Consider the following 57,671-nt stretch of genomic DNA (forward strand, 5'->3'; position numbering starts at 1 on the left):
CACCACGCCGGCATCAAAACCGTCGCCCGAAGCCCCGGTACCCGCATCAGAACCGGTACTCGAAGACACCACGCCGGCATCAAAACCGTCGCCCGGAGACCCAGTACGCGCATCGGGGCCGTTCCCCCGGGACATCGCTCCGGCATCGGACCCACCGTTCTGCGGTGCCGTACGTCTCCCGTTGCCGCCGTCCCACCACCCCGTGCTGAACCCGTCACCCCCGCCCCCGTGCCCACTCCCCGCCGACGCCGTACCGGAATCCACCCCACGCGACGGCACGTCAGAACCCGGTGCGAACGGCTCGCGCCCAGTCCGCGAAGCTCCCGCAGCCCCGGAAGTCCCTGGGCTGCTCGGGCCCGGCACACCCGTGCCATCGCCTGGTCGCGGCGCATCCCCCGTCGCCTGTCGCCCTCTCGCATGGGCGCCGGAGGCAGGCCGCCGGTCCGACGACCCACCGTTCGTCGACGCACCCGGCATCCCCGGCGCACTCCACGCATCCCACGCACTCGAAGTACCGGACGTACCAGGCCTGTTCGGCGCACCCGGCCGACTCCCCGCACCCTGCGCACCCGACCCGCCACCCACACCAGGCGGTGTTCCCGGCGCGTCCGAAACCGGACCAACCCTCATACCGGGACCCGAAGCAGAACCCGGAGTGCCCCCCGAGACCGCACTCGAACCGGAACCCGAAACCGGACCCCACGCGGAACCCGAGACCGGACCATGGACAGAAGCCGAACCCGGACCCGAGGCAGCGCCCGAAGTGGCCCCCGGCCCAGCTCCCGAAGCCCCTGCCATCCCGGAAGTCCCCGTCGTCCCCGAATCCCCCACGTAACCAGAATGCGGTCGGTCCAAGTCCTCGCCCGTTGCATCATCAGACGTCGGCTGCCCCGCCGAGTTCGTCTTGTTCACGGAGTCCGTCACGTTCGCAGGGTTCACAGGATTCGCCGCGTTCGTCGGTCCCGGCGAGCCCGGCGGACGGGGCGGCGGCGTCGAACCCCCCGGTCCGGGGGCGCGTCGCGCTTCCGTGCTCATGCACCCCCCGTTTCCTCGTACCCGGGCCACCGTTGTCCGTATGCGGGCCGGTGTACTCCTGCCCCTGCTCGTATACGGACCGGCGTCCACCCCGCTCTCACCCGGCACGACACAAAAACAAAGTCGTCCCGAGCACGCATACCCGCAGCGGCGGACCGCCATCCCGGGCGCGGTCGAACGACCGGCGGCGTTTCCTCCGTGCGTGCGCGTCACTCTACGGGTTGACCCCGCTCGAACGGGAACCAGTCCACGCCCCCGGGGCATCTGCCCGGAACGTCCCCCTACCCTGCGGTAATCCTGTCTGGCAGGCTGCGTTCATGACTGCGCGCGCCGCCGACCGGGCCCGTTACGACCGGGCCACCGCCCACCTCGACGCCCCCATCGCGATCGTCGACCTGGACGCCTTCGATGCCAACGCGGACGACCTCGTCCGCCGGGCCGGCGGCAAGCCGGTCCGCGTCGCCAGCAAGTCCGTCCGCTGTCGAACCCTCCTCGAACGCGTCCTGGCCAGGGACGGCTTCGCGGGCCTGATGTCCTTCACCCTCGCCGAGTCGCTCTGGCTCGCCCGCTCCGGGTTCGAGGACGTCCTCCTCGCCTACCCCTCCGCCGACCACGCCGCCTTCGGCAAACTCGCCAACGACCCCAAGCTCGCCTCCGCCGTCACCGTGATGATCGACGACCCGGCCCAGCTCGAACTCATCGACGACTCACGCGACGGCGGCACCGAAGTCGTGCGCGTCTGCCTGGAGTTGGACACCTCACTGCGGATGCTCGGCGGCCGGGTCCGCGTCGGCGCGCTCCGCTCGCCGCTGCGCTCCCCCGCCCAACTCGCCGACATGGCCCGCGCGGTGTCCCGCCGCCCGGGCTTCAAGGTCGTAGGGATCATGGCGTACGAGGGCCACATCGCCGGCGTCGGTGACTCGGTGGCCGGGCGGCCGTTCCGCTCCCGCGCGATCCGGCTGATGCAGGCCACCGCCAAGCGCGAACTCGCCGAGCGGCGCGCGGAAGTGGTGCGTGCGGTACGGGCCGTGGTGCCCGACCTGGAGTTCGTCAACGGCGGCGGCACCGGCAGTGTGCAGCACACCGCGGCCGAGGACGCCGTGACCGAGATCGCGGCCGGTTCCGGGCTGTACGTGCCGCGTCTCTTCGACAACTACACGTCGTTCACCGGCCGTCCGGCCGCGCTCTTCGCCCATCCCGTCGTACGGCGCCCGGGTGTCGGCGTCGTCACCGTCCTCGGCGGCGGCTACCCCGCCTCCGGCGCCGCCGGCCCCGACCGGCTCCCGGTGCCGTACCTCCCGGAGGGCCTGCGCTACGACCCCCAGGAAGGGCCCGGCGAGGTGCAGACGCCGCTGCTCGGCCCGCCCGCCGACGACCTCCTCATCGGCGACAAGGTGTGGTTCCGGCATGCCAAGGCCGGTGAACTGTGCGAGCGCTTCGACGTGTTGCACCTGATCGAGGGCGACGCGGTGACCGCGACCGTACCGACCTATCGCGGCGAGGGCATGACGTTCCTGTGACAGGTCGTCAGAAATGAACGGCGGCCCGGAAGTTGTTCCGGGCCGCCGTCGACGTATGGTGCCGCGCTCACATCGGAGTGACGTACGCGCCCGAAATCCCGCCGTCCACAAGGAAGTCGGCGGCGTTGACGAAGGACGAGTCGTCGCTGGCCAGGAAGGCGACGGCGGCGGCGATCTCGGTCGCCTCGGCGAAGCGGCCGACCGGGATGTGCACCAGGCGGCGCGCGGCGCGCTCGGGATCCTTGGCGAACAGCTCTTGCAGGAGCGGGGTGTTGACCGGACCCGGGCAGAGCGCGTTGACGCGGATGCCCTCGCGGGCGAACTGCACGCCCAGTTCACGGGACATGGCGAGGACACCGCCCTTGGACGCCGTGTACGAGATCTGCGACGTCGCCGCGCCCATCCGCGCCACGAAGGACGCCGTGTTGATGATGGAGCCCTTGCCCTGACGGCGCATGTACGGGATGGCGGCCTTGCAACACAGGTAAACGGAGGTGAGGTTGACGTCCTGGACGCGCTTCCATGCCTCCAGTCCCGTGTCGAGGATGGAGTCGTCGTCCGGCGGTGAGATGCCCGCGTTGTTGAAGGCGATGTCGACGCTGCCGTAGGTGTCGTAGGCCGCCTTGAAAAGCGCCTCGACCTGTTCGGGGTTGGTGACGTCGACCCTCACGAAGAGTCCGCCGACCTCGTCGGCCGCCGCCTTGCCATGGGTCTCGTCGATGTCGCCGCAGACGACGTGCGCGCCCTCGGAGGCGAGCCGGCGGGCGGTGGCGAGACCGATGCCGCTGCCGGCTCCGGTGATGACGGCGGTACGGCCGACGAGACGCCGGCAAACAATCTCTGAGGTCACTGTGCGGGGCCCTCCGTGCTGATGAAGACGTTCTTGGTTTCGGTGAAGGCGGTGAGCGCGTCGGGGCCCAGTTCGCGGCCGATCCCGGACTGCTTGAAGCCGCCGAAGGGGGTCCAATAGCGGACGCTGGAATGGGAGTTGACGGACAGGTTGCCGGCCCGCACGGCCTGCGAGACGCGCAGGGCGCGGCCGACGTCACGGGTCCAGATGGAGCCGGAGAGGCCGTAGTCGGTGGCGTTGGCCAGCACCACTGCCTCCGTCTCGTCCTCGAAGGGGAGCACTACGGCGACCGGGCCGAAGACCTCCTCGACGGCCACGCGCGCGTGCGGGTCGACGCCGGTGAGGACGGTGGGCGGGAACCAGAAGCCAGGGCCCTCGGGGGCCTTGCCTCGGATGCCGCCCAAGTCGTCCGTGACGTACGAACGGACGCGCTCCAGCTGGGCCTTGGAGATCAGCGGGCCCATGTCCGTCTTCTCGTCGGCCGGGTCGCCGACGCGGACGGACTCGACGGCCGGGGCCAGGAGGTCCAGGAACCGGTCGTAGACGGAGCGTTGGACGAGGATGCGGGTGCGGGCGCAGCAGTCCTGGCCGGAGTTGTCGAGGAAGGACATGGGGGCGGCTGCGGCGGCGGCCTCGATGTCCGCGTCGGCGAAGACGATGTTGGGGCTCTTGCCGCCGAGTTCGAGGGTGACGCGCTTGAGGAGCGCCGAGCCCTTCGCCAGCACCTGTTTGCCTACGGCCGTCGACCCCGTGAACACGATCTTCGCGACGCCCGGGTGCTCGACGAGTGCGGTGCCCGCGACCGGGCCGTGGCCGGGGAGTACTTGGAAGAGGCCCTCGGGAAGGCCTGCCTCCAGGGCGAGTTCGGCCAGCCGGAGCGCGGTCAGCGGGGTCGTCTCGGCCGGCTTGAGGATGACCGCGTTGCCCGCCGCGAGCGCCGGGGCGGTGCCCCACGCGGCGATCGGCATCGGGAAGTTCCAGGGCGCGATCACGCCCACCACGCCCAGGGGTTCGAGGATCGTGATGTCGAGGCCGCCCGCGACCGGGATCTGCCGGCCGGTCAGCCGCTCCACTCCCCCGGCCGCGTAGTCGAGCAGATCACGGACGTTGCCGGCCTCCCAGCGAGCGTTGCCGACCGTGTGCCCGGCCTCGCGCACCTCCAACTGGGCCAGTTCTTCGAGGTGTTCGTCGACGGCCGTAGCGAAACGGCGCAGCAGCCGGGCGCGGTCGGCGGGCGGGAGCGCGGCCCACTTCGTCTGGGCCCGCGCGGCGCGTACGACGGCGGCGTCCACGTCGGCCGCGGTGGCGGCCGGGACGGTGGCGACGACCTCCTCGGTGGCCGGGTTCAGAACTTGCAGCGGGTGCTCGGCAGGCAAAGGGGTCCTCACAGACGTTCGAAGGAGCGACGCAGCTCCCAGTCGGTGACGGCGGCGTCGAAGGCTTCCAGTTCGACGCGTGCCATGTTGCGGTAGTGCGCGACGACCTCGTCGCCGAAGGCGGCCTTGGCGATCGGGCTGTTCTCCCACAGCTCTGCGGCCTCACGGAGATTGGTGGGCACGTGCGCGTAGTCGCCGCTGTAGGCGTTGCCCGCGCAGGCCTCCGGCAGCTCCAGCTTGTGCTCGATGCCGTAGAGCCCGGCGGCGACAAGCCCCGCCACCGCCAGATGGGGATTCACGTCCCCGCCCGGCAGCCGGTTCTCAAAGCGCATGGAGCGTCCGTGGCCGATGATCCGGAGGGCGCAGGTGCGGTTGTCGTACCCCCAGGCGACGGCGGTCGGCGCGAACGAACCCGGCTGGAACCGCTTGTACGAGTTGATGTTCGGGGCGTAGAGCAGCGAGAAGTCGCGGAGCGCGGCGAGCTGCCCGGCGAGGAAGTACCGCATGACCTCCGACATGCCCCCGGGGTCGTCCGAGGAGCCGGCCATGGCGTTGCCGCCGTCGGCGTCGGCGAGCGAGAGGTGGATGTGGCAGGAGTTGCCCTCGCGCTCGTTGTACTTCGCCATGAAGGTGAGCGAGAAGCCCTCCTGGGAGGCGATCTCCTTGGCGCCGGTCTTGTAGACCGCGTGCTGGTCGCAGGTGACGAGGGCGTCGTCGTAGCGGAAGACGATCTCGTGCTGGCCCGGGTTGCACTCGCCCTTGGCGGACTCGACGGTCAGCCCGGCGACGGTCATGTCGTTGCGGATACGGCGCAGCAGCGGCTCGATACGCCCGGTCCCCAGCACCGAATAGTCGATGTTGTACTGGTTGGCCGGCGTGAGGCCTCTGTAGTCGGCGTCCCAGGCCTGTTCGTACGTGTCCTTGAACACGATGAACTCCAGCTCCGTACCGACCTGCGCGGTGAAACCGTGCTCGGCGAGGCGCTCCAGCTGGCGGCGCAGGATCTGGCGGGGTGCGGCGACCACCGGCGATCCGTCGTTCCAGGCGAGGTCGGCGATCAGCAGGGCGGTGCCTTCGTTCCAGGGCACACGGCGGAGGGTGGACAGGTCCGGGTGCATGGCGAAGTCGCCGTAACCGCGCTCCCAGGAGGACATGGCGTAGCCGTCGACCGTGTTCATCTCGGTGTCGACGGCGAGGAGGTAGTTGCAGCCCTCAGTGCCGTGCTGCAGTACGTCGTCGAGGAAGAACTGGGCGGCGAACCGCTTGCCCTGCAGCCGCCCTTGCATGTCGGGGAAGGCCAGGACGACAGTGTCGATCTCACCACTGGAAACGAGGCGTTGAAGTTCCTCGACGCTCAGTGGGGGTGTGCGGTCTGCCACGGGAAAGCCTCCTTCGGCTTCTACGGTCAGCCGGAAGCCATAAGGTATTGCGGAGAACCATTGCTTGGGAAGGGGGTGCCGCCATATGTCGCTGGATGCGGAGAACGGGCTTGAGGACCGGTTGACCCCGGTACTGCGGCCGGTGCGGGCGGGCAACGGATTCGAAGAGGCGCTGGAACAGATACTGCAGGTCGTACGGCTGGGTCTGGTGCCGGGGGGCGAACGGTTGCCGGCCGAGCGGGAACTGGCCGAGCGGCTCGGGATCAGTCGGGTGACGCTGCGCGAGGTTCTGAAGGTACTGCAGGACCAGGGTCTCGTGGAGTCGCGGCGGGGACGCTACGGCGGGACGTTCGTCCTGCCGAAGTCGGACGCCGGCGGCGAGGACGAGCTGCGGCGGCGGATCAGCGCGGTCGACATCGAGGACGTGCTGCGGTTCCGGGAGGTGCTGGAGGTCGGCGCGACGGGCCTGTGCGCGACGCACGGCCTGACGTCCGAGCAGGCGGGCCGACTGCGGGACGCCCTGGCCCGCACGCACGACGCCCCGCTCGCCGACTACCGGCGCCTGGACACCCTGCTGCACCTGACCCTGGCCGAGCTGTGCGGTTCACCGACCCTGACCGCGCAGTACGCGGCGGTACGGGCCACGGTGAACGACCTCCTCGACTGCATCCCCCTCCTGGTCCGCAACCTGGAGCACTCGCAACGGCAGCACATCGCGCTGGTCGAGGCGGTGCTGGACGGGGACGCCGACGGGGCGCGGGAGATGATGCGGGAGCACTGCGCGGGGACGGCGGCACTGCTGCGGGGCTTCCTGGCGTAGCCCTGCGGGGCTGGGGCGGCGCGCGGGTGAGCCTTGCCCTTCGGGGGCACCCTCGGCAAAAGTGGGCTCGGTAAAGGTACGGATGCAATCCATTACTCCGGACGTTTCGGGTGGGAGGACGTATGGCGGGCAGGCCGCTGATCGGTGTCAGCACGTATCTGGAGGCCAGGGCGCGCTGGGGCACCTGGGAACTGGAGGCGGCGCTCCTGCCGGCCGGCTACCCGCGGCTCGTCCAACGCGCGGGCGGCCTCGTCGCGATGCTGCCTCCCGACTCCCCCGAGCACGCCGCGGCGACCGTCGCCCGCCTCGACGCCCTGGTGATCGCCGGCGGGCCGGACGTGGAACCGACCCGCTACGGTGCGGACCGCGACCCCCGCACCGGCCCACCCGCCGCGGCTCGCGACGCCTGGGAACTCGCCCTGATCGAGGCCGCGTTGACGGCGGGCATCCCCCTGCTGGGCATCTGCCGAGGAATGCAGCTCCTGAACGTCGCCGTAGGCGGCACCCTCGTCCAACACCTGGACGGCCACGCGGAAACACCGGGCGTCTTCGGCCACCACCCGGTCAAGCCGGTCCCGGGAACCCTGTACGCGTCCGCGGTACCGGAGGAGACGTCCGTACCGACGTTCCACCACCAGGCCGTGGACCGGCTGGGCGCGGGCCTGGTGGTGTCGGCCTGGGCCGAGGACGGGACACCGGAGGCCGTCGAACTTCCGTCCGCCGACTGGGTGTTGGGGGTGCAGTGGCATCCCGAGATGGGGGAAGACCTGCGGGTGATGCGGGCGTTGGTCGGGGCGGCTTCGAGAGAGCGCTAGCTCCGCGTCAACCAACGTTCGCCCTGTAGTGCCGCGCTATGTGCAGGATGTGGCCGCAGGGGGGGGAGAAAGCCAGGTTGCTTAGCGGGCTCCCGCAGGGGCGCGGAGCTGTTCGGCCAGCCGCTCGAGTTCGGCCGCCGCGGCAGGCGAGGGGTCGTTGAGTCCGCTGTGCACGGCCGTCGGGCTCTTCAGGAAGCGCCGGAGCACGGCCACGAGGAACCCTTGCGGCAGAGCCCGCAACGCGTCGAACGCGCGAGGTACCGGCGGCGTCTCCATCGCGGCGAGGTTCTGCCGCATGAGGTGGAGCATGCCGCGGACCGCGTCCGGGTCGTCGGCCAACGCTACCGGGCCGCCCGCCGCGTGTACCGCCTGCCCGAGCGGCACCTCGAACGCGGCGTGCGTCTTGAGCCAGGCATCCATCTGCGGCTCGGCCTTGGCGTTGATCCCGGTGGTACGGAACGTCTCCACGATCCGTTCCAGTCGCGGGGTGGTACGGCCGTCGGGCTCGCCGATCGGCATCGCGACCCGGCGGGTGATGAAATTGCTCTTGCGGTAGCGGACGACGTCGCCGTCCATCGTGCCGCCGGCCGCGGGGAAGCCGAGCAACACCCGCTCGTGGCCGATCACCGCGCCCAACGGCTGCGCGCCGGCCGCCCAGTTGTGGAGGAACAGCACGTCACCTTCGAGGCCGGCGAGTGACTCCAGCACCGCGTCCACCTGGTGGGTGCGGACGAAGACGGTGATCAGGTCGTACCCGCCGTCCGGGTGCTCGACCACCGGTACCGGTACCCGCCTGACAGCTGGGCTGTCTCCCTCGGCGAGCTGCACGCCGTGCCGGCGCAGAGCGGTCAGGCGCCCGCCCCGGGCGAGGAGCGAGACATCGTGACCGGCCTCATGCATGCGGGCGGCGAACAGGCTGCCGAGCACTCCGGCGCCGTACACGAGCAGCTTCACGACAGCCCTCTTTCATACGTTCGCTTGATTCATACGTTCGTTTCATTCAAACATATGTAGAGTCCCTCGTGTGGCGACCCCAGACACCCGCACCCAGATCCTCGATGCGGCCGAGCACCTCTTCGCCGAGCACGGATACCGCGGCACCTCGGTCCGCGCGATCACCAAACTCGCCGGAGCGAACCTGGCCGCCGTCGGCTACCACTTCGGCTCGAAGGCGGAGCTGATGGCGGCAGTCGCCCGCCGCGTGGCCGAGCCCATCACCGCTGCCCAGTGCGCCGGGCTCGACACATTGCTCGCCCGGACCCCAGACCCCCCGGTCGGCGAACTGGTGGAGGCATTCGCGGGGCCGCTGTTCGACGAGATGCCGGCCGGCGACGAGGGCGGCGCCCGGACGTCCCGGCTGATCGTGACGATCCTCAGCGACCCGGCCGAGGAGGCACGCAGCTGGACCGGCCCGGCCGAGGACTCGGTCCGTGAGCGCTACTTCGCAGCCTTCGCGCGGGTACTGCCCGGCCTTTCCCCGGAGGAGCTGTGGTTCCGGATGCGGGGGGTCTTGGCCGTGACGGCCGTCGACCGCCTCCAGGTCCACCAGCAGCCCTCCCCTGGATGCGTGTCCCCGGTAGCGGGCGAGCCGGCCCGGCGATGGGCGATCACGTTCCTGACGGCAGCGATGAGTGCGCCGCCGATCCGGCCCTGACGACCCAGGACAGACGTTGGCGGCGCGGGTCAGGCGGCGTTCGCCCTGTGGACGAGGGCAGTGAGGCGCTGGTCGGCGGCGTTCTTGTTCCGCCAGATGATGTATCGGCGGACCATACTGCCCTGGGCCTTGTGGGTCGGGTGGTCGGTGCCATCGAGGGCGAAGTAGCGGAGATCGGTGAACTGGGCCTCGATCCTCTTCAGCCAGGAGCTGTTGGTCGGGGTGCAGACGATCTCGGCGTTATTGGCAGCCCCACGCGCCGACCGGCTGGCAGCGCTTGGACGTCAAGTGCGGCGAGTAGTTGCACAGACGATCGCGATGCCTACGTCCGCCGGGTGGAGCGAACGCAGGTAGCGGCAGAATTCCAGGAACTTGCTGCGGTTCTTGGTCTTCTTGATGTGGCCGTAGAGCTGGTCTTTGCCCAGGTCGTAGGCTGCGTAGAGGTGTTCGACCCGGGCCTTTTTGGCCTCGTAGTCCGGGTCCTTCGAGATCTTCCAGGTCTTCACCCGTTGAAAGGTGACGCCTCCTCGCGGAGCAGGATGCGCAGTCCCTCGTGGCTATGTCGTCGACCACCCCCTCGTCGACCAGGAAGTCGGCCAGCTTGACCAGGCTCCAGGTCGAGAATGGCAGGCTGTGCTCGGCGGGCTTGGACTTAGCGAGCTTCTTGATCTCCCGCCGTTCCAGGAGGGCGAAGGTCTTCGGGCGCCCGCCCCGGTACTTGGGGTAGAGCGCATCGAAGCCGTCGGCGTTGAAGTTGTGCACCACGTCACGGACCCGGTCCGGGCCCGTGAACGTCACCGTCGCGACGTTGTCGACCAGCATGCCCTGCGCGGACAACAACACCATCTGGGCCCGCCGCCAGGTCACCACCGACCCCGTGCCCCGGCGCACGATCCGCCGCAGTCGCTGCCCGTCGTCGTCATCGATCTCACGCACCCGCACCCGCACCCGCTCAGCCAGGAGGACAGCGTGACGGATGACCGATGTCTCGGCCACGTCCTTCACATAGCGCGGCACTACAGGGCGAACGTTGGTTGATGCGGCGCTAGCCCCGCGTCAGCGACAGCAACTCCCTCGCCGGGCCCGTGGGCCGGTGCCCCGTCGGCCAGACCGCTCTCAAGTCCCGGGCCAGGGAGACCTCTTCCACCGGAATCCGGACCAGGCGTCGCATCGACAGTTCCTCCCCCACCGCCAACTCGCTCAGGACAGCCGGGCCCGCTCCGCTCACCGCCGAGGCCTTGACCGCCGTAGTGGAGGACAACTCGATCAGAGGGCGGGCCAGGCCGCCCAGGGCCGCGTCCAGTACCTGCCTCGTGCCTGAGCCCTTTTCCCGGAGGATCAGGGGTGTCGACGCCAACTCCGCTGCCGGGACCGGGCGTCGGCGGCGGGCCCAGGGGTGGGTCGGGGCTGTCACGACGATCAAGTGGTCGTGGGCAATCACCGTCGAGTCGAGGCCGGGCGGGACAGACAGGCCCTCTACGAAGCCCAGGTCGGCCTCGTCGGAGAGGAGGCGTTCCACGACCGTGGTCGAGTTGCCGGCCAGCAACGAGACTGCGGTGTCGGGGCGTTGGGAGCGCAGGGCCAGGAGCCAGCCGGGGAGCAGGTACTCGGCGATGGTCATGCTCGCGGCCACGCGGAGGCGGGAGTCGCGGCGGTGTCGCAGTGCCTGGGCGCCCGCGTCGAAGGCCGCCGCCGCCTCGACGACGCGGCGGGCCCAGTCCGTGACCAGGGCCCCGGCGTCCGTGAGGCGTGAGCCGCGTGGGGAGCGGTCGACCAGGGCGACGCCGAGTTGCCGTTCCATGGAGCGGATGCGGCTGCTGGCGGCCGGCTGGGTGATGCCCAGTTCGCGGGCCGCGGCGCCGAGGCTGCCGAGGCGTGCCACGGCCAGCAACAGCTCCAGCGCCCCGAGATCCGGCACCCGGTGCGCTATCGACCCTTCCCGCTGATCATTCGTCTCGCTCCCGCTCATAAATCCAGTTTATGTCCCCATAGACACATACTCCCTGGTCGCGTGTCTCAGTCGGCGAGACGGTGGAGGCATGGTCACCGCCGTTCGTCATCTCGGACCCAACTGGTACGCCTCCGTCATGGGCACCGCCATCGTCGCCACGGCCGGTGCCGGGCTCCCGCTCCACATCCCGGGACTGCGCACGGCCTGCGCCGCCGTCTGGGCCCTCTCGCTCGCGATGCTCCTGGCCCTGCTCGCCGCCCGGACCCTGCACTGGACCCACCACCGCGACCAGGCCCGCGCCGATCTCCTCGACCCGGCGATGGCCCCGTTCTACGGCTGCCTCGCGATGGCCCTGCTTGCGGTGGGCGGCGGCGGACTGGTCGTCGGACAGGACTGGATCGGGCTCCGGGCGGCGGTCGCGCTCGACGCCGTGCTGTTCGGCGCCGGTACGGTCGTCGGGCTCGTGGCCGCCGTCGCCGTCCCGTACCTGATGGCCGTACGGCATCACGTGCACCCCTCGCAGGCGTCCCCGGTGTGGCTGCTGCCCGTCGTCGCGCCCATGGTGTCCGCCGCGCTCGGGCCGCTCCTCGTGCCGCATCTGCCGGCCGGGCAGGCGCGGGAGACGCTGCTCCTCGCGTGCTTCGCGATGTTCGGGCTGAGTCTGCTGGCGACGCTGCTGATGCTGCCGCTGGTCTTCGCCCGGATCGTCACCGGCGAACCGCTGCCCCTCGCGCTCACCCCGACGCTGTTCCTGGTGCTGGGTCCGCTGGGTCAATCCACCACCGCCGTAGGCAAGTTCGCGGACTTCGCCCCCGGTGTCGTACCGGCCGCGTACGCCCAGGGCTTCAGCCTCCTCGCCGTCCTCTACGGCATCCCCGTCATGGGCTTCGCCCTGCTCTGGTTCGGCCTCGCCACCGCGCACGTCGTCCGCGCCCGGCGCCAGGGCATGCGCTTCGCGATGACCTGGTGGGCGTTCACGTTCCCGGTCGGCACCTGCGTCACCGGCGCCGAATCCCTGGCCCGCCACACCGGCCTCGCCGTCTACGACGGGCTCGCGATCGTCCTCTACGGCGTGCTGGTCGCCGCCTGGGCCACCGCCGCCGTGCACACGGCCCGCGGTCTGGTCAGCGGTGAGCTGCTCGCAGGGCCGCGGACAGCACCCGTGGCGCTTCGCCCAGTGACGGCCCGTACCACGTGAGGTGCCTGCCACTGACGAGCGCGCAGGGCAGACCGGCGAAAGCCTCCGGTCCGTCGTCGGCCGTGAAGCGGCACGGCTCGTCCGGGAGGACCACCAAGTCCGGGTCCTCCGCCCGCAGTTCGTCGACCTTGGCGCGCGGATAGCGCTCGGCGTGCGTCGCGTACGCGTTGTCCACGCCCAGCCGGGCCAGCACATCGCCCGCGAAGGTGTCCCGGCCCAGCACCATCCAGGGACGGCGCCAGACGGGCACGACAGCGGTCCTGCGGCCCTCAGGGGACGGCAGCTCCGACCACGCCCGCTCCGCCTCGTCCAGCCAGCGCGGTCGTAGCGGCGCACCGCACGCGTCGAGGACCCGGGTCAGTTCGCGGAAGGCCTGGGGGACGTCGCGGATCTCGGTGACCAGGACCTCGACGCCCGCCTCGCGCAGGGTCGTGAGGTCGGGCTCGCGGTTCTCCTCCTCGTTGGCGATCACCAGGTCGGGAGCGAGGGCGAGGATCGGGTCGAGCTTCGGGTTCTTGGTGCCGCCCACGCGGGTGACGTCGAGGTGGGGCGGGTGGCTGCACCAGTCCGTCGCCCCGACCAGAACTCCCGGCAGGGTCACCGCGATTGCCTCGGTGAGGGACGGTACGAGGGAGACGACGCGCATCAGCGGTGGCGGTCCTGGACCGCCTCGATGTGCTCGGCCACCGCGACCACGACCACCCGGGTGTCCGGCACGGTCGCGCGCCAGCGGTGGCGGACACCTCCGGTGAGGTACATCGTGTCGCCGCGCACCAACCGGTACGCACGCCCCTCCGCCTCGATCTCGACGGCGCCGTCCGCGACGTACATCAACTCGTCGTTGCGGTGCTGGAATTCGCGTCCCGCGTCATGGTCGCCGGTGAACTCCGAGGCGTGCAGCTGGTGGTGACCCCGTACCAGGGAACGCATCCGGGGTGCGCCGACCGACTCGGGCTCCTCCGCGCGTACGACGTCGACGCTGCACGCGGGGTCGGCGGCGGCGAGGAGTTCGACGGCCGTGGTGCGCAGGGCGTCGGCCACCTTCTCCAGGGAGCTTCTGCTGGGGCGGGCCCGGTCGTTCTCGACCTGGCTCAGGAAGGGCACCGACAGGCCACTGCGTTCGGCCACGACGGCGAGGGTGAGAGACAGCGCACGGCGGCGCCGCCGCACGGCCGCACCCACCCGAAGGGGCTGTTCTTTGTGGTCGCCCATCGCTCCGGCTCCCTCCTTCGCTCGTCGGTCCGATGCTGTTTCTGAAGCTTCCTCTGATGAGTTCTCTGCACCCTACGCATGTTCGGCAAACCGTTTCATGCGCCTGTCACATCCACGTCACACAGCGTGCGATCGGACCTCACAGTTCTGGCCAGTGGGCAGGGGCCCGCCGGCCCTCGATCGGCACGAGAGTTCACCTCACTACTTCAATGCACGCACGGTCGCCTGTGTTCCCGCTCGTTCCCGGAGCCTGCCGGCCGGCTTCGTAGCGCTGTGTGGTTGGCCGGATCTTTTCCGTGCCCGAGGACGTCCTCACAAACAAACAAGAGAGGTGGGCCGCACCGCACGAAGGGGGGAACGTGCGGTGAGCCCACCTCTCGGGCGGCGGCTCCGGGACTGTCAGGTCACCCGGCCGCCTGGCTCTTCTGGTTCTTCGTGACCGGGGCCAACTGGTCGACGAGGCCCGGGTGTTGCTTCAGCCAGCTGCGGACGGCGTCCTGCTCCCCGCCCTTGCCGGACTTCTGGATCTGCGCCTCCAGACCGGTGAGCTGGCTCTCGGTCATCCGGAAGTCCTTCAGCCACTTGCCGACGTCGGGGTTGTCGGCGGCGAAGCCCTTGCGCGCCACGGTGTGCACGCCGTCGCCCTTGCCCCAGGCGTTCTTCGGGTCCGTGAGCTTCTTCAGCTTGTAGTCGCTGTACGCCCAGTGCGGCGACCAGAGCGTGACGACGATCGGCTGCTTCTTGGCGTACGCGCGCTTCAGTTCGGCCAGCATCGCCGGGGTGGAGCCGTCGACGACGTCGTAGGAGCCCTGGAGGCCGTACTCCTTGAGGACCTTGGTCTTGAGGAGGCCCATCATTCCGGCGCTCGGTTCGATGCCGGTGATCTTGCCGCCGAACTCGGAGGCGTGGGTCTTGAGGTCCGCCAGGGTGTTGACGTCCTTCACGTACGACGGGACGGTCAGCTCCAGGGACGTGGAGCCGTACCAGCTGCCGAGGTCGTCGAGCTGCTTGCCGTACTTCTTCCAGTACTCGGCGTGGGTGGTGGGCAGCCAGGAGTCGGTCTGGAAGTCGACCTGGCCGGTGGCGAGGCCGGTGTAGAGGGGGCCGGCCGCGTACTGGGTGGTCGTCACCTTGTAGCCACGCTCCTCCAGGATCTCCTTCCAGAGGAAGGTGGAGGCGATGCCCTCGTCCCAGGGGATGTAGCCGATGGTGATGTTCTTGCCCTTGCCGACGTCCGTGGCGGAGGTCGCCTTCGTGCCTGAGGAGGAGCCGAAGACGCCGATGCCGCTTGCCACGAGAGCGAGGACGACCACACCGATCACGGCGAACGCCGGGCGAGGACGGTAGTTCCAGGGCTTGGCGTTGCCCGCCGCGCGGGCCTTGGCGGCGGCCCTGCGGCCGAGCGGGGAGATCTGGGTGCCGAGCGCGCTGGTCATGCGGTCGAGGTAGATGGCGAGGACGACGATGCCGACGCCCGCCTCGAAGCCGAAGCCGATGTCGAGCTGGCCGATGGCCTCGTTGACGGCGCCGCCGAGGCCGCCGGTGCCGACCATGCCGGCGATGACGACCATCGACAGGCCCAGCATGATGACCTGGTTGATGCCCGCCATGATCGTCGGGAGCGCCAGCGGCAGTTGGACGCGCAGCAGGGTGTCGCGCGGTGAGGTGCCGAACGCCTCGGCGGCTTCCACGAGTTCGGCGTCGACCTGGCGGATGCCCAGCTCTGTCATGCGGACGCCGGGGGCGAGCGCGAAGATCAGGGTGGCGATCACGCCGGCGGAGGTGCCGAGGCCGAAGAAGAGGATCGCCGGGATCAGCAGCACCATCGACGGCATCGTCTGAAGCAGGTCGAGGGCGGGCCGTACGACCGCGCTGACCGTCCTGGAGCGGGCCGCCCAGATGCCCAGCGGGATCGAGATCACCAGGGCGATGACGGTCGCCACGAGCACCAGGGCCAGGGTCGACATGGCCCGGTCCCACAGGTCGAGCGAGTCGATGAGCAGGAACCCGGCGAAGGCCAGGACACCCGCGACCAGTCCGCGCAGCCACCAGGCGATGACGGCCAGGATGCCCGCGAGGAGCAGGGGTTCGGGGGCGGTGAGGACCGCGTTGATGCCGTCGTACATGCCCTCGACGACCGTCTTGATCGCGTCGAAGAGCCAGGACATGTGGGCGAGGAGCCAGTCGACTCCGGAGTCGACCCAGTCGCCGAGCGGGAGCCTAGGCATGGGCGGTCACCTTCTCGCCGCCGTCGCGCGGACTGACACAGGGGGTGGGTTCGTGCTGTTCGTCGCCGAGGAAGGCGACGAGGTTCCGCCTCGGGACGACACCGACCAGTTCGTGGTCCTTGTCGAGCACCGCGACGGCGTGCGTGAGGCGGGCGCTGATCGCGCACAGGTCGTTGAACGGCGTGTCCGGCGTCGCGGTCTCGCAGGCGCAGTCGGCCTCGTCGCCGCGCAGGTCGGTGTCCATGACGGAGCTCGCGGTGAGGACCCGGGAGCGGTCGACGTCCTGGATGAAGGAGGAGACGTAGTCGTCGGCGGGGCGGACGAGGATGTCCTCCGCGGTGCCGGTCTGGACGATGCGGCCGTCGCGCATGACGGCGATGCGGTCGCCCAGGCGCATGGCCTCGTTGAGGTCGTGCGTGATGAAGACGATCGTCTTCTTGAGGGACTTCTGGAGTTCCAGAAGCTGGTCCTGCATGTCCCGGCGGATCAGCGGGTCGAGCGCGCTGAACGACTCGTCCATGAGCAGCAGGTCGGCGTCGGTGGCGAGCGCGCGGGCCAGGCCCACGCGCTGCTGCATGCCGCCGGACAGTTCGTCGGGCCAGGAGTCCTCCCAGCCGGCCAGGCCGCACAGGGCGAGCGCCTCGCCGGCGCGGGCTTCGCGCTCGGCGCGGGGCACGCCCTGCACCGCGAGACCGTAGGCGGCGTTCTCGCGGACGCTGCGGTGCGGGAAGAGCGCGAAGTGCTGGAAGACCATGCTGATCTTGCGGGCGCGGACCTCGCGGAGTTCGCGGTCGCCGAGCGCGGTCAGGTCCTGGCCGTCGAAGAGGACGCGGCCCGCGGTGGGCTCCAGGAGTCCGTTGAGCATCCGCAGGAGGGTGGACTTGCCGGAGCCGGACAGGCCCATGACGACGAAGATCTGGCCCGGTGCGACGGAGAAGGAGGCGTCGATCACGGCGGCGGTGGTGCCCTCGGCGCGCAGTTCCTCCCGGTCGGCTCCTTCGCGGAGCCGTTCGACTGCCTGGTCGGGTCGTCTGCCGAACACCTTGTGCAGGTGTTCGGCTTCTAGCCTGGCTGACACGCGTACCTCTCGATCGGGGGCAGGACAGGGAGGCGATGGCGAGGGACCTGAAGGCCCATCGGCAGTTGAATGTGCAACCGGCATCGCTCCGAGGCCGCGCCTTCCCAGGCTTTCCGCGCGCAAACACAGGAGTGGTCCAGCTCACCAACAGGCGGTGTTCGTCCCTCCGGGTGGCAGGGAGGGGTGGCCGTCGCCCTGTCGTGCGGCATGATGCGAGGCGTGACCGGACGACTGATGCTTCTCGACACCGCCTCGCTCTACTTCCGCGCCTACTTCGGCGTCCCGGAGTCCGTGAAGGCACCGGACGGGACGCCGGTGAACGCCGTACGGGGGCTGCTCGAATTCATCGACCGGCTGGTCAAGGACCACCGCCCCGACCAACTGGTGGCGTGCATGGACGCGGACTGGCGGCCGCAGTGGCGGGTCGACCTGATCCCCACCTACAAGGCGCACCGCGTCGCCGAGGTGCGCGAGAGCGGCCCGGACGCGGAGGAGGTGCCGGACACGCTCTCCCCGCAGGTGCCGATCATCGAGGCCGTTCTCGACGCGGTCGGCATCGCGCGTGTGGGCGTCGAGCACTACGAGGCCGACGACGTGATCGGCACGTTCACGGCACACGCCAAGGGCCCGGTCGACATCGTCACCGGCGACCGCGACCTGTACCAGCTCGTCGACGACGCCCGCGGGATCCGCGTCCTGTATCCGATCAAGGGCGTCGGCATGCTCCAGCTCACCGACGAGGCGCTGCTGCGGGAGAAGTACGGCGTCGACGGCCGCGGTTACATGGATCTGGCGCTGCTGCGCGGCGACCCCAGCGACGGTCTGCCGGGCGTGCCCGGGATCGGCGAGAAGACGGCGGCGAAACTCCTCGCCGAGTTCGGTGACGTGCCCGGGATCATGGCGGCGATCGACGACCCCAAGTCCAAGCTGACCCCCTCGCAGCGCAAGCGCCTCGACGAGTCGCGGCCGTATGTCGCGGTCGCGCCCAAGGTCGTACGGGTCGCGGACGACGTACCGCTGCCCGATGTCGACCCGACGCTGCCGCACGCGCCGCGTGATCCGGAGCTGGTGGGCGCACTGGCGGAGCGCTGGGGGCTGGGCGGATCATTGCAACGACTGCTCACCACGCTGGGCGCGTAAGCATTGTTCTTGCCCCTGCTGTCTTGCCTATAACAAAGAATCTAGTGCTAACTTAGGTAAGCCTAAGCATGGGAATCTGGGAGGCCGTCATGGCAGAACGTCCGGCACGGAAGCCGCGTAAGCCCCACTCCGCGCAGGTCGTCCGCACTGAACGGCTGACCCCCCACATGCAGCGCGTGGTGCTCGGTGGCGAGGGTCTGGCCGAGTTCTCGGCGGACACCTGCACCGACCATTACGTGAAACTGCTGTTCCCGGCCGGGGGCGCGACCTACCCCGAGCCCTTCGACGTGGAGCGCATCCGCGCCGAGTTCCCGCGTGAGCAGTGGCCGGTGACCCGCACCTACACCGTGCGCGCCTGGGACCCCGAGCACCTCGAAATGACCCTGGACTTCGTGATCCACGGCGACGAGGGCCTCGCCGGCCCGTGGGCGACCCGGGTCCAGCCGGGCGAGACCGTCCACTTCATGGGCCCCGGCGGCGCCTACGCCCCGGACGCGGGCGCCGACTGGCATCTGCTCGTCGGGGACGAGAGCGCGCTGCCCGCGATCGCCCGCGCCCTGGAGTCGCTGCCCGAGGGCGCCACGGCACACGCCTTCGTGGAGATCTCCGGGCCCGAGGAGGAGCAGAAGATCGACTCCGACATCGAGGTCGTCTGGCTGCACCGCGGCGACCGTCCCGTCGGCGAGACACTCGTCGAGGCCGTACGGGCGCTGGAGTTCCCCGACGGCCGGATCCACGCGTTCGTGCACGGCGAGGCGGCCTTCGTGAAAGAGCTGCGCGCCCTGCTGCGGGTCGAGTCGGAGATCCCGCGCGAGGACCTGTCGATCTCCGGCTACTGGCGCCTGGGCCACAACGAGGACGGCTGGCAGGCGTCGAAGCGTGAGTGGAACGCGAAGATCGAGGCGGAGCAGGAAGGGTCCACGGCGGCTGCGTAGCACCCGGCAGAGGGTTCAGGAAAGGGGCGGCGCCTTCGGGGCACCGTCCCTTCGCCATGCGCCGGCCGGTCACACCGAGCGCCACTATGACCGGACCGATCCCGGGGGCGTGAGGACTTCGGCCCCCCGCAGACACGGCGGCGTGACGCGACGGAAACAGCTTCTCCCTAATTTCTGTCACCCGACAGGAATTCAGCTGTCGCCGTCAGGATTCCGCTCTCCTGCGCCGAAGGCAGGTGCCGCCGTGACCACAACCACCCCCTCCGACATACGCCCCGATCCGCCGCACTCCTCCTCCCCCGACGACGGCTCCCTCGCGGAGTTCGGCTACCGCCAGGAACTGCACCGCAGCCTCGGCCGGTACGCGTCGTTCGCGGCCGGGTTCTCCTTCATCTCCGTACTGACCACGGTCTTCCAGTTCTTCGCCTTCGGGTACGCGTTCGGCGGCCCGGTCTTCTTCTGGGCCTGGCCGGTGGTGCTGGCAGGCCAGTTGCTGGTGGCCGCGTGCTTCGCGGAACTGGCCGCGCGCTACCCGATCTCGGGCGCGATCTACCAGTGGTCGTCCCGTCTCTCGAACGCGACGTTCGGCTGGTTCGCCGGCTGGATCATGGTGATAGGGCAGATAGTGGTCGTCGCGGCGGCGGCACTGGCGCTCCAGATGGTGCTGCCGGCGATCTGGTCGGGCTTCCAGCTGGTGGGCGGCGACCCGGCACCCACCTCACCGGACGGCGCGGCCAACGCGGCGGTCCTGGGCGTGATCCTGCTCGTCCTGACGACCGTGGTGAACATCCTCGACAACCGCGTGATGTCGATCATCAACCGGGTCGGAGTGACGGCGGAGATCATCGGCGCGATCCTGATCGTCGTCCTGCTCCTGACCCACTCCGAGCGCACCCCGAGCATCACCTTCCACACCGGCGGCAGCCTGGAGGGCGGCCTGCTCGGCGCGCTGCTGGTGGGCTCGTTCACGGCGGCGTACGTGATGATCGGCTTCGACAGCGCGGGCGAGATGAGCGAGGAGACCCACAACCCGCGCCGCACCGCGCCCCGCACGATCCTCACCGCGCTCGGCGCGGCGGGCCTGCTCGGCGGCCTGATCATCCTCGGCGGCCTGCTCGCCGCCCCCAGCCTGACCGACGGCCACCTGGGCGTCGACGGCCTCAGCTACGTCCTGACAAGCAGCCTCGGCGACGGCGTCGGCAAGGCCCTGCTGGCGGACGTGGTGGTGGCGATCGCGGTGGCGACCCTCGCCATCCAGACGGCGGCCTGCCGCATGCTCTTCTCGATGGCCCGCGACGGCCAACTCCCGTTCTCCGGCCGCCTGTCCAAGGTCAACCCCCGCACGGGCATGCCCAGCGCCCCGGCCATCGTCGTGGGCACCCTCTCGGCCGCCCTGCTCCTCCTCAACTTCGCCTCCCCGGACGCGTTCCTCGCCATCGGCACGACCTGCATCGTGATGCTGTACCTGGCGTACGCGATGGTGACGGGGCCGCTGCTGTTCCGCCGCCTGCGCGGCGACTTCGCGGTGGACGGCACGGACGAGACGGGTGCCCCGCTCTTCTCCCTGGGGCGGTGGGGAGTGCCGGTCAACGCGCTGGCTCTTCTCTACGGCCTGGTGATGACGGTCAACCTGGCGTGGCCCCGGGCCGCGGTGTACGACCCGGCGGGTGGGCACTGGTACTTCCAGTGGTTCACGGTGTTGTTCCTGGTGGTGACCGTGGGGGCCGGGTTCGGATACCGGGCGTACCGCGCCCGTACGGTGACGGCCGAGGCTCCGGAAGCGGTCCCCGCCTGACCTGACCGCCTACGCTTGATCGCGATGACCCGAAAGCGCCGTATCCCGCCCTCCCCACTCCCCCAACGCGACGGAGTGGACCCGGTGCGGGTCCGCCTGCCCCCCGAGGATTCCTGGACCACCGTGCGCGAGTACCTGGTGGACCGGCTCTCGGGGGCGGGCGACGGTGTCGTCGACCGGATGATGGACGACGGGCTGTTCGTCGGGGTGGACGGGAAGACCGTGGCCGGGCTGCCGTACGAACCCGGCATGTTCGTCTGGTTCCACCGGGACCTGCCCGCCGAAGTGCCGGTGCCCTTCCCCCTGGAGGTCGTCTACCGCGACGAGCACATCGTCGTCGCCGACAAGCCGCACTTCCTCGCGACCACCCCGCGGGGCAGTCATGTCGTCGAGACGGCGTTGGCGCGGCTGCGCAGGAAGTTGGGGATCCCGGCGCTCGGCGCCGCGCACCGGCTCGATCGGCTCACCGCGGGGCTCGTGCTGTTCACGGTGCGGCCCGAGGAACGGGGCGCGTACCAGGCGCTGTTCCGGGAGAAGCGGGTGCGGAAGGAGTACGAGGCTGTCGCGCCGTACGAGTCCGGGCTCGGACTCCCCACGACCGTGCGCTCCCGCATCCTGAAGGAGCGTGGCGTGATGGCCGCGCGGCAGGTCGAGGGCGAGGTCAATGCCGTCAGCCGGGTCGAGCTGGTCGAGCGGCGGGGGGACGGGCTCGCCCGGTACCGGCTGGTGCCCAGTACCGGGCAGACGCATCAACTACGGGTCCACATGAGCGCGTTGGGCGTGCCCATCCTCGGCGATCCGCTGTATCCCGTGGTGACCGACCCCGTGCCGGACGGTGAGTTCCGGCGACCGCTCCAACTGGTGGCGCGGGCGCTGGAGTTCACCGATCCGGTCACGGGGGTGGAGCACCGGTTCCGTAGCGGCCGCATGCTCGAAGCGTGGGTGTCCTACGCCGACTGGGCCGCTCAGTAACCCCTCCACCACCTCAAGAACCGCTGCCACGCGCCGAGTTGCCGTACCGGCTCCGGCGTCGCGACCGGCTCCGGCGGGGCCGTCGGCTCGACGCGTTGTGGCATCGCGGCCGGTGCCGGGTCCGGGTCGGGCGACATGCCGACGTGCCAGGCGTGGCGTGGTTGGGGGACCGCCGCGTGGCCGGGCTTCTCCGAGACGTCCTGCGGGGGCTTCGGGGCGAACTGCACCGGCAGGTCCACCAGGTGGCGGGAGGCGATGGACGCCGTCCAGGTCAACTCGTCCTCGTCGCAGTCGAGTTCGATGTCCGGGAGCCGCATCAGCAGTGCGTCCACCCCGGTGTCGGCGATGGCGCGGCCGATGTCCTGGCCGGGGCACTCGTGCGGGCCGCCGCCGAAGGCCAGGTGGGAGCGGTTGCCCATCATGTTGGCCTTGAGGTCGGGGCGCACCCGGGGGTCCACGTTGCCCGGCGCCGGTGCGAAGAGCAGGCCGTCGCCCTTGCGGATACGCTGGCCGCCCAACTCCGTTTCCTGCTTGGCGAAGTAGGCGAAGACGGTGCTGAACGGCGGCTCGTCCCACAGGGACTGCTCGACCGCCTCCGGCACCGTCATCTGCCCGCCGTTGAGTTGGGCGCGGAAGCGCGGGTCGGTGATGACCATGCGCAGCGCGTTGGCGAGGAGGTTGGTGGTGGCCTCGTAGGCGGCGAAGAGGACGAGCCGCAGGTGCTCCCTGACCTCGTCGTCGCTGAGCCCCGCCGGGTGCATGACGAGGTGACTGGTGAAGTCGTCCGCGGGCTCGGCCCGGCGCAGGGCGGTGAGCCGGGTCAGGGCGTCCATGACGTACTGGTGGCTGACGATCGCGGTCTCGGTGCCCTTGAGGGCGTCGCGGGCCGCCTCCACCATCTGTTCGTTGTACTCGTCGGGCATGCCGAGGATCTCGCACAGCACGGCCATCGGCAGGTGTTCGCAGAACTGGCCGACGAGTTCGGCGTGGCCCTGCTCGCAGAAGGTGTTGGCGAGGATCTGGGTGTAGCGGTTGATGTGCCGGCGGATGCCGCGCGGGTCGATGGTCGACATGGCGCCGGTCACCGCGCCGCGCAGCCGCAGGTGTTCGTCGCCCTCGGCGTGCGAGGCGATGGGCTGCCAGGCGATGTGCGGCATCAGCGGGTGGTCGGGCTTGACCATGCCCTCGCGCAACGGCGTCCAGACGCGGCTGTCGCGGCTGAACTGCGAGGGCGTACGCACCATGTGCAGGTTCTCGGTGTGGCCGAGGACGACCCAGATCGGTACGTCGTCGTGGAGCAACACCGGTGCCACGGGGCCGTGTTCGGCGCGGAGTTTCTCGTAGAGGGCGCCCAGGTCCGCCGCTTCGGGGCCGTACAGCCGGTGCAGTCCCCCGGGCCCCTGGCCGTGCGCGGGACAGCCGGGGGGCGGGCCGAGCCTGGTGTCGTCCGTATCGGTCAGGGAGTGGTGTTCAGGCGTCACGGTGATCGCTCCGAAGCTGAAATGGGTCCGGTGTCTGGGGAGTTGGGGCCAGGACGTGGGGTCAGGCGAGTGAGCCCGTCATCGCGAGCGAGTGCAGGAAGCGCATCAGGGTCATCAGGACGTCCCGGCTGGAGGCGCGGCGGCGCGCGTCGCACTCGATGATGGGGATGTCCGGCGACAGGTCGAGTGCCGTACGCAGGTCCTCGATGGGGTAATGGGGGCCGTCCGGGAAGGAGTTGACGGCGATCACGAACGGCACCCCGCGCTCCTCCAGCCGTCCTATGACGTCGAAGCTGACTTCGAGGCGCCGCGTGTCGATGAGCACCACCGCGCCGAGCGCACCCTCGAACAGCCCGTTCCACAGGAACCAGAAGCGTTCCTGGCCGGGGGTGCCGAACAGGTACAGCACCAGTTGCTCGGTGATGCTGATGCGGCCGAAGTCCATCGCGACGGTGGTGGCCGTCTTGCTCTCCGAGCCGTAGTTGTCGTCGACGCCGACGCCGGCCTGCGTCATGGTCTCCTCGGTGGTCAGCGGCCTGATCTCGCTGACCGAACCGACCATGGTCGTCTTGCCGACCCCGAAGCCGCCGACGATCACGATCTTCACCGCGGCCTGGGCCGTGTGCGGGAGATGGTCCTCGGTGCGAGGACCCGTGATGGTGTCAGAGCTTTTGAAGTCCATGCATCACCGCTTCGAGGAGGGAACGGTCGGGGAGCGCCTGGCGGACGATCGGGGCGCGCGCCTGCACCAGTTCGGCCGTCAGCAGCTCGGTGAGCAGGACGGTCACCACGCTGTACGGCAGGTTGAGATAGGCCGACAGCTCGGCCACGGACAGGGGGGAGATACAGAGCCCGAGCAGGGCCGCCTGCTCCGGAGTGGCCGACTGCGGCGCGTCGGAACGCGCCACGATCAGTGTGACCAGGTCGAGTTCGGCCCGGTCGCCGTCCTCGGTCGCGCCGGTGAGCACGTACAGCCGCTCCGGGATCTTTCCCTCGCCCTGTTTCTTGGCGGGCTCGGGCGGCGTCTCTTCCTTGGGGAGCCGCCGCCGGCGTTGCGGAGGAGTCATACGGTCTGCCCGTTGCGCCTCGGCGGGCTGGTGAGGTGGGCGCCGATTCTGACGACGAGGTCGCGCATGCGGTTGCTCATCTGGCCGGGTTCGGCGACGACGTCGGACAGGACTGCCAGGTAGGCGTTGGCGCCCGCGGCCATCAGATAGAAGTAGCCGCCGTTGATCTCGATGATGACCATCTTCATCCGGCCGTCGCTGCCCGGGATCTCGGAGGCGACGGCACCCGCCAGGCTCTGCAGTCCGGCGCAGGCCGCGGCGACGCGGTCGGCGGCGTCCGGGTCGCCGCCGTAGCGGGCGATGCGCAGTCCGTCGGCGGAGAGCACCACGATCTGCTGGATGCCGGGCACGCCGTCGGCGAGATCCTTGAGCATCCAGTCGAAGTTGGCTCGCTGCTGGATCACTTGAGGTCCCCCTCGTCGTCGGCCTCGACACGGGCCGGCTCGGTCTTCTGGGCGAAAGCGTTCGGGTCCGGGTCACCCTTGAGGCCTTCCATGAACGCCTCGACCCACAGGCCCGGTTCGGGTTCGTCCTTCTTCTCCGGCTCGGGCTCGGGCGTGCCCCAGGCGGAGCGGGCCTCCCGTGCGGCGGCCTCGGCGCGCTCGGCGGCGGCCTGTTCGGCGTACCGCTGGGCGAGCGGGACCTTGACCCGGCTGCGGCGCTGCGGCAGGCCGCCCGCCGTCCACTCGGTGACCTCGGGAACCTCGTCCTCCATGCTCACCGAGGCCGGGATGCGCGGGCTCGTGGGGCGGCGCCGCTTGATCGTGCGCTTGGGACCGTCGACCGCGCCGAGCTCCGCCTTGGGCAGGGCGGTGGCGCCGATGCCGTGGGCGAGTCCGGGTGCGGTGCCGGGGGTGAGCATCTCGCTGGGCACGATGAGGACGGCGCGTACGCCGCCGTAGGCCGAGGCGCGCAGCGAGATCTGCATGTTGTACGTCGCGCAGAGCCGGCCGACGACGGCGAGGCCGAGGCGCGGGCTCTCGCCGAGGTCCTGGAGGTCGGTGCCGGCCTTGGCGCGCTCCAGCATGCCCTCGGCCCGTGCCCGCGACTCCTCGCTGAGGCTGACGCCGCCGTCCTCGATCTCGATGGCGACACCGGTCTGCACCTCCACGGCGGTGACGTGCACCTTGGTCTGCGGGGGCGAGTAGCGGGTGGCGTTGTCGAGGAGTTCGGCCGCCGCGTGGATGACCGGCTCGACGGAGATGCCGCGGATGTTGACCTTGGCGATGGAGTGCAGCTCGATGCGCCGGTACTCCAGGATGCGGGACATGGCGCCGCGCAACACGCTGTACAGCGGCACCGGTTCGGGCCACTGGCGGCCGGGGCGGCCACCGCCGAGCACCGAGATGGAGTCGGCGAGTCGGCCGATCAGCGCGGTGCCGTGGTCGATGCGCAGGAGGTCGTCGAAGACCTCGGGGTTACGGCCGTGGTCCTCCTCCATCTCCCGGAGTTCCTTGGCCTGTTGGTGGACGATGGCCTGGACACGGCGGGCGATGCTGACGAAGGAGCGCTGCGCGGAGTCACGCATGTTCTCCTCGCGCTGGACGATGTTGAGCACCGTCCTCAGCAAGTCGCGCTGCGGCGGCGGAAGTTGCCGCCAGTCGGGATCGGCGTCGACGACTTGGCGAATCACCTCTCCGGGGGATTCTCCACTGCTGAGCCGGTACAGCGTGGCGGGCAGGATCTCCTTGCCGAGACGGACCATCTCCACGTTCTGGTCGGCGAGCCGCCGTTCCAGATACGCGGTGTGACGGTCGTGCTCGGCGCGCAGGTCCCGCAGGTTGCGGCCGCGGCGTACCGCTTCGGCCGCCGTCACGATCACCAGAAGGGTGGCGACGGCTCCGCACCAGCCGACGGCGATCCGGGCCGGGCCCGCCACCAGGGCGACGGCGGCCCCGGTCGCCGCGGCCATCACTATGGCAGGCGGCAACAACACGCGCGCGTAGGGAAGTTCACGGCCACCGGGAGGCGATTGAACACTCACCATGTATGCCCTCTAAAGACAGGTCGGCTGGGGGGATCGGGAAAATCTGGGGGGAGCTTCTGTATCTTTTGCATGTTTGGGAACAAGCGCACGAATACAGCCCAACTCGGTGCGCTGCGGGCGAGCTTAGTCCGACCGGATCACCGCTGTGTCATATTCAGCAAGCCCCTGAAAAGGGACACGGAAGAGGAGTACCCTCAGCCCATTTACACGCTGTGGCTTCATTCGCACACAGCGCGTTACGGCGTGCAGGCGTGCGAATATCACTCACCGTAAGGAGTGAAACGCCCGTTCCGGATCAGGTTCCGGCGATGCGCAACGCGGCGTCGGCCGTCGCCTCCGCGAAGGCGGACACCGGCCGCTCGGGGTCGGAGCGGTGCACGAGGATGACGCCCTCGATCAGCCCGAACACCAGATCCGTACGCAGCTCCAACTCGCTCTTGGCCAGCGTCCCGCCGGCGGCCGTCGCGGCGAGCAACTGCCGGTAGGCGTCCTTGAGTTCGGCGCGTACGGCATGGAAGCCGGCGAAGCGCTCGGCGCGCACTTCGGGCAGCAGATACAGCCCGCCGAGGTTGTGCGAACCGCCGCACAGCAACTCGACGTCGGTGCGGCACAGCTCCCACAGCCGGTCCTCGGCCGGAGTGGCGTCGTCCGCGAGGAGCTCCCGGGCGTACGTCAGCGAGGGCGTGACCGTGGACTCCAGGAGGTCCGCGAGCAGCTCCTCCTTGCCGGAGACGTAGTGGTACATGGACGCCTGCCGCATGCCCGCACGCTCGGCGACGGCCCGGGTGGTGGTGGCCGCGTAGCCGCTGGTGGTGAACAACTCGGCGGCGGCGGAGAGGAGTTCGGCACGCGGGGACAGTCCGCTGTCCGGCCGCTGATCGGCCCGCGGCCTGCCGACCCGGCGGCCCCCCTGTGCACCCGTTGTCCCCATGCGTTCGATCCTCGCACACGGCCCCGCACGGCGAACGTCCACCGAATGCCCGCCGGACGCCCGGCGATCTTCGTGAGGGCTCGGTAACCGACCGGCAACACCCGGGCAACTCCGGCGACCCGACGGCCTCCTAATTTCTGTCGGGCGACAGAAATGTCGTACGCCCACGACGTCCCCGCAGCCGGAGGTCCCCCGCGATGGCGACAGCGACCACTTACGGAGCCCGCGACCACGCCCGCGCCCAGGAGGGCAAGCGGGCCGAGGCCATGCCCGTCGTCCCGGCCGGCGACTGGCCGGCGCCCCCCTGCGAGGCGGGCCACCTGGTGTGGGCCGAGACCGTCGCGGGCGGCAACTACACCCACCGCGTCCTGGCCCGAGGCACCGAACTCCGCCTGACCGACCTGAGCGGCGACGCCTGCGCCCACCTGCTCCTGTACGCGGCCGACCGCTCCTGGGAGCGACTGAACGTCGCCGACACGGTCAAGGTCCAGTGGAACGCCTACCTCGGCGAGGGCCAACTCCTCCTCTCCGACCAGGGCCGCGTCCTCGCCTCCCTCGTCGCCGACACCTCCGGCCGCCACGACGCGCTGTGCGGCACCTCCACCCTCGTCCGCAACACCGAGCGCTACGGCGACGGCACCCCGCAGTCCAACTCCCCCGCCGGGCGCGAGCTGTTCAAGCTCGCCGCCGCCAAGAACGGCCTGGAGCCCCGCGATCTCCCGCCCTCGCTCTCCTTCTTCCAGGGCGTCGAGGTCCGCGACGACGGCTCCCTCGACTTCACCGGCTCGACCGGTCCGGGCGGCAGCGTGACCCTGCGCGCCGAGCAGGACGTGACCGTACTGATCGCGAACGTGCCGCATCCGGTCGACCCGCGCGACGACTACGTCAGCACCCCACTTGAGGTGCTGGCCTGGCGCGCCGAGGCCACCAAGCCGGGCGACCCGCTGTGGGAGGCCACGCCCGAAGGCCGCCGCGCCTTCCTGAACACCGCCGAATTCCTTGCCGCGAGGGGGCTCATATGAAGACCGAGGACGTACCGGCCATGACGACGGTGGAAGTACCGGCCCGCGCCGCCTGGTCCGCCGTCGTACGGACCGGCGAGACCCTCACCATCACCGACCTGCACGGCAACCAGGCCGTCGACTTCCTCGTCTACGACGCCCACGACACGTCGGTCCGCTACAGCGCCCCCGACACCATCCACGCCCAGGGCAACCTCTTCCTGACCACCGGCAGCGTGCTGATGTCCAACGAGCACACCCCGCTGATGACCGTCACCGCCGACGAGGTCGGCCGGCACGACACGGTCGGCGGCGCCTGCTCCAAGGAGTCCAACACCCTTCGCTACGGCCATCACACGTGGTCGCAGCACGCGTGCGTGGACAACTTCCTCGCCGAGGGCGCCAAGTACGGCCTGGGAAAACGGGACCTGGTCTCCAACATCAACTGGTACATGAACGTGCCGGTCGAGAAGGACGGCACCCTCGGCATCGTCGACGGCCTCTCCGCACCGGGCCTGAAACTGACCCTGCGCGCCGAACGCGACGTCCTGGTCCTGGTCTCCAACTGCCCCCAGATCAACAACCCTTGCAACGGCTTCGAGCCGACCGCAGTGGAGATGACGATCGGGGTTGCTGGATGACCTTCGACACGCTGCTGATCGCCAACCGGGGCGAGATCGCCGTCCGCGTCATCCGCACCGCCCGCGAACTCGGCCTGCGCACGGTCGCCGTGTACTCCGACGCCGACCGCTCGGCACCCCACGTACGGCTCGCCGACGAGGCGGTACGGCTCGGCCCGGCGCCCGCGAAGGAGTCGTATCTGGACGCCGACCTGGTGCTGAAGGCGGCCAAGGACACGGGCGCGGGCGCGATCCACCCCGGCTACGGCTTCCTCTCCGAGGACGCGGCCTTCGCCCGGCGCTGCGAGGACGCCGGCATCGTGTTCGTGGGACCGACTCCCGCGCAGCTGGAGCTGTTCGGCGCCAAGCACACGGCGCGGGCGGCGGCAGAAGCGGCGGGAGTCCAACTCGCCCCGGGCACCGGCCTGTTGGCAAACCTGGACGAGGCGCTCACCCGAGCGGCGCCGATCGGCTACCCCGTCATGCTCAAGGCGACCGGCGGAGGCGGCGGCATCGGCATGTCGGCCTGCCACTCCGCCGACGAACTCGCCGAGGCCTGGGAGCGGGTGCAGCGCGTCGCCGCCGCCTCCTTCTCCTCCGCCGGCGTCTTCCTGGAACGCCTCGTCGAGCACGCCCGCCATGTCGAGGTACAGGTCTTCGGCGACGGCGACGGCAAGGTCGTCACCTTCGGCGACCGCGACTGCTCCCTCCAGCGCCGCAACCAGAAGGTGGTGGAGGAAGCCCCGGCACCGGGCCTCCCCGACCACATACGCGCCCAACTGTCGGCATCCGCCCGCGTCTTGTGCGCCTCGGTCGGCTACCGCTCCGCCGGCACCGTCGAGTTCGTCTACGACGCGACGCGCGAGGAGGCCTACTTCCTGGAGGTCAACACCCGCCTCCAGGTGGAACATCCGGTCACCGAGGAGATCTACGGCGTCGATCTGGTCGCCTGGATGCTACGGCTCGCCCGCGGTGAGACCGACGTCGTCCGCGACCCCGGCACCCAGCGCGGCCACGCCGTCGAGGCCCGCGTCTACGCCGAGGACCCGTCCCGCGAACACCGGCCCAGCGCGGGCCTGTTGACCCGGGTCGAGTTCCCGCCCGGCGTCCGCGTCGACGGCTGGGTGGAGACCGGCACCGAGGTGACGACGTCGTACGACCCGATGCTCGCGAAGGTCATCGCCCACGGCTCCGACCGCGCCCACGCGCTCCAACGGCTCGACGAGGCGCTGGCCCGCACCCGCGTGGACGGCATCGAGACGAACCTGGGCCTGGTACGGGCGGCGCTCGGGGAGCCGGACTTCGGTACGGCCACCCACTCCACGGCGACCTTGGCCACCGTCACCGACCCCACTCCCCGCATCGAGATCGTCTCCGGCGGCACCCTCACCACGGTCCAGGACTGGCCCGGCCGCACCGGCTACTGGCAGGTCGGCGTCCCTCCGTGCGGCCCGATGGACGACCTCTCCTTCCGCCTCGGCAACCGCGCGCTCGGCAACGAGGAAGGCGCTCCCGGCCTCGAATGCACCCTCCAGGGACCGACGTTGAGGTTCACCCATGCCACCACGGTGTGCGTGACGGGCGCCCCGGCACCGGTGACGATCGACAGCACCCCGGTCCCGCAGTGGGAACCGGTGACGGTACCCGCAGGCGCCGCACTGGAGATCGGAGCACCGGCCGAACACGGCCTGCGGACCTATGTGTTGTTCGCGGGCGGCCTGGACGTGCCCGCCTTCCTCGGCAGCGCGAGCACCTTCACCCTGGGCCGCTTCGGCGGCCACGGCGGCCGGGCCCTGCGCACCGGTGACGTCCTGCACGGCGGCACGGTCGCCGAGGGCGTGCCGGTACCGACCGCCGACCGTCCGACGTTCGCCGCCGTATGGGACGTAGCGGCGGTCGAAGGCCCGCACGCGGCACCGGAGTTCTTCACCGAGGACGACATCCGCGACTTCTACGCGGCCGACTGGAAGGTCCACTTCAACTCGGCGCGCACGGGCGTCCGCCTGGTCGGCCCGAAGCCGCGCTGGGCACGCACCGACGGCGGCGAGGCGGGCCTGCACCCGTCGAACATCCACGACACCCCGTACTCGGTCGGCGCGGTCGACTACACGGGCGACATGCCGGTCCTGCTCGGCCCCGACGGCCCCTCGCTCGGCGGCTTCGTCTGCCCGGCGACGGTCATCAGCCAAGAGCGGTGGAAACTGGGCCAGTTCAGGCCGGGCGACACCGTGCGCTTCGCCCCCGTGAACGTCGACGGCTCGCCCCGCCCCGCCATCGTGGACGGCGGAATCCTGGCCCGGGACGGAGACGTCACCTTCCGCCGCAGCGGCGACGACAATCTCCTCGTCGAATTCGGCCCCATGCAACTGGACTTGGCGCAGCGCATGCGGGTCCACGCCTTGATGGAGGCGGTCGCGGAGGCCGACTTCGAGGGCGTCACGGACCTCACCCCGGGCATCCGCTCCCTCCAGATCCAGACGGACCCGAGCCGCCTCCCCCAGTCCGAACTCCTCACCGCCGTAAGGGAGACAGCGGCAGCGCTCCCACCCACCGACCAACTGATCGTCCCCTCCCGCACGGTCCACCTCCCCCTCTCCTGGGACGACCCGGCCACCCGCGAGGCCATCGCCCGCTACATGGCCGGCGTCCGCGACGACGCCCCCTGGTGCCCCTGGAACATCGAGTTCATCCGCCGCGTCAACGGCCTGGACTCCGTACAGGACGTCTACGGCACGGTCTTCGACGCCGAATACCTCGTACTCGGCCTGGGAGACGTCTACTTGGGCGCCCCGGTGGCGACCCCCCTGGACCCACGCCACCGCCTGGTCACCACCAAGTACAACCCGGCCCGCACCTGGACGGCCGAGAACTCGGTCGGCATCGGCGGGGCCTACCTCTGCATCTACGGCATGGAGGGCCCCGGCGGCTACCAGTTCGTGGGCCGTACGACCCAGGTGTGGTCGGGCTGGCAGCAGCGCGGCGCGTTCGAGCAGGGCTCCCCCTGGCTCCTGCGCTTCTTCGACCGCATCAAGTGGTACCCGGTGGAGCCGGACGAACTCCTCGAACTCCGGGCCGACATCACCTCCGGCCGCTTCGTCCCGCGCATCGAGGAGGGCACGTTCTCGCTCGCGGAGTACGAGGCGTTCCTCACCGAGAACGCCGAGTCCATCGCGGAGTTCAGGTCCCGCCAGCAGACCGCGTTCGGTGCGGAACGCGATGCCTGGGAGGCGGCGGGCGAGTTCACGCGGGCGGAGGCGGCAGCCGCCCCGGCACCCCCTCAGGCCGAGGTGACGGTTCCGGCGGGCGGACGCCTGGTGGAGGCCGAATTCGCGGCGTCCGTCTGGCAGTTGAACGTAGAGCCGGGCGACGAAGTGACGGCGGGCCAACCCCTCCTGGCCCTGGAGGCGATGAAGATGGAGTCCAGGGTCCACGCCCCGATGGCCGGCGTGGTGACCGAGATCCTGGCCAGGCCCGGCGACCAGGTCGAGGCGGGCACGGCACTGCTCGTCCTCGCCCCCGCAAGCTGAACCGCGAGCTGAACCGCAAGGAGCACCAGAGATGTCGACCACCGTGTCCCGAGTCCGCGCCGCCTACGCCCGCATAGAGGCGGTGAACCGCCCGGAGATCTGGATCGACCTGCGCCCGCAGCCGGACGTGGAGTCCGAGGCACAGGCGATGGACGAGCGCGTGACGGCAGGCGAGCAACTCCCCCTCGCGGGACGCCTGTTCGCGGCCAAGGGCAACATTGACGTGCACGGCCTCCCGACAACGGCGGGCTGTCCGTCGTACGCCTACGCCCCGGAGACGGACGCCCCGGTGGTGGCCCGCCTCCGCGCGGCGGGCGCGATCGTGCTCGGCACCACGAACCTCGACCAGTTCGCCACGGGCCTGGTCGGCACCCGCTCCCCCTACGGCGCGGTCCGCAACGCCCACGATCCGGAGCGGATCAGCGGCGGCTCCAGCGCGGGTTCGGCCGTCGCCGTGGCCCTCGGCATCGTCGACTTCGCACTCGGCACCGACACGGCGGGCTCGGGCCGGGTCCCGGCCGCCTTCAACGGCATCGTCGGCCTCAAGCCCACCAAGGGCCTGGTCCCCACAGCGGGCGTGGTCCCGGCCTGCGCGTCGATCGACTGCGTGACGGTCTTCGCCCGCACCCTCCCCGAGGCCGAACAGGCCCTGTCCTTCATGACCTCCCCACCGGCCCGCGACCTCCCGCCCCTCCCCCAGCGAGCCCCCGGCCCATGGCGCATAGCGGTCCCGCCCCGAGACCAGCTGGGCGAACTGGACGAGGGCTGGGCAGAGGCCTACGAGGAGGCGGTCACCCGCCTGTCCCATGCGGGCGCCGAGATCCGCACCCTGGACCTCACCCCCTTCACGGAGGCGGCGGCGATGCTCTACGAGGGAGCGTTCGTGGCCGAGCGCTACACAGCGGTAGGGGCCTTTGTCGACAAGGCGATGGCAGACGGCACAGCGGGCCTGGACCCCACAGTCACCGGCATCATCACCAAAGCCCGAGACATCCCGGCCCACCAGCTGTACGCAGACCAGGACCGCCTGGCAGCCCTACGAGCCCGAGCCCTGTCGGAACTGGCAGACGCGGATGCCCTGTTGCTTCCGACCACCCCGGGCCACCCCACCCTGACCGAGGTAGCCGCCAACCCCCTGGGCGCCAACGCCCGCCTGGGCCGCTTCACCAACTCCACCAACCTCTTCGACCTGGCGGCGGTGGCGATCCCTTCGGGCGAGGTGAACGGGCTCCCCTTCGGCGTGATGCTGATCGGCCCGGCGTTCACGGACGACCGCCTGGCGTGGATAGCGCGCGACCTGGACCCAACGGTTCAACTGGCAGTAGTGGGCGCCCACTTGACGGGCCAGCCCCTCAACCCCCAACTACTGTCCCTGGGCGCCACCTTGGACCGCACAACCACAACGGCCCCGGTCTATCGCCTACACGCCCTGACAACAACTCCGCCCAAGCCCGGCTTGGTTCACGTGGGCGAGGGCGGAGCGGCGATAGAGACAGAGGTATGGCGCCTACCGGCGGAGGGCCTGGGCCGCTTGCTGGCGACCCTTCCCCGCCCGATGACACTGGGAAGCGTGGAACTGGCAGACGGCACAAGGGTCCCGGGCTTCCTGTGCGAGCCGGGCGCGCTGTCCGACGCAGAGGACATAACAACCTACGGCGGCTGGCGAAACTACGTGAGCTCTTGAGGAACGCAGGGCACACCCCCTTAGGGGCGCGGGGCTGTGTCGATATGCGGCTCCGCCGCGTGGGCGCGACCAGCCACAACGCACCCGCACCCGCCCCTCAAACGGTCACCCCACCGACGAGTAGGCCACAACCCCCCGCAGCAACAACTCAACAGCCTTCCGCGCATTCTTCGCCACGGTGGACGACGCCTCGCCCCCAGTAACCGGCGCCGCAGCAGAAATCTGCCCCAGCACATCAATCACCTGCTTGCACCACCGAACAAAGTCCCCGGCAGGCATCTCCACCTCGCGAAGGACCTCGTCCAACCCCTTCCCACTGGCCCACATATACGCGGCCCAGGCAAACCCGAGATCAGGCTCCCGCTGCCCGACCCCCTCGGTCTGAGTGATCCGGAAATCCTCCTCAAGGGCATCAAGCCGCCCCCAGATCCGCACCATCTCCCCGAGCGCGGCCTTGGCCGAACCCGACGGCACCTTGGGAACCGTCGCATCGTCACTGACCCGCGCCTCGAACACCAACGCCGAGACACACGCGGCGAGTTCGGCAGGAGAAAGCCCCTCCCAGACACCCTCCCGCAGACACTCGCTGGCGAGCAGATCGAGCTCGCCGTACAGCCGGGCCAGCCGCTTGCCGTGCTCGGTGACCTCGTTGCCGCGCAGATAGTCCAGGTCGGTCAGCAGTGCGACGATCCGGTCGAAGGTCCGGGCGATCGTGTTGGTCCGCCCCTCGATCCGCCGCTCCAGCTGCGTGGTGTCCCGCTGCAGCCGGTGGTACCGCTCGGCCCAACGGGCGTGGTCCTCACGGTCGTTGCACCCATGACACGGGTGCGCCCGGATCGCCGTACGCAACTGGGCGATCTCCCGGTCGTCCGCGGCCTGCGAGCGCTGCTTGCGGGCCCGCTCCGGCGGGATGTGCCCGGCCTTGGTGCGCAGCGCGGTGGCCAGGTCCCGACGGGACTGCGGGGAACGGGCGTTGAAGGACTTCGGGATCCGCATCCGGTCCAACGCCTCGACGGGGACGGGGAAGTCCATCGACGCGAGCCGCTTGACCTGCCGTTCGGCGGTCAGGACGAGCGGACGCGGCCCGTCGTGCTGCTCGAAGCCGCGATGGCCGTTGGACCGCCCGGCGGGCAGTCCCGGGTCCAACACCAGTGCCAGGCCGGCGTACTTGCCGGTCGGGACGTGGATGATGTCTCCCGGCTTGAGCTTCTCCAGCGCTACGGCGGACTCGGCGCGCCGTAGCGCCACGCCCTGCCGGGCCAGCTCGGTCTCGCGGTCCTTGAGCTCGCGGCGCAGCCGCATGTAGTCGTCGAAGTCGCCCAAGTGGCAGGTCATGGAGTCCTTGTAGCCCTCCAGACCCTCCTCGTTGCGCTGCACCTGCCGCGAGATCCCGACGACCGACTTGTCCGCCTGGAACTGCGCGAAGGACGTCTCCAGCAGCTCCCGCGACCGATGCCGCCCGAACTGCTCGACGAGGTTGACCGCCATGTTGTACGACGGCTTGAAGCTGGAGCGCAGCGGGTACGTGCGCGTGCCGGCCAGTCCCGCGAGGTGCTCGGGACTGATCCCGCGCTGCCACAGCACGACGGCGTGGCCCTCGACGTCGATGCCGCGCCGGCCTGCCCGGCCGGTCAGCTGGGTGTACTCGCCGGGGGTGATGTCGGCGTGCTGCTCGCCGTTCCACTTGACGAGCTTCTCCAACACCACCGAGCGCGCGGGCATGTTGATGCCGAGCGCCAGGGTCTCCGTGGCGAACACGGCCTTCACGAGCCCGCGCAGGAACAGCTCCTCCACGACCTCCTTGAACGTCGGCAGCATGCCCGCGTGGTGGGCCGCGATGCCGCGCTCCAGGCCTTCCAGCCACTCGTAGTACCCGAGGACATGGAGGTCCTCGTTCGGAATGGACGCCGTGCGCTCCTCGACGAGGGCGCGCACCTTCTCCCGCGCCTCGTCGTCGTTGAGCCGCAGCCCGGCGTACAGACACTGCTGTACGGCGGCCTCGCAGGCGGCGCGGCTGAAGATGAACGTGATGGCGGGCAGCAGGTCTTCGTTGTCCAGCCGCTCGATGACCTCGGGGCGTCCCGGTGTCCACACCCGCGAACGCGATCTGCGCTCCCGCTCCCGGTCGGCCTCGCGCATGGCACGGCCGCGCCTGCGGTCCTGGTACGACGGGCGCTGCGCCTCCATGCGGGCCAGGCGCGTGAGGTCGGGGTTGACGGCCTTCTTGTTGCCCTCGCCCTCCTCGAACAGGTCGTACATCCGCCGCCCGGCGAGCACGTGCTGGAACAGCGGCACGGGCCGGTGCTCGGAGACGATCACCTCGGTGTCGCCGCGGACGGTGTCGAGCCAGTCGCCGAACTCCTCGGCGTTCGACACCGTCGCCGACAGCGAGACCAGGGTCACCGACTCGGGGAGGTGGATGATCACCTCTTCCCATACGGCGCCGCGGAAGCGGTCGGAGAGGTAGTGCACCTCGTCCATGACCACGTAACCGAGGCCGAGGAGGGTCTGCGAACCGGCGTACAGCATGTTGCGCAGCACCTCGGTGGTCATGACGACCACCGGGGCTTCGGAGTTGACGCTGTTGTCGCCGGTGAGCAGGCCGACCTTGTCCGCGCCGTAACGGCGGCACAGGTCGGCGTACTTCTGGTTCGACAGTGCCTTGATGGGGGTCGTGTAGAAGCACTTCTTGCCCTGCTGGAGGGCGAGGTGGACGGCGAACTCGCCGACGATCGTCTTGCCGGAGCCGGTGGGCGCCGCGACCAGCACGCCCTTCCCCGCTTCGAGTGCCTGGCAGGCCTCGATCTGGAAGGGGTCGAGACCGAAGTCGTACATCTCGCGGAAGTCCGCGAGCGCGGTGGCCTGCTCGGCTGCCCGCAGACGGGCTGCCGCGTACCGCTCGGCCGGGGAGAGGTCCTCTGTCATCGTGCTTTCGAGCGTACCGGGCGCCACTGACAACAGGACGATCATTATCCGGATCGACCCTTGTGAATCACGGGATCCCCGCAGTTCAGGGCCTCATGACCCGGAGAGCACCTCGTATACGACGTCACCCCCCGCTGCCGGCCGCAGCCGACGTCGGGGGGTGAGTGCGTAAGTGTCGCCCGGTGATCAGGTCACGTCGTCATAGCCGTTGACCCGGTCGGAACCCGTGCCGCCCGCCTGCTCGGGCAGGGCTGGCCGGCCGGCCGAGACGGTCTCGATGTCGCCGATGTCCTCGGGGGTGAGATCCAGGTCCGAGGCCTCGTCGTCGTCCGGTCCCTCCGCCTCGCGACGGCGCTTGCGCCGGTCGTTGAGCAGGGAGAACAGGACCGCGCCGAAGTACAGCACCCAGATCGGCCCGGCCAGCGCCAGCATGGTCAGCGGGTCGGTGCTGGGGGTGGCGACGGCCGCGAAGACCGTGATGCCCAGGATCATGGCGCGCCACCAGCCGAGCATCCGCTTTCCGGTCAGCGCGCCCGTGAGGTTGAGCATGATCAGCAGCAGCGGCAGCTCGAAGGAGAGGCCGAAGACGAGCACCATGCGCGTGACCAGGTCGAGCAGGTCATCCAGCGGCAGCAGGTTGTTGACGTTCTTCGGCGTGAAGCCGATCAGGACCTTCGCCGTGGTGGGCAGCACCTTGTAGGCGAAGTAGGCGCCGCCGAGGAACAGCGGGACGCCGGTGCCGACGAAGGAGAGCGCGTACTTCTTCTCGTTCTTGTGCAGGCCCGGGGCGACGAAACCCCAGAGCTGGTACAGCCAGACCGGGGAGGCCAATACGACACCGGCCATCAGGGACACCTTCAACGCCAGCGTGAACGGCGTCAGCAGACCGTTGATCGTGATCTGCGCGCACTGCTGGGTCGTGTCGGACGCCTTCGACAGCTGCTCGAAGTTCTGGGAGCAACCGACCGAGTGCAGCACCGGCTTGGTGATGATGTTCACGATGTCGTTGTAGAAGAAGGCGGCCACGCAGGTCACCACGATGATGGCGAGCATCGCCTTCGCGAGCCGGTTGCGCAGCTCGCGCAGATGGTCCGCGAGGGGCATCCGCCCCTCGGGGTCCTTCTCCTTCGTGCGGGCAGACTTAGGCAACCCACGTCCTCATCTCGTGCGGCAGGCCGAGGGGGTCCCGGCCCTGCGTCAGCGCTTGGTCGTGTCCGACGGCTCGGTGACGGGGCGCGAACTGGTCACGTCGCCGGGGGACGCCTGGATGGTGCGCTGCACGGACTCGTCGGTGTTCGGCGGGCCGGCGGGGGTGGGCGTGGTGTTGCCCTCTTCCTTCATCGCCTTGGCTTCGCTCTTGAGGATGCGGGCGGACTTGCCGAGCGAGCGGGCCATGTCCGGAAGCTTCTTCGCGCCGAACAGGAGCACGATGACGACGAGGATGAGAATGATCTCGGGAGCTCCGAGCCTTCCGAACATAAGTCTTTACCTTCTCACCGAGGCGGCTGGGGTGGGGTGCTGTCCGATCGGTCGGACATCTGTCCGACCGTCGTGCTGCCAGCGATCGTAACGCGCAGGGGTAAACGTGAGGCAATCCCCGTGCGTACTCCCGGTCCGCGCTCCGGGCCTCGTTATCCGGACCGCGATCAGCAGCGTACCCGCCTCCACCGACAACGTGACAGGGCAAAGTGACGCGAAGCGCATGAGGCGCGCAACTCACACCCCGCCCATATGCGACTCACAGTGCGTCCACGGAACGTGCCGTCGACGCCGCCGCGCGTTCCAGGTCCTCGGCCGCCCGGTTGATGCGGTGCGCGGCATCGGTGACCTGGAGTCCGAGCCGCCGTGCCTCCAGGAAGACCCGGACGGCGAGCACGCCGAGCACGGCGAGACCCAGAAAACCCACAGCTACCGCGACCATCGCCCAGAACATGGGGCGAGCCTAGACCCTGCTACACGACCGAGTGCAGCCGCAGGGTCCTGACCCCGCCGCCGGTGAGCAGCTCGACGATCCGCTCGCCCGCGGGCTTGCGGACCGCGGCGCCGCAGTCGGGGCAGGTGAAGGAGTAGAAGGTGGTGCGGCTGGTGGCGCCGATGGCGAGACGCAGGGCGCTCGCCGCCAGTTCGAAGTTGCCCCGGCAGTCCGGGCAGGCCGCTCTGAACATCACGGGGACCACGCTCTTCATTCCGGCGAACGCGGCGGCCACCGTCATCTCCGGACCATCCGAGACACCCTGGGCACCCGGACCACCCGAGACGCCCGGGACACCCGTCATCGTCGACTCGCTCACAGCCCCTGCTCCTCTTTCCTTGGTCGTTCGCCTCCGGGGCGCCTTCAGCCGTTACGGCTCACTCCTGCTTCTCGTCAACACCGTGCACCGCGTCAACAACACTCTGCGGGCCGTCGTACGCCGCCAACGCCTCGCGGGCGGCCCGGCGGGCGCTGTCGGCGAGGTCGCTCGGGGAGACGATCCGGCCGTCGCGCCCCAGCCGCAGGGCCAGGCGTCTCAGGGACGTCGGGTCGGGGGTGCGCAGGGTAATACGCAACCCGCCGTCGGGAAGCTCATCGGCACTGTCGTGCGGGTAGTACTCGGCGACCCAGCGCCCGCCCGGGCCGACCTCCACGACGACCTCCGGGTCCTCGGCGGCGGGCTGCACCAGCGCCTCCGACAGGTCCCGCAGTTCGATCTCGGGCGGTGCGGACGGCTCGTCGAGGATCTTGATCTCGGCGACCCGGTCGAGGCGGAAGGTACGGCGCGCCTCGGAGCGCCGGCACCAGGCCTCCACGTACGTGTGCCCGACGCTGACCAGGCGGATGGGGTCGATCTCGCGCTCGCTCAACTCGTCGCGGGCAGGCGAGTAGTAGCGGATCCACAGGCGGCGGCGCTCCGAGATCGCGCGGTCGACGTCCGCGAAGACACCGCCCTCGGACTCGAAGGTCACCGACAGCCGCGCGCTGGCGCCGGCCGCCTCACCGGCCGCCGCCTCCAGTTTGGCGTTGGCCCGCAGCAGCGCCTGCCGGTCGCTCTCGCGCAGGCCCGGCAGCGTGGACACGGCGCGGGCGGCCACCAGGAGGGCGGTCGCCTCGTCGGCGGCGAGCCGGAGCGGTTCGGCGACGTCGTCCGGGTTGTGCCACCAGATGCGGTCGCCGTCGGTGTCGATGTCGAGCAGGTCGCCGCCGCGGAAGCTGGTCCCGCACATGGGCAGGATGTCGAGGTCGGAGACCAGCTCGTCCTCGGTGATCCCGAAGGCGCGGGCGACGTCCTCGACGCGTGCTCCGGGGCGCTCCTTCAGATAGGTCACCAGGGAGAGCATCCGCCGGGTCTGGTCGATGGCGTTCGTGGGCCTGACCGGTTTGCCTGCCACAGTTCTCTTCCGCTCCCCCTCAGCCCTTGGCCACGGCGCGCAGCCGGTCCACCACGTCGGCCCGCAGCTCGGCGGGCTCCAGGACGACGACATCGGGCCCGAACTCCACCAGCCAGGCATCCAGTCCGTGGCCGTACGGAACCTCCAACTCGTCCCAGCCGTCCCCGAGTTCCCGCACCGCCGCGGCTTTCGCCCGCAAGGGGTACCCGGAGCCCGTGCGCAGCCGGATCAGGGCGGAGCGGTCGGCGGTCTCCCCCGCCCAGCTCGCGACGGTCTCGCGCACGGTGACGACGTCGGGGATGTCCGCGGTGAACCGCCCGTTGCGGGACCGCACCTTGCCGGTGATCCGGGACAGCCGGAAGACCCGCTCGGCGCTCCGGTCCCGGTCCCAGCCGGCGAGGTACCAGTGGCCGCGCCAGCACTCCAGCGCCCACGGCTCCACGTTGCGGGGTTCGGGGCGGGCGGCGGTGGCCTTGCGGTAGTCGAAGACGACGGGACGGCGGTCGCGGCAGGCCAGCATCAGCGGCTCGAACGACGCCTCGTGCACCGGGATACGCGGCTCCAGGGCGCCGTGCGGCTCGTACGGGTCGAGGTCCTCGGGCATCCCGGCGGCGCGCAGTTTCTGCAGGGCGCCGCTGGCCGCGCCTGCGAGCCGGGCCTGCTGCCACACCTTGGCGGCGAGACCGAGCGCGGCGGCCTCTTCGGCGTCGAGGGTGATGGGCGGGAGGCGGTTGCTGTCGCGGCGGGCGAGATAGCCGACCTCGCCGTCCAGGTTCTCCACCGTCTCGATGACGAGCCCGAGTTCGCGCAGATCGTCCTTGTCGCGCTCGAACATCCGGTTGAAGGAGTCGTCGGAGCCCGCTTCCAGGTACGCCTCGATGGATTCCCGCAGCTCACGCTTGCTGAGCGGCCGCCGCGTCCCGAGCAGACACAGCGCGAGGTTCATCAGCCGCTCGGCCTTGGCAATGGCCATCGACGCCCTTCGCCTTCCCTATGATGCTTCCGACCGATGACCGTACCGCTCCGCGGTGCCGTGGCAAAAGCCGGACCAAAAGGTGAAGGCCCATGCGGACAGCATGGGCCCTCGTTCGACCAGGAACGATCAGCGCTTGCCGACGCCCACCAGGTCACACACGAAGATCAGCGCCTCGCCCGGAGCGATCCGGCCGCCGGCGCCACGGTCGCCGTAGGCGAGGTGCGCGGGGATGACCAGTTGGCGGCGACCGCCGACCTTCATGCCCTGCACGCCCTTGTCCCAGCCCTGGATGACCTGGCCGACACCGAGCTGGAAGTCCAGCGGGGTACCGCGGTTCCAGGAGGCGTCGAACTCCTCGCCGGTGGAGAACGCCACGCCCACGTAGTGGACCTTGACGAAGTCTCCGGCACCGGCGATCTCGCCGTCACCCTCCCAAACGTCCTTGATCTCCAGGTCCGCCGGGGGCTCGCCGCCCGGGAAGTCGATCTCGGGCTTCTCGATGCTCACGTCTCTAGCTCCTGCTTGTGTACGACAAGGCAACTCCGACAGTCTCGCATCCCGGCCGGGGTCGCGCTCCGGCCAGGCCCGCCCCCCGCAGGGGTCACATCGCCGCCAGGATGTCCACGGAGAACACCAGGGTGTCGCCCTTCTTGATGGCACCACCGCTCGGCGGGGTGTTCCCGTAGGCGAGGTCCGCGGGCGCGACGATCATGATGCGGCTGCCGACCTTCTTGCCGGTGATGCCCTGGGCCAGCCCCTTGACGACCGACTCCATGTCCTTGATCGCGAACTGGCTCAACCGCCCCTGGGAGTACGTCGATTCGAACTCCTTGCCGGTGCTCCAGACCACGCCCTTGAACTGGCAGAGGATCGACTGGGCCTCCTTGACGACGGCTCCGTCGCTCTCCAGGACGTAGTTCGACACCAGCTTCTTCGGCGGGTCGGCCTTCGGGACGGTGACCGAGGGGGCTTTGCCGTCGGTGTTCGTGCCGACCTTGGGCAGATCGGCGTCGGACTGCGCGACGGTCGTGCCCTTGGCGGAGCTCTTGGCGTTGAAGGAGTCCTGTACGTCGATCACGAAGACCAGCGTGTCGGTGCCCTTGATGCCCGCCTGGGCGTTGCCCGTCGTGCCGTATCCCCAGGTCGGCGGGACGGCCATCTCGACGCGGCTGCCGACCTTCCGCCCCGCCAGGCCGTAGCGCCAGCCGTCGATGATGCCGCCCTGGGCGAGCTGGATGACCAACGGGGTCTTGCGGTCGTAGGAGTTGTCGAAGACCTTGGCCGTCGACCAGACCTGGCCGAGGTAGTTCACCTGGACGAAGTCGTTCTCCGCGACGGCCTTGCCGCTGCCCGCGATCACCGTCTTCACCGCGAGGTCCTTCGACGGGTCGCCGCTGCCCTTGGCGACGGTCGGCTTCTCGTCGAACTTCGTGCCCGCGGTGATCCCCGGCAGCGGACCGTCCACGAGCTTCGGCGGCGGTGGCGCGGTCGTGGCCGAGGCGGACGGCGAAGGCGACGGCGACGCGCTGGCCTTGCTGGAGGAGTCATTGCTGTCACCGCACCCGGCGAGCGTCACAAGTCCTGCGGGAACAGCGATAAGAACGGAGCGTCGGCGCACGGTGAAGGCCTCGTATCGGTCGATCTTGTTGATGGCGTGCGCGCAACTCTACGGCGTGGCACGGGCCCCGTACGTGAAACGTACGGGGCCCGTGTGGCGTACCGAATATGTATCCGGACGTCGGTATCCGGACGCTTTTGCCTACATTCCGGCGATCAGTTTCTCCACCCGGTCGTCCACGGAACGGAACGGGTCCTTGCACAACACCGTGCGCTGGGCCTGGTCGTTGAGCTTGAGATGGACCCAGTCGACGGTGAAGTCCCGCCGCTGTTCCTGGGCCCTGCGGATGAAGTCGCCGCGGAGCCTGGCCCGAGTGGTCTGCGGCGGGACGGACTTGCCCTCGAAGATCTTCAAGTCGTTGCAGATCCGGGCGGCTTGGCCCTTCCTCTCAAGGAGGTAGTAGAGCCCTCGGCGACGGTGGATGTCGTGGTAGGCGAGGTCGATCTGCGCCACCCGCGGGTGGGACATGGTCATGTTGTGCTTCGCCCGGTACCGCTCGATGAGCTGGTACTTCATGACCCAGTCGATCTCGGTGCCGATCCGGTCGAGGTCCTCGGCCTCGATCGCGTCGAGCGTGCGGCCCCACAGTTCGAGGACCTGCTCGACGGTGCCCGTACGGATGCCGCGGCGCTCGACGAAGTCCACGGCCTTCTCGTAGTACTCGCGCTGCACCTCGATCGCGGAGGCCTCGCGTCCGCTGGCCAGACGCACCTTGCGCCGGCCCGTGATGTCGTGGCTGACCTCGCGGATCGCCCGGATCGGGTTCTCCAGGGTCAGGTCGCGCATCACCGTGCCTGCCTCGATCATGCGCAGCACCAGGTCGGTGGCGCCGACCTTGAGGAGCATGGTCGTCTCGGACATGTTCGAGTCGCCCACGATGACGTGGAGACGGCGGTAGCGCTCGGCGTCCGCGTGCGGTTCGTCCCGGGTGTTGATGATGGGCCGGGAACGCGTCGTCGCCGAGGAGACGCCCTCCCAGATGTGTTCGGCGCGCTGGCTGACGCAGTACACGGCGCCACGCGGAGTCTGCAGCACCTTGCCCGCGCCGCACAGAAGCTGACGCGTGACCAGGAACGGGATGAGGATGTCCGCGAGCCGGGAGAACTCGCCGTGCCGTGCCACCAGGTAGTTCTCGTGGCAGCCGTACGAGTTGCCCGCCGAGTCGGTGTTGTTCTTGAAGAGGTAGACGTCGCCCGCGATTCCCTCCTCGTGCAGGCGTCGTTCGGCGTCCACCAGGAGTCCCTCGAGAATGCGCTCGCCGGCTTTGTCGTGGGTGACCAGTTCGGTCAAGTTGTCACATTCGGGGGTCGCGTATTCCGGATGTGAGCCCACGTCGAGATAGAGCCGGGCGCCGTTTCGCAGAAAGACATTGCTGCTGCGGCCCCATGACACGACACGGCGGAAGAGGTACCGAGCCACTTCGTCGGGAGACAGTCGACGCTGTCCCCTGAACGTACACGTGACGCCGTACTCGTTCTCCAGCCCGAAAATGCGGCGGTCCATGACTGAACATTACGCCCGATCCCCTGTGCTGAAACGGGGTTCGGCGGCACGGTTTGGATCATTTTCCGATGAAGCCGCAATCACCGCACCCCCGGCGGGAGCTGCGAGGACCCGTCCGGTGGTCAGCAGGACCAGCAACGACACGGCCCCCGCGACCCCCGGCACGGCGAACCCCCACAGGGCCCCACCGGCCTGTACGACCGGCCCCGCGACGCCCGTTCCGACCGACGCCCCCACGGTGAACGTCGTCACAAGCCACGAGAAAGCCTCGGTGACCGTGCCCTTGGGCGCGTGCCGGTCGACGATGATGAAGGCGCAGGCGAGGGCGGGCGCGAGGAACACCCCGGCGAGCACGGTGAGCAGCACCATGGCGACCGCGCCCGGCATGAGCATCAGCGGCAGGTAACACACCGCCAGCAGCCCCACCAGGACCCGCAGTCGCCGCTCCGGCAGCCCGCTCCACTGCCGCGCCCCGTAGACGGTGCCACCGAGGAGCGCGCCCAGACCGATCGCGGCCATCAGCCAGCCGTACACGACGTCACCGCCGTGCCCGTCGGCGTACGGCACGGACGCGACCGTGATCGACCCGAGCGCCATCCCGACGAACAGGAACGCGCCGAGCAGCGCCAGGAGCCCCGGCGAGCGCAGGGCGCCGAGCCAGTGCGCCTCACGCGGAGCCGAACGCCACGCGCGCGAGGGCGGCGACACGACCACGGAGAGGGCGCCCAGCACCCCGATGACGTTCAGCACGAGCAGCGCCACGGGGGCGGACCACAGCGACACGAACACCGTCACGAGCAACGGCCCCACGGTGAACATGACTTCCTGCGCCACCGCGTCCATGGCGTACGCCGTGTGTATCTGGTCCTCCCGGCGCAGTACGGCCGGCCACAGCGCCCGCAGACCGCCCTCCAGGGGCGGCGCGAAAAGTCCGGCGCCCGCGACGGCGACGTAGGCGAGGGGCAGCGGATCGGTGCCGCCGAAGGCGAAGACGGCCATCGCGAGCGCCGACAGGACCGCGGCGGGCAGCTGCACACGCGGCTGTCCGTGGACGTCCACCAGGCGCCCGAGGAGGGGCTGTCCGACCGCGTTGGCGATGCCGTACACGGCCGCCAGCGCGCCCGCGAGGCTGTAGGTGCCGCCCTCGGCCCGGATGAACAGCACGATCGCGATCGCGGCGGTGGCGTTCGGCAACCGGCCCACCAGCGTGCCCACCAGGAGGCGGGTGGCGTGCCTCGCCCTGAGGATCTCCAGATATCCCACGGCCTCGTCCCGCCCTCCCCCTCACCGTCGCGCATGAGGTTTTACGTATAACGTCTGCTGTCATACGTACCATGTGCGCTGTTCGGGAGTCCATACGGAGTCCCTACGGAGTCCTCACCAAGGAGCAGCCCGACCGTGGCACCAGGCAACACCCGCCCCACGAGCCGCGACGTCGCACAGGCCGCCGGGGTCTCCCAGGCCGCGGTCTCCCTGGTGCTCGGCGACAAGTGGCGCGGCCGGGTCTCGGCCACGACCGCCGAACGCGTCCGCGAGGCCGCACGCGACCTGGGCTACCGCCCCAACCTCGCCGCCCGCAATCTCCGCCTCGGCCGCACCCGTACCGTCCTGCTCGTGGTCCCGGTCCTGACGACCGAGTTCTTCGCCGGCGTGTACACGGGCGCCGCCCGGGTCGCCGCCGAACACGGGTTCGGCGTCGTCCTCTACCCCTCCCCCGAGGGCATCGGCCCGGCCCGGGACCCCTTCGCCTCCGCCCAGGCCGCCCTGGACGGCGTGATCGCCTCCTCCATGGCCGCCGACGCCCTCACCGCGATCCGCGGCGACCAACTCCCCCTGGTGATGCTCGACAGCGACCCGAAGGGCAGCCTGGGCGCGGCCACCGTCAACCTGGACATCGCCGACGGCATCCGCCAGGTCGCCGAGCACCTGCTGACCCTGGGCCACCGCCACTTCCTGCACCTCGCCGCCGACGTACCGTCCTGGACCTTCGAGGTACGCGCGCGTGAACTCGCCGCACGGGTGGGCGAGATCGAGGGCACCACGGTCCGTACGACCCGCGCCCCCATCTCGATCGAGGGCGCCCTGGCCGCCGCAGAGGCCGCGCTCGCGGACCCGGGGTCGCGGGTGACCGCCCTCGTCTGCGACGACGACAAACTCGCCGCCGGCGCCTACAAGGCCGCCCGCCGCCTGGGCCTGCGCATCCCGGACGACCTGTCGATCACCGGCCTCGACGACCTCGCCCTCGCCACCGCCATCGACCCGGAACTGACCACCGTCCGCCTCGACGCCGAACTCTTCGGCGAACACGGCATGCGCGCCCTCCTGGCGGTCCTGGACGGCCGCGTACCGGAGGAGGGGGACATCCCGGTGGAACTGGTCGTCCGGGGCTCCACGGCGCCACCAGGCGCCGTCTGACGCCACACCGACCCCCTGCTACGCCGCGCGCCCCGGCCGATGACCGGCCGGGGCGCGAGAGGTTGGGCGAGGTCGACTCACTCCTCGTCGTCGGCGTCGGGCTCCTCCGACGACGTGTCCGCGTTCTCACCCTCCAGCCCCTCCAGGAGGCGGGAGAGCTCACGGCCGACGATGCGCCTGAACTTGCGGGCCTGCGGGCGCGTACGGTCCAGGACCGCGACCTCCAGGCGCTCGGCGGGGATCTCCCGCTCGCTGCCGTTCGTGTCGCGGGACAGGGACTGCACGGCCAGCTTGAGCGCCTCGGCGAGGGTCATGCCGTCGCGGTGGCGCTGGTCCAGATAGCTGCTGATCGTCTCGGCGTTGCCGCCGACCGCGACCGAGCCGTGCTCGTCCACGATCGAACCGTCGTGCGGCAACCGGTAGATCTGATCGCCGTCGGCCGTGTCACCGACCTCCGCGACGACCAGCTCCACCTCGTACGGCTTCTCGGCCGCACTGGAGAAGATCGTGCCCAGCGTCTGGGCGTAGACGTTGGCGAGACCGCGGGCGGTCACGTCCGCGCGGTCGTAGGTGTAACCGCGCATGTCGGCGTACCTGACGCCGCCGATCCGCAGGTTCTCGTACTCGTTGTATTTTCCGGCGGCCGCGAACCCGATCCGGTCGTAGATCTCGCTGAACTTGTGCAGCGCACGGGACGGGTTCTCGCCGACGAACACGATGCCGTCGGCGAACTGCAGCACGACCAGGCTGCGGCCACGGGCGATGCCCTTGCGGGCGTACTCCGCCCGGTCGGCCATGGCCTGCTGGGGTGAGACATAGAACGGCGTCGACACCGGTATCCGTCCCTCTCTTCTAAAGTTCCGTCGAAGTCACTGGATCACCTTGATGAGAACGGGCCCCCGGTCAGAGCAGCGCGGCGCGCGGGCCGTCGGGCTGCTGGAGTCGCCGCTCCAGGATCGAGCGGGCGATCTCGGAGGACTCGTCGTCGGTGAGCCGGCGGAAACCGTCCTCGGTGATCACGGTGACGATCGGGTAGATCCGGCGGGCGACATCGGGACCGCCGGTCGCCGAGTCGTCGTCGGCCGCGTCGTAGAGGGCCTGGACCACGAGGGTCGTGGCCTCGCTCTCGGTCAGACCGTCGTGGAAGAGCTTCTTCATGGCGCCGCGCGCGAAGACCGAGCCGGAGCCGGTGGCCGCGTAGCCGAGCTCCTGGGAGCGGCCGCCCGTCACGTCGTAGGAGAAGATGCGTCCCTTGCCGCGGTCCACGTCGAACCCGGCGAAAAGCGGGACCACGGCGAGGCCCTGCATGGCCATGCCGAGGTTGGACCGGATCATGGTGGACAGTCGGTTCGCCTTGCCCTCCAGGGAGAGTTGGGCGCCTTCGACCTTCTCGAAGTGCTCCAGCTCCAGCTGGAAGAGCTTGACCATCTCGACGGCCAGACCGGCGGTGCCGGCGATACCGACGGCCGAGTACTCGTCCGCGGGGAACACCTTCTCGATGTCCCGCTGTGCGATGACATTGCCCATGGTGGCCCGCCGGTCACCGGCGAGCACCACGCCACCGGGGAACGTGACGGCGACGATCGTCGTGCCGTGCGGGGCCTCGATGACGCCCTGGGTGGGCGGCAGTTGCCGGTTGCCCGGGAGCATCTCCGGCTGGTGGTCGGAGAGGAAGTCCATGAAGGACGACGACCCGGGCGTCAGGAAGGCAGCCGGTAGACGCCCGGGGCTACGAGTGTTGGCTTCCACGAGGATCCTTCCAAGTAGGCGGCAGCCCGACGAACAGCGTCGGGATCATCTCCCAACTTGCCGATGGCCGAATTGCAGTTGAAGCACAGTACGCCACGGACCCTACCCGTCTCGTGGCAGTGATCCACATGAACGGCGGAGGCATTCCCATGCCGCTGAGAACGCGGCCGGCTCGCCCCGAATCGCACGCGATTCGTGCGCCCGAATGCGAAGACTGCGTGCGGCTTGGTCCCACCGCACCGCACGCAGCACTTCATCTTCGGCTCGCCCGCCACCACGCCACCCCGTTCACCTTCGAATCGAAGGGTAGAGCGGCCTACTGGCCGCCCTTCTGAACGAAGGAGCGCACGAAGTCCTCTGCGTTCTCCTCAAGGACGTCGTCGATCTCGTCCAGAACCGAGTCGACGTCGTCGCTCAGCTTCTCCTGGCGCTCCTTGAGATCATCCGAAGCCTCCGTCTCAACGGCCTGCTCCTCGACCTCCTCGGTAGAGCGCGTCGCCTTCTGCTGTCCGCCGCCGGTGTCCTTGGTCGCCATAGCCCTCACCCCGCTCGGTTCGACGTTCTTGATCAGACCCTACTTGCAGGGACTGACATCGGCCCCGCAGTTCCTACAACGTACGGCGGCCACCTCGATGATTCCCGGCCACCGGACATTCCACCCTGTCCGGTGGCCCGGGCCCGAGGGTCCTGTCAGCCGCCCGACAGGACCCTGACCAGGTCTTCCGCCGTACGACAGCGGTCAAGGAGCTCCTTGACGTGATTACGCGTTCCGCGAAGCGGTTCGAGGGTTGGGACCCGCTGGAGCGAGTCCCGGCCCGGGAGGTCGAAGATCACGGAGTCCCAGGAGGCCGCCGCGACGTCGTCGGCGTACTGCTCCAGGCAGCGTCCGCGGAAGTACGCGCGCGTGTCCTCCGGAGGCGTCGTACGCGCCCGCTCGACCGCGTCCTCGTCCAGCAGCCGCTTGATGCGGCCACGGGCCACCAGGCGGTTGTAGAGGCCCTTCTCGGCCCGTACGTCCGCGTACTGGAGGTCGACCAGCTGCAGCCGGGCCGCGTCCCAGTCGAGGCTGTCGCGGCGCCGGTAGCCCTCCATGAGCTCGCGCTTGGCGACCCAGTCCAGTTCGCCGGCCAGGCTCATCGGGTCGTTCTCCAGGCGGTTGAGCGTGTCCTCCCAGCGGGCCAGGACGTCCTTGGTCTGGTCGTCCGCGTCGGAGCCGTAGCGCTCCTCGACGTATTTGCGGGAGAGCTCGAAGTACTCCATCTGGAGCTGGACCGCGGTGAGGGTCCGGCCGCTGCGGAGGGTGACCAGGCGCTTGAGGGTGGGGTCGTGGGAGACCTGGTGGAGGGTGCGGACCGGCTGGTCCACAGCCAGGTCGACCGCGATGAAGCCGTCCTCGATCATGGAGAGGACCAGTGCTGTCGTGCCCAGCTTGAGATAGGTCGAGATCTCGGAGAGGTTCGCGTCGCCGATGATCACGTGCAGGCGGCGGTACTTCTCGGCGTCCGCGTGCGGTTCGTCGCGGGTGTTGATGATCGGGCGCTTGAGCGTGGTCTCCAGGCCGACCTCGACCTCGAAGTAGTCGGCGCGCTGGCTGAGCTGGAAGCCGTGCTCGTGCCCGTCCTGGCCGATGCCGACGCGGCCCGCTCCGGTGACGACCTGGCGCGAGACGAAGAAGGGTGTCAGGTGGCGCACGATGTCCGAGAAGGGGGTCTCCCGCTTCATCAGGTAGTTCTCGTGCGTGCCGTAGGAGGCGCCCTTGTTGTCGGTGTTGTTCTTGTAGAGGTGGATCGGCTGGGCGCCGGGGAGTTGGGCGGCTCGTTCCGCCGCCTCCGCCATGATGCGCTCGCCGGCCTTGTCCCACAGAACGGCGTCCATGGGGTTGGTGACTTCGGGGGAGCTGTACTCCGGGTGTGCGTGGTCGACGTAGAGCCGCGCGCCGTTGGTGAGGATGACATTGGCCAGGCCGATGTCCTCGTCGGTGAGCTGGGTGGAGTCGGCGGCCTCCCGGGCGAGGTCGAAGCCTCGCGCGTCCCGCAGCGGATTCTCCTCCTCGAAGTCCCAGCGGGCCCGCCGGGCCCGGTGCATCGCCGCCGCGTAGGCGTTGACGATCTGGGACGAGGTGAGCATGGCATTGGCGTTGGGGTGGCCGGGGACGGAGATCCCGTACTCCGTCTCGATGCCCATTACTCGCCGTACGGTCATGCGGCCCTCCTTGCCCGGCGGCGCCCTCGTTCGGGGACGCTGCTCAAGTACCGCTGGCGCTCCGGTGCGTGTGCGGTGCCCGTCCCCGCACTGCGCGACTCGGCGGTACCGGAGAGCCTAGAACGGCTTTGCGCTGGTGGGGAGATCATTTGCGTCATTGCCTCGCGCGCCCCTTGTTGCGGTCATGGCCTGAAAAGCAGTCGGCTGCGGGTACCCGCCATGGGCACCCGCAGCCGCCCTGTTTTTTACAGGTACTGACCGGTGTTCGCCACCGTGTCGATGGAGCGTCCGGTGTCGGCGCCCTGCTTTCCGGTGATGAGCGTACGGATGTAGACGATCCGTTCGCCCTTCTTTCCGGAGATCCGGGCCCAGTCGTCGGGGTTGGTGGTGTTGGGCAGGTCCTCGTTCTCCTTGAACTCGTCCACGCACGCCTGGAGGAGGTGCGAGACGCGGATGCCCTTCTGCTTGTGTTCGAGGAAGTCCTTGATGGCCATCTTCTTGGCCCGGCCCACGATGTTCTCGATCATGGCGCCGGAGTTGAAGTCCTTGAAGTAGAGGACTTCCTTGTCACCGTTGGCGTAGGTGACCTCCAGGAAGCGGTTCTCCTCGGATTCCGTGTACATGTGTTCCACGGCCGTCTGGATCATGCTCTGGACGGTGGTGGTCTTGTCGCCGCTGTGCTCGCCGACGTCGTCGGGGTGGAGCGGGAGGCGTTCGGTGAGGTATTTGGCGAAGATGTCCTTGGCGGCCTCGGCGTCGGGACGCTCGATCTTGATCTTCACGTCCAGGCGGCCGGGGCGCAGGATGGCGGGGTCGATCATGTCCTCGCGGTTCGAGGCGCCGATCACGACCACGTTCTGCAGGCCCTCCACGCCGTCGATCTCGGCGAGCAGCTGGGGGACGATGGTGTTCTCCACGTCCGAGCTGACACCGGAACCACGGGTGCGGAAGAGGGACTCCATCTCGTCGAAGAAGACGATGACGGGAGTGCCCTCGCTGGCCTTCTCACGAGCGCGCTGGAAGACCAGGCGGATCTGCCGCTCGGTCTCACCGACGTACTTGTTGAGGAGCTCGGGGCCCTTGATGTTGAGGAAGAAGCTCTTGCCGGTGGCCTGGCCGGTGACCTCGGCGACCTTTTTGGCCAGCGAGTTGGCGACGGCCTTGGCGATGAGCGTCTTTCCGCATCCGGGGGGCCCGTACAGCAGGACACCCTTGGGCGGCCGCAGTTCGTGCTCCTTGAAGAGATCGGGGTAGAGGTACGGCAGTTCGACCGCGTCGCGGATCATCTCGATCTGGCCGCCCAGACCGCCGATCTGCTCGTAGCCGATGTCGGGGACCTCTTCGAGGACGAGTTCCTCGACCTCGCTCTTCGGGACGATCTCGTAGACGTAGCCGGAACGGGGTTCGAGCAGCAGGGCGTCGCCGGGGCGGATGGTGATGTCCAGCAGCGGCTCGGCGAGCCGCACCACCCGCTCCTCGTCGGTGTGCCCCACCACGAGGGCGCGTTCGCCGTCCTCGAGGATCTCCTTGAGGGTGACGATGTCGCCGACGCGCTCGTACTCCATGGCCTCGACCACGTTGAGCGCTTCGTTGAGCATTACTTCCTGGCCGCGGCGGAGCTCTACGAGTTCCACGCTCGGGCTGACGTTCACCCGCAGTTTGCGACCGCCGGTGAAGATGTCCGCTGTGCCGTCCTCGTTGGCCACGAGGAAGACACCGAAGCCGGCCGGCGGCTGTGCGAGCCGGTCGACTTCTTCCTTGAGGGCCACGATCTGGTCGCGGGCCTCACGGAGCGTGTTGGCGAGTCGCTCGTTCTGGGCGGACACCCCGGCCAGATTGGTCTGCAGCTCGACGATCCGCTCTTCGAGAATCCTCGTGTGTCGCGGAGAGTCGGCGAGCTTACGTCGCAGGACGGCGATCTCCTGCTCAAGGTAGGCAATCTGCCCGGACGGGTCGTCGGACCCTCGTCCCGGGCGGATGCCGCGGTTCATGTCGTCGTCGTGGGCTGCCACGGTCCTCACCTCCTCCAAGGGGAGCTGGACGCTTCCAGACCCTACCTGGGTGGGTGTCGATTGAAACCCCTAGATCACAAAGACTGTCAAGGTGTGTCGTCGGTCACCCTGCGCTCTCCCTCACGCCGAGTGGATACCCACTCAACGTGATTCAGAAGCGGACTGTTCCAAGGCCGGGTCGGTCAAACCCCTTCACGACGGACGTGAGTTGCCGTACGGGCGGGTTCGACGCCCGTCGGAAACCGGCCAAGGCGCCCCTGACTGAGAGTGTCCATGCGGACAGTGTCCGTCATCCGGGGGCGGGAAACCTGAGATCGCGGAGAAAGGCCGTCCGGGCGGGCGGAGGTAGGGTCGAAGATGTTCAACACCCGGCGGAATCAGGAGACATCACCGTGCAGGACGAGGCAGCGGCCGACGGCGAGGCGCTGGAGGTCTGGATCGACCAGGACCTCTGTACCGGCGACGGCATCTGCGCCCAGTACGCCCCCGAGGTCTTCGAGCTGGACATCGACGGTCTGGCCTATGTGAAGAGCCCGGACGACGAGCTGTTGCAGGACAAGGGCGCCACCACGCTCGTGCCGCTGCCGCTGTTGGTCGATGTCGTGGACTCCGCCAAGGAGTGCCCCGGTGACTGCATTCACGTGCGCCGGGTCGCGGACCGGGTCGAGGTGTTCGGGCCCGACGCGGCCTGAGGGTCAGCGGGTGGTCAGACGTTCTGGGCGTTGCCGGGGGTGGAGCGGACGAACGAGCCGTTCTGCCACTGCCACTTGGCGGTCTCCTTGACGTCGGGGCAGCAACTGGGCACGTCCTCGGTCGAGTAGCCGAGCAGTGTCGCGAGCACCGCGCCGTCGCGTACGGCGAAGTCGGTGACGGTCTCGCGGGCCTTCGGGGCGACCAGGGTGGCGACGACACGCGGCTTGGCAGCGCCCGCTCCCTGGGTCAGGACGTAGACACCGTCGGGCGGGGTGCCCATGCCCGCGTCGCAGTGGACCACCGCGACCGTCTCCGGCCGGCCGTCGCCGTCGAGGTCTCCGGATGCCTTCTTCTGTACGACGACCTTCACGGGGCCGCAGTCGATGGGGAAGGCGACGCCTGTGGTCGCGGGTGCCGAGGCGGTGGCGGGCGCGGACTTCGTCTGCGGGCCGGAGGCCTGGGCGGCGTGCGCGGAGTCGGGCTGCAGGCCCGAGGAGAGAGCCACGACGCCGGCGAGAGCCGTGGCGGTGGCGACCCAGTGGATGGGGCGGGTGTTGGTGTGTGCCAGTTCCAGTTCCGGGACGGCGGAGTGCTGCACTAGGAGTGTCTCCTGTGAGGGCTGTGCCGGTGGGGGTGGCCTGCATGCTGCCACACGGCACGGTGCGGGGGAACGGCGGGGTCGACAGTTCGTTCGCCCGGTCACACGGGAGGGTCCGACGGTGTCGGTACTCCAGAAGTCGGTACGTCAGAAGAAAGACGCCGTGGCCGAGTTCCGGAGGACTTCCGGGAACTCGGCCACGGCGTTCGTGCGTTGAGTGCGGCACAGGGCCGCCATTGAGAGGGCTCAGCGGCCGGCGGCGCCGCCAGCGGCGTTGGGGCCGTCGTAGTCGTCGCCGTAGGCGCCCTTGGCGGGGCGGCGGCGGCGCATGGGGGGCTCGACGCCGTCCGCGAGGCGGCGGGCGGTGAGGAGGAAGCCGGTGTGGCCGATCATCCGGTGGTCGGGGCGGACGGCCAGGCCCTCGACGTGCCAGTTGCGGACCATCGACTCCCACGCGGTCGGCTCGTTGAAGGAGCCGATCTCACGGATGGACTCGACGGTCCGCGCGAGCTGGGTGGTGGTCGCGACGTAGCAGCACAGGATGCCGCCGGGCACGAGCGCCTTGGAGACGGCCTCCAGGCACTCCCAGGGGGCGAGCATGTCGAGGATGACGCGGTCGACGTCCGTGTCGGACAGGTTGTCCTGGAGGTCGCCGACGGTGAGCTGCCAGGCGGGGTGCGGGCTGCCGAAGTAGCGCTCCACGTTCTGCTGGGCGATCTCGGCGAAGTCCTCGCGGCGCTCGTAGGAGTGCAGCATGCCCTGGTCGCCGATGGCGCGCAGCAGGAAGCTGCTGAGCGAGCCGGAGCCGACGCCCGCTTCCACGACACGTGCGCCGGGGAAGATGTCGGCGAAGGCCAGGATCTGCCCCGCGTCCTTGGGGTAGACCACGGCGGCGCCGCGGGGCATGGACAGGACGTAGTCGGGGAGCAGGGGGCGCAGCGCGAGGTAGGCGACGTTGCCGGTGGTGCGGACAACGCTGCCCTCGGGAGCACCGATCAGTTCGTCGTGCGGGAAGGAACCCTTGTGGGTGTGGAAATTCTTCCCGGCTTCGAGCGTGAACGTGTAGTGGCGGCCCTTGGGGTCCGTCAGCTGAACCTGGTCCCCGACCTTGAAGGGCCCGCGCCTGCGGGCGGCACCGGTCGGTTCGGACATGTGACCAGCCTACCGGCGATTGCTAGGGCCGCCGACCACGCGCGCGTGCCTCAGTTGGGGCGGGCCATGGCCTTCACGAAGGCGCGCTCCACGTCGGCGGCGGACAGGACGCCGTAGATCTCGCCGGTCTCCTCGACCACGAGGTACTCGGTGGCGGGGGTGGCGCGCAACGCGTCCAGGAGGTCCTCTCCGGCCAGCTCGACGGAGACGCGCATGCCGTCCGTGAGGTCCTGGGCGAGGCCGCTGACGACGACCCAGGGGCGGCGGTGTTCGGGGACACCGACGATGGCGGCCTCGCGGACGAGGGAGAGGGGCTGGCCGTCGGCGTCGACGACGACCAGGGCGCGGGCGCCGGCGGCGTTGGCGCGGCGCAGGGCCTCGGAGAGCGGGGTGTTGGTCTCGACGGGTACCGCGCGGCGGGTGAGGTTGCGGGCGCGGAGTTCCGGAAGGTGTTCGCGCAGTCGGGCCATACGGAGGCTGTTGCCGGCGCCGGTCCAGATGATCGCGGCGAGGATCGCGGCGAGCAGGGCGTCCGTGACGGTGTCCATGCCGCTGATGTCCTCGGTGTTGGTACCGAGGGCGCCGGTCTGGGTGAGCAGCGGGAGGCCGATCAGGACGGAGACGGCGAGGGCGCGGCCGACCCAGGCGGCGGCGATCGTGCCGCTCATGGGCCTGCCGGTAATCTTCCAGACGACGGCGCGGAGCATACGGCCGCCGTCGAGGGGCAGGCCGGGCAGGAGGTTGAACGCGGCCACGATGAGGTTGGAGACCATCAGCCCGGCCAGCAGGACGCCGGGGACGGTGCCGGGTTCGACGGGCAGCATGGCCACGTAGAAGATCCCCGAGAGGATCAGCGAGAGCAGCGGGCCGACGAAGGCCAGCACGAACTCCCTGCCGGGCGTCTCGGCCTCCTTCTCGATCTCGGAGACACCGCCGAAGAACTGCAACTGGATACGGCGGACCGGGAGTTTGAAGCGGAGTGCGGCGACGGTGTGGGCGAGTTCGTGCACCAGGACCGAGCCGTAGAAGGCGACCGCGAAGAAGAGGGCCACGAGGTAGCGGGCGGCGCCGAGCTCGGGCAGCACGCGGCCGAGCTGACCGCCGAACACCCAGGTGATGAGCGCGGCGACGAGGAACCAACTGGGCGCGACGTAGACAGGCACCCCGAAAGGCCGCCCCATCAGCAGCCCGCCGCCGGGCTCCTTGGGGCGCTGCGGGGGGCGTCCCTTGGCGATGCGGGGGTCTGCGTGGGGGGCGGCGTTGGGGTCGGTGTGGGCGTAGGGGAGGTTCGGGTGGCTGGGGGTGTGGTCGTGGTCGTCGGTGTTGTCGGCGCCGTGGTCGTTGCCCGTGGAGGTGCCGTCACGTTTCGGCTCACCGTTTAGGCGGCTGGGCGGCGAGGGGGCGGGCGACGTGCCGGGCTCGCTGTGGTCCTGTGCCGCTGGCCCGGACGACGTGTCGGTCGCCTCGGGCGCCGTGCGCTGGTTCGTGGTGGGCGCGGACGTGCCCTCCGTGTTCGTACGGCTGTGCGCGGTGGCTCCGGAGGTCTCTTCCGTCTCCGCACGGTGGTGCGTGGTGGGGCCGGAGGAGTCGGGGGGCGTCTCCGTCTCCGCAGCGCCGTTCTCGGCGGACCCGGACGGTGATTCCGGCTCCGTACGACCCTCTGCGGCAGGCCCGGACGACGTGCCAGGCTCCAAGTCGCCGTCGCGCGTGGTGTGTTCGAGCGACGTGCTCGACTCCTCGCGGGCTTCGGACGACGAGGTCGCGTGCTCGCGGGTCTCGGACAGGGCGCTGACACCCTCGTGCTCTCCGGACGACGTGTTCGCGTCGCCGGGGTCCTGGGACGATGCGCCCGCGGCCCTGTGCTCCCCAGGCGACGTGCTTCCGCCGCGGTCCTGGGATGTCGTGCTCGCGTCCTTGGGGTCCTCGGACGACGTACCCGTGGCCCTGCGCTCTTCGGACGGAGCGGTCGCGTCCGTGCGGTCCTCGGGTGGCTCGGTCGCGCTCTCGTGCTCTCCGGACGACGCCTTCGCGTCCCCGTGCTCCTGAGCGGATGTCTCGGGCTTTCCGTGGGCGGAGTCGTCGGGTTTCGGTTCGGGGGTGCCGGGGGCGGCGGCCGGGGTCGTGGCACCCGTGGCGTGTTCGGTCGGCTCGTTGGTGCCGGACCGCGGCTGCCCGCTCCCGCCGCTCTCGTCCACGGTGTCCCCTC

General features: G+C 69.8%; 49 protein-coding genes and 2 pseudogenes. 15 read left to right on the plus strand and 36 right to left on the minus strand.

The features are described 5' to 3' along the window. Positions 1-1,352 precede the first annotated feature (1,352 nt). Positions 1,353-2,555 (plus strand): amino acid deaminase/aldolase, encoded by a 1,203-nt coding sequence (locus ACFWP5_RS23090; protein WP_384159556.1) that lies wholly within the window; start codon positions 1,353-1,355, stop codon positions 2,553-2,555. Between the two features lie 67 nt (positions 2,556-2,622). Here the strand turns inward: ACFWP5_RS23090 and ACFWP5_RS23095 are convergent, their stop codons facing one another. Genes ACFWP5_RS23095 through ACFWP5_RS23105 form a run of 3 tightly spaced genes read right to left on the minus strand, consistent with a single transcriptional unit; the run spans position 2,623 to position 6,160 of the window. Beyond that, complete coding sequence (locus tag ACFWP5_RS23095; RefSeq protein WP_384159559.1) at positions 2,623-3,405, minus strand: 3-oxoacyl-ACP reductase; 783 nt, start codon at positions 3,403-3,405, stop codon at positions 2,623-2,625. Continuing rightward, positions 3,402-4,781: an aldehyde dehydrogenase family protein gene (locus ACFWP5_RS23100; RefSeq protein WP_384159562.1), complete on the minus strand. Its 1,380-nt coding sequence runs from the start codon at positions 4,779-4,781 to the stop codon at positions 3,402-3,404. Before ACFWP5_RS23100 ends, ACFWP5_RS23095 begins: the two co-directional genes overlap by 4 nt. An 8-nt stretch (positions 4,782-4,789) precedes the next feature. Continuing rightward, a complete protein-coding gene (locus ACFWP5_RS23105) occupies positions 4,790-6,160 on the minus strand; it encodes a glutamine synthetase family protein (RefSeq protein WP_384159565.1) in 1,371 nt (456 codons plus the stop codon). Between the two features lie 85 nt (positions 6,161-6,245). Between ACFWP5_RS23105 and ACFWP5_RS23110 the strand changes: the two genes are divergently transcribed. Together ACFWP5_RS23110 and ACFWP5_RS23115 are read left to right on the plus strand one after the other, a co-directional pair. Further along, entirely contained in the window at positions 6,246-6,980 is a 735-nt protein-coding gene (locus tag ACFWP5_RS23110) for a FadR/GntR family transcriptional regulator (protein ID WP_384159568.1), read from the plus strand. 122 nt (positions 6,981-7,102) lie between these two features. Further along, complete coding sequence (locus tag ACFWP5_RS23115; RefSeq protein ID WP_384159571.1) at positions 7,103-7,795, plus strand: gamma-glutamyl-gamma-aminobutyrate hydrolase family protein; 693 nt, start codon at positions 7,103-7,105, stop codon at positions 7,793-7,795. A gap of 81 nt (positions 7,796-7,876) precedes the next feature. Here the strand turns inward: ACFWP5_RS23115 and ACFWP5_RS23120 are convergent, their stop codons facing one another. Next, positions 7,877-8,749, minus strand: coding sequence for a ketopantoate reductase family protein (locus ACFWP5_RS23120; RefSeq protein WP_384159574.1), 873 nt, complete (start codon positions 8,747-8,749; stop codon positions 7,877-7,879). A gap of 70 nt (positions 8,750-8,819) precedes the next feature. Here ACFWP5_RS23120 and ACFWP5_RS23125 point away from each other — a divergent pair, with 70 nt between their 5' ends. Further along, positions 8,820-9,449, plus strand: a complete 630-nt coding sequence (locus ACFWP5_RS23125; protein WP_384159577.1) for a TetR/AcrR family transcriptional regulator — start codon at positions 8,820-8,822, stop codon at positions 9,447-9,449. Positions 9,450-9,478: 29 nt separating this feature from the next. Here ACFWP5_RS23125 and ACFWP5_RS23130 read toward each other — a convergent pair. Then, a pseudogene (locus ACFWP5_RS23130) lies at positions 9,479-10,409 on the minus strand (helix-turn-helix domain-containing protein). Positions 10,410-10,494: 85 nt separating this feature from the next. Beyond that, positions 10,495-11,418 carry a LysR family transcriptional regulator gene (locus ACFWP5_RS23135; protein WP_384159580.1) on the minus strand — a complete coding sequence of 308 codons (924 nt, stop codon included), beginning with the start codon at positions 11,416-11,418 and terminating at the stop codon, positions 10,495-10,497. A gap of 70 nt (positions 11,419-11,488) precedes the next feature. Between ACFWP5_RS23135 and ACFWP5_RS23140 the strand changes: the two genes are divergently transcribed. Continuing rightward, positions 11,489-12,598 carry a TDT family transporter gene (locus ACFWP5_RS23140; RefSeq protein ID WP_384159583.1) on the plus strand — a complete coding sequence of 370 codons (1,110 nt, stop codon included), beginning with the start codon at positions 11,489-11,491 and terminating at the stop codon, positions 12,596-12,598. Here ACFWP5_RS23140 and ACFWP5_RS23145 read toward each other — a convergent pair. The 4 genes from ACFWP5_RS23145 to ACFWP5_RS23160 form a co-directional block, all read right to left on the minus strand. Beyond that, complete coding sequence (locus ACFWP5_RS23145) at positions 12,525-13,244, minus strand: helical backbone metal receptor (RefSeq protein ID WP_384159586.1); 720 nt, start codon at positions 13,242-13,244, stop codon at positions 12,525-12,527. The genes ACFWP5_RS23140 and ACFWP5_RS23145 overlap by 74 nt on opposite strands. Beyond that, positions 13,244-13,810, minus strand: coding sequence for a helix-turn-helix domain-containing protein (locus ACFWP5_RS23150; protein WP_384159589.1), 567 nt, complete (start codon positions 13,808-13,810; stop codon positions 13,244-13,246). The genes ACFWP5_RS23145 and ACFWP5_RS23150 overlap by 1 nt, the downstream gene beginning before the upstream one ends. A 404-nt stretch (positions 13,811-14,214) precedes the next feature. After that, positions 14,215-16,038, minus strand: a complete 1,824-nt coding sequence (locus tag ACFWP5_RS23155) for an ABC transporter permease/substrate binding protein (RefSeq protein ID WP_384159591.1) — start codon at positions 16,036-16,038, stop codon at positions 14,215-14,217. Beyond that, positions 16,031-17,116, minus strand: a complete 1,086-nt coding sequence (locus ACFWP5_RS23160; protein ID WP_384159594.1) for a glycine betaine/L-proline ABC transporter ATP-binding protein — start codon at positions 17,114-17,116, stop codon at positions 16,031-16,033. Before ACFWP5_RS23160 ends, ACFWP5_RS23155 begins: the two co-directional genes overlap by 8 nt. A 210-nt stretch (positions 17,117-17,326) precedes the next feature. Here ACFWP5_RS23160 and ACFWP5_RS23165 point away from each other — a divergent pair, with 210 nt between their 5' ends. The 4 genes from ACFWP5_RS23165 to ACFWP5_RS23180 all read left to right on the plus strand — a co-directional run bounded on the left by ACFWP5_RS23165 (position 17,327) and on the right by ACFWP5_RS23180 (position 21,958). Beyond that, complete coding sequence (locus ACFWP5_RS23165; RefSeq protein WP_384159686.1) at positions 17,327-18,256, plus strand: 5'-3' exonuclease H3TH domain-containing protein; 930 nt, start codon at positions 17,327-17,329, stop codon at positions 18,254-18,256. A gap of 89 nt (positions 18,257-18,345) precedes the next feature. Further along, the gene (locus tag ACFWP5_RS23170; RefSeq protein ID WP_384159597.1) at positions 18,346-19,191 is read left to right on the plus strand and encodes a siderophore-interacting protein; all 846 of its coding nucleotides are present in this window, start codon (positions 18,346-18,348) and stop codon (positions 19,189-19,191) included. A gap of 244 nt (positions 19,192-19,435) precedes the next feature. Beyond that, positions 19,436-20,986, plus strand: coding sequence for an amino acid permease (locus ACFWP5_RS23175; RefSeq protein WP_384159601.1), 1,551 nt, complete (start codon positions 19,436-19,438; stop codon positions 20,984-20,986). Between the two features lie 24 nt (positions 20,987-21,010). Next, entirely contained in the window at positions 21,011-21,958 is a 948-nt protein-coding gene (locus ACFWP5_RS23180; RefSeq protein ID WP_384159604.1) for an RluA family pseudouridine synthase, read from the plus strand. On the opposite strand, the gene ACFWP5_RS23185 is transcribed toward ACFWP5_RS23180, so the two are convergent. The 6 genes from ACFWP5_RS23185 to ACFWP5_RS23210 form a co-directional block, all read right to left on the minus strand. Then, on the minus strand, positions 21,952-23,439 hold the full coding sequence (locus ACFWP5_RS23185; RefSeq protein WP_384159607.1) for a cytochrome P450: 1,488 nt from the start codon (positions 23,437-23,439) through the stop codon (positions 21,952-21,954). The genes ACFWP5_RS23180 and ACFWP5_RS23185 overlap by 7 nt on opposite strands. 61 nt (positions 23,440-23,500) lie before the next feature. Beyond that, positions 23,501-24,121: an ATP/GTP-binding protein gene (locus tag ACFWP5_RS23190; RefSeq protein WP_384159609.1), complete on the minus strand. Its 621-nt coding sequence runs from the start codon at positions 24,119-24,121 to the stop codon at positions 23,501-23,503. Next, entirely contained in the window at positions 24,102-24,506 is a 405-nt protein-coding gene (locus ACFWP5_RS23195) for a DUF742 domain-containing protein (RefSeq protein ID WP_384159612.1), read from the minus strand. The genes ACFWP5_RS23190 and ACFWP5_RS23195 overlap by 20 nt, the downstream gene beginning before the upstream one ends. Next, a complete protein-coding gene (locus tag ACFWP5_RS23200) occupies positions 24,503-24,910 on the minus strand; it encodes a roadblock/LC7 domain-containing protein (protein ID WP_384159615.1) in 408 nt (135 codons plus the stop codon). The genes ACFWP5_RS23195 and ACFWP5_RS23200 overlap by 4 nt, the downstream gene beginning before the upstream one ends. Next, positions 24,907-26,493, minus strand: a complete 1,587-nt coding sequence (locus tag ACFWP5_RS23205) for a sensor histidine kinase (protein WP_384159617.1) — start codon at positions 26,491-26,493, stop codon at positions 24,907-24,909. Before ACFWP5_RS23205 ends, ACFWP5_RS23200 begins: the two co-directional genes overlap by 4 nt. A 295-nt stretch (positions 26,494-26,788) precedes the next feature. Further along, entirely contained in the window at positions 26,789-27,424 is a 636-nt protein-coding gene (locus tag ACFWP5_RS23210; protein WP_384159620.1) for a TetR/AcrR family transcriptional regulator, read from the minus strand. Positions 27,425-27,621: 197 nt separating this feature from the next. Between ACFWP5_RS23210 and ACFWP5_RS23215 the strand changes: the two genes are divergently transcribed. The 4 genes from ACFWP5_RS23215 to atzF are packed head-to-tail and all read left to right on the plus strand — an operon-like array spanning position 27,622 to position 34,256. Continuing rightward, positions 27,622-28,446, plus strand: a complete 825-nt coding sequence (locus tag ACFWP5_RS23215) for an urea amidolyase associated protein UAAP1 (protein ID WP_384159623.1) — start codon at positions 27,622-27,624, stop codon at positions 28,444-28,446. Between the two features lie 20 nt (positions 28,447-28,466). Then, positions 28,467-29,066 carry an urea amidolyase associated protein UAAP2 gene (locus ACFWP5_RS23220; protein WP_384159690.1) on the plus strand — a complete coding sequence of 200 codons (600 nt, stop codon included), beginning with the start codon at positions 28,467-28,469 and terminating at the stop codon, positions 29,064-29,066. Further along, a complete protein-coding gene (locus ACFWP5_RS23225) occupies positions 29,063-32,572 on the plus strand; it encodes a 5-oxoprolinase/urea amidolyase family protein (RefSeq protein WP_384159626.1) in 3,510 nt (1,169 codons plus the stop codon). Before ACFWP5_RS23220 ends, ACFWP5_RS23225 begins: the two co-directional genes overlap by 4 nt. A 31-nt stretch (positions 32,573-32,603) precedes the next feature. Further along, positions 32,604-34,256, plus strand: coding sequence for an allophanate hydrolase (atzF, locus tag ACFWP5_RS23230; RefSeq protein ID WP_384159629.1), 1,653 nt, complete (start codon positions 32,604-32,606; stop codon positions 34,254-34,256). A gap of 105 nt (positions 34,257-34,361) precedes the next feature. On the opposite strand, the gene ACFWP5_RS23235 is transcribed toward atzF, so the two are convergent. The 11 genes from ACFWP5_RS23235 to ACFWP5_RS23285 form a co-directional block, all read right to left on the minus strand. Then, positions 34,362-37,226: a DEAD/DEAH box helicase gene (locus ACFWP5_RS23235; protein WP_384159633.1), complete on the minus strand. Its 2,865-nt coding sequence runs from the start codon at positions 37,224-37,226 to the stop codon at positions 34,362-34,364. 141 nt (positions 37,227-37,367) lie between these two features. Beyond that, entirely contained in the window at positions 37,368-38,330 is a 963-nt protein-coding gene (tatC, locus tag ACFWP5_RS23240; RefSeq protein WP_384159636.1) for a twin-arginine translocase subunit TatC, read from the minus strand. Between the two features lie 48 nt (positions 38,331-38,378). Beyond that, entirely contained in the window at positions 38,379-38,660 is a 282-nt protein-coding gene (gene tatA / locus ACFWP5_RS23245) for a Sec-independent protein translocase subunit TatA (protein WP_384159639.1), read from the minus strand. Positions 38,661-38,919: 259 nt separating this feature from the next. Further along, positions 38,920-39,114 carry a hypothetical protein gene (locus tag ACFWP5_RS23250; protein ID WP_365307969.1) on the minus strand — a complete coding sequence of 65 codons (195 nt, stop codon included), beginning with the start codon at positions 39,112-39,114 and terminating at the stop codon, positions 38,920-38,922. A gap of 19 nt (positions 39,115-39,133) precedes the next feature. Then, positions 39,134-39,457 carry a hypothetical protein gene (locus ACFWP5_RS23255; RefSeq protein ID WP_384159693.1) on the minus strand — a complete coding sequence of 108 codons (324 nt, stop codon included), beginning with the start codon at positions 39,455-39,457 and terminating at the stop codon, positions 39,134-39,136. A 73-nt stretch (positions 39,458-39,530) separates the two neighbouring features. After that, positions 39,531-40,547, minus strand: coding sequence for a helix-turn-helix transcriptional regulator (locus ACFWP5_RS23260; protein ID WP_384159642.1), 1,017 nt, complete (start codon positions 40,545-40,547; stop codon positions 39,531-39,533). A 19-nt stretch (positions 40,548-40,566) separates the two neighbouring features. Continuing rightward, on the minus strand, positions 40,567-41,520 hold the full coding sequence (locus ACFWP5_RS23265) for a helix-turn-helix transcriptional regulator (RefSeq protein WP_384159645.1): 954 nt from the start codon (positions 41,518-41,520) through the stop codon (positions 40,567-40,569). 129 nt (positions 41,521-41,649) lie between these two features. After that, a complete protein-coding gene (locus ACFWP5_RS23270; protein WP_384159648.1) occupies positions 41,650-42,030 on the minus strand; it encodes an FKBP-type peptidyl-prolyl cis-trans isomerase in 381 nt (126 codons plus the stop codon). Between the two features lie 94 nt (positions 42,031-42,124). Further along, complete coding sequence (locus ACFWP5_RS23275; RefSeq protein ID WP_384159651.1) at positions 42,125-43,141, minus strand: FKBP-type peptidyl-prolyl cis-trans isomerase; 1,017 nt, start codon at positions 43,139-43,141, stop codon at positions 42,125-42,127. 141 nt (positions 43,142-43,282) lie between these two features. Further along, positions 43,283-44,644 (minus strand): Pup--protein ligase, encoded by a 1,362-nt coding sequence (gene pafA, locus ACFWP5_RS23280; protein WP_384159654.1) that lies wholly within the window; start codon positions 44,642-44,644, stop codon positions 43,283-43,285. A 9-nt stretch (positions 44,645-44,653) separates the two neighbouring features. Beyond that, a complete protein-coding gene (locus tag ACFWP5_RS23285; RefSeq protein ID WP_384159657.1) occupies positions 44,654-45,907 on the minus strand; it encodes an MFS transporter in 1,254 nt (417 codons plus the stop codon). 135 nt (positions 45,908-46,042) lie between these two features. On the opposite strand from ACFWP5_RS23285, the gene ACFWP5_RS23290 reads away from it, so the two are divergent. After that, entirely contained in the window at positions 46,043-47,059 is a 1,017-nt protein-coding gene (locus tag ACFWP5_RS23290) for a LacI family DNA-binding transcriptional regulator (RefSeq protein ID WP_384159660.1), read from the plus strand. Between the two features lie 77 nt (positions 47,060-47,136). Here ACFWP5_RS23290 and prcA read toward each other — a convergent pair whose 3' ends face one another. The 6 genes and pseudogenes from prcA to arc all read right to left on the minus strand — a co-directional run bounded on the left by prcA (position 47,137) and on the right by arc (position 53,022). After that, the gene (prcA, locus tag ACFWP5_RS23295; protein ID WP_384159663.1) at positions 47,137-47,892 is read right to left on the minus strand and encodes a proteasome subunit alpha; all 756 of its coding nucleotides are present in this window, start codon (positions 47,890-47,892) and stop codon (positions 47,137-47,139) included. Between the two features lie 70 nt (positions 47,893-47,962). Further along, entirely contained in the window at positions 47,963-48,808 is an 846-nt protein-coding gene (prcB, locus tag ACFWP5_RS23300; RefSeq protein ID WP_384159665.1) for a proteasome subunit beta, read from the minus strand. Continuing rightward, positions 48,760-48,951: pseudogene (locus ACFWP5_RS23305) on the minus strand (endonuclease VII domain-containing protein); the annotation flags it as partial. The gene prcB and the pseudogene ACFWP5_RS23305, both read right to left, overlap by 49 nt. A gap of 173 nt (positions 48,952-49,124) precedes the next feature. After that, positions 49,125-49,343, minus strand: a complete 219-nt coding sequence (locus tag ACFWP5_RS23310) for a ubiquitin-like protein Pup (RefSeq protein ID WP_366495632.1) — start codon at positions 49,341-49,343, stop codon at positions 49,125-49,127. A 155-nt stretch (positions 49,344-49,498) separates the two neighbouring features. Beyond that, positions 49,499-51,010: a depupylase/deamidase Dop gene (dop, locus tag ACFWP5_RS23315; protein ID WP_384159669.1), complete on the minus strand. Its 1,512-nt coding sequence runs from the start codon at positions 51,008-51,010 to the stop codon at positions 49,499-49,501. Between the two features lie 245 nt (positions 51,011-51,255). Next, positions 51,256-53,022 carry a proteasome ATPase gene (arc, locus tag ACFWP5_RS23320; protein ID WP_384159672.1) on the minus strand — a complete coding sequence of 589 codons (1,767 nt, stop codon included), beginning with the start codon at positions 53,020-53,022 and terminating at the stop codon, positions 51,256-51,258. 386 nt (positions 53,023-53,408) lie between these two features. On the opposite strand from arc, the gene ACFWP5_RS23325 reads away from it, so the two are divergent. Further along, a complete protein-coding gene (locus ACFWP5_RS23325; RefSeq protein ID WP_384159696.1) occupies positions 53,409-53,714 on the plus strand; it encodes a ferredoxin in 306 nt (101 codons plus the stop codon). Between the two features lie 14 nt (positions 53,715-53,728). On the opposite strand, the gene ACFWP5_RS23330 is transcribed toward ACFWP5_RS23325, so the two are convergent. From ACFWP5_RS23330 to ACFWP5_RS23340, 3 genes are all read right to left on the minus strand, one after another. Then, complete coding sequence (locus tag ACFWP5_RS23330; RefSeq protein WP_384159674.1) at positions 53,729-54,313, minus strand: hypothetical protein; 585 nt, start codon at positions 54,311-54,313, stop codon at positions 53,729-53,731. A 246-nt stretch (positions 54,314-54,559) separates the two neighbouring features. After that, positions 54,560-55,465, minus strand: a complete 906-nt coding sequence (locus ACFWP5_RS23335; RefSeq protein WP_384159677.1) for a tRNA (adenine-N1)-methyltransferase — start codon at positions 55,463-55,465, stop codon at positions 54,560-54,562. A gap of 50 nt (positions 55,466-55,515) precedes the next feature. Then, on the minus strand, positions 55,516-57,660 hold the full coding sequence (locus tag ACFWP5_RS23340; RefSeq protein WP_384159680.1) for a site-2 protease family protein: 2,145 nt from the start codon (positions 57,658-57,660) through the stop codon (positions 55,516-55,518). Positions 57,661-57,671: the final 11 nt, after the last annotated feature.

This window comes from Streptomyces sp. NPDC058469 (assembly GCF_042721125.1).
In the GTDB taxonomy this organism is placed as follows: Bacteria; Actinomycetota; Actinomycetes; order Streptomycetales; family Streptomycetaceae; genus Streptomyces.

Coding starts and splice junctions, on each gene's coding strand:
- ACFWP5_RS23090 (WP_384159556.1), top strand. CDS start 1,353: ATGACTGCGCGCGCCGCCGACCGGGCCCGTTACGACCGGGCCACCGCC.
- ACFWP5_RS23110 (WP_384159568.1), top strand. CDS start 6,246: ATGTCGCTGGATGCGGAGAACGGGCTTGAGGACCGGTTGACCCCGGTA.
- ACFWP5_RS23115 (WP_384159571.1), top strand. CDS start 7,103: ATGGCGGGCAGGCCGCTGATCGGTGTCAGCACGTATCTGGAGGCCAGG.
- ACFWP5_RS23135 (WP_384159580.1), bottom strand. CDS start 11,418: ATGAGCGGGAGCGAGACGAATGATCAGCGGGAAGGGTCGATAGCGCAC.
- ACFWP5_RS23140 (WP_384159583.1), top strand. CDS start 11,489: ATGGTCACCGCCGTTCGTCATCTCGGACCCAACTGGTACGCCTCCGTC.
- ACFWP5_RS23145 (WP_384159586.1), bottom strand. CDS start 13,244: ATGCGCGTCGTCTCCCTCGTACCGTCCCTCACCGAGGCAATCGCGGTG.
- ACFWP5_RS23150 (WP_384159589.1), bottom strand. CDS start 13,810: ATGGGCGACCACAAAGAACAGCCCCTTCGGGTGGGTGCGGCCGTGCGG.
- ACFWP5_RS23155 (WP_384159591.1), bottom strand. CDS start 16,038: ATGCCTAGGCTCCCGCTCGGCGACTGGGTCGACTCCGGAGTCGACTGG.
- ACFWP5_RS23165 (WP_384159686.1), top strand. CDS start 17,327: ATGCGAGGCGTGACCGGACGACTGATGCTTCTCGACACCGCCTCGCTC.
- ACFWP5_RS23170 (WP_384159597.1), top strand. CDS start 18,346: ATGGCAGAACGTCCGGCACGGAAGCCGCGTAAGCCCCACTCCGCGCAG.
- ACFWP5_RS23180 (WP_384159604.1), top strand. CDS start 21,011: ATGACCCGAAAGCGCCGTATCCCGCCCTCCCCACTCCCCCAACGCGAC.
- ACFWP5_RS23190 (WP_384159609.1), bottom strand. CDS start 24,121: ATGGACTTCAAAAGCTCTGACACCATCACGGGTCCTCGCACCGAGGAC.
- ACFWP5_RS23195 (WP_384159612.1), bottom strand. CDS start 24,506: ATGACTCCTCCGCAACGCCGGCGGCGGCTCCCCAAGGAAGAGACGCCG.
- ACFWP5_RS23205 (WP_384159617.1), bottom strand. CDS start 26,493: ATGGTGAGTGTTCAATCGCCTCCCGGTGGCCGTGAACTTCCCTACGCG.
- ACFWP5_RS23210 (WP_384159620.1), bottom strand. CDS start 27,424: ATGGGGACAACGGGTGCACAGGGGGGCCGCCGGGTCGGCAGGCCGCGG.
- ACFWP5_RS23215 (WP_384159623.1), top strand. CDS start 27,622: ATGGCGACAGCGACCACTTACGGAGCCCGCGACCACGCCCGCGCCCAG.
- ACFWP5_RS23220 (WP_384159690.1), top strand. CDS start 28,467: ATGACGACGGTGGAAGTACCGGCCCGCGCCGCCTGGTCCGCCGTCGTA.
- ACFWP5_RS23225 (WP_384159626.1), top strand. CDS start 29,063: ATGACCTTCGACACGCTGCTGATCGCCAACCGGGGCGAGATCGCCGTC.
- atzF (WP_384159629.1), top strand. CDS start 32,604: ATGTCGACCACCGTGTCCCGAGTCCGCGCCGCCTACGCCCGCATAGAG.
- ACFWP5_RS23235 (WP_384159633.1), bottom strand. CDS start 37,226: ATGATCGTCCTGTTGTCAGTGGCGCCCGGTACGCTCGAAAGCACGATG.
- tatA (WP_384159639.1), bottom strand. CDS start 38,660: ATGTTCGGAAGGCTCGGAGCTCCCGAGATCATTCTCATCCTCGTCGTC.
- ACFWP5_RS23250 (WP_365307969.1), bottom strand. CDS start 39,114: ATGTTCTGGGCGATGGTCGCGGTAGCTGTGGGTTTTCTGGGTCTCGCC.
- ACFWP5_RS23255 (WP_384159693.1), bottom strand. CDS start 39,457: ATGACGGGTGTCCCGGGCGTCTCGGGTGGTCCGGGTGCCCAGGGTGTC.
- ACFWP5_RS23265 (WP_384159645.1), bottom strand. CDS start 41,520: ATGGCCATTGCCAAGGCCGAGCGGCTGATGAACCTCGCGCTGTGTCTG.
- pafA (WP_384159654.1), bottom strand. CDS start 44,644: ATGGACCGCCGCATTTTCGGGCTGGAGAACGAGTACGGCGTCACGTGT.
- ACFWP5_RS23310 (WP_366495632.1), bottom strand. CDS start 49,343: ATGGCGACCAAGGACACCGGCGGCGGACAGCAGAAGGCGACGCGCTCT.
- dop (WP_384159669.1), bottom strand. CDS start 51,010: ATGACCGTACGGCGAGTAATGGGCATCGAGACGGAGTACGGGATCTCC.
- ACFWP5_RS23335 (WP_384159677.1), bottom strand. CDS start 55,465: ATGTCCGAACCGACCGGTGCCGCCCGCAGGCGCGGGCCCTTCAAGGTC.